This window comes from Nocardiopsis sp. NPDC058789 (genome assembly GCF_042745575.1).
GTDB classification, from domain to species: domain Bacteria; phylum Actinomycetota; class Actinomycetes; order Streptosporangiales; family Streptosporangiaceae; genus Nocardiopsis; species Nocardiopsis eucommiae.
In genome coordinates this window covers 338694-396364 of sequence record NZ_JBHYOW010000005.1, presented here as the reverse complement: position 1 = coordinate 396364, position 57671 = coordinate 338694, and the positions used below count along the sequence as shown (strand labels likewise).

The following is a 57671-nucleotide window of genomic DNA, read 5'->3' as shown; positions in this document are numbered from 1 at the left end:
GTCGGCCGGGGGAGATGGAGAGGGAGCTGCGGTGGACATCGGGGTGACTTTACATCTCGAACGTCTTGTTGAGACGGCTGTGCATGTTGGTCATCTGTAGGGTGACCTCGTCGTTCGTGCTGATGAGCGCCTCGAAGGCCGCCTGGACCGTGCCGAACTCCGTGTTGAACTCCTCGTTGTTGGACCGGGCGGGCTGTTCGCCCGCGCCGTCCCACACACCGAACGTGCTCATGGCCGTTGATTCGAGGGCGTCCATGATCCCGTCGAACCGGTCCCGGATATTGCTCAGGTCAGCCGAGACGTCCTGCATAGATCCGGTGTTGCTGTAATGCGAGTCGTTAGCCATGTTTTTCCTCTTCCGGGTCGGTCAGGCGTTCACGCTGCGGGTAAGGCCGTCGAGGTTGCTGGCCTCCTTGCCGTACAGATCGACAGCGTCCATTTCCGTCTGTCCGAGAATCGAGTGGGCGTCCGCCATGTTCATGCCGTTCCGCACGCACCAGTTCATCAGGTCGTTGAAGCACGCGGCCAGACCGCCCACACCTTCCTTGAGCTTGTCCCCGGCGGGTCCTTCGAGGGCCTTGGAGAGCTCCTCGATCTCGGAGATGAGGATCTGTACCTCCTGCCTCATGGTGTCGGACTGCTCCATCGTCGCCTGGCTGTTTTCTCCGAGCGCACTGGACTCCTGGAGATTGAGCTGATTGTTGCTCATGCGTTCCCTTTCCGTTAAAAAGGCGAGGTAATGAGTGTGGCCGTCAGCGGATGATTGCCTCGGTGAGGACGATAGTCAACCCTCAGTGAGAGGGTCAACGAGCTCGCCTTGTTGCCTTCGGTAGTTGATTTCTCGGTGTCCGCCTTCACAGTGGCCGAATGTGGCCAGATCACTCGGTCATCACCCCGGGGGCTCACTCCAACCGGTCTGGAGCAGTTCAGGGCGGCGGCCGCGCAGGGCCAACTGCGCTCGTCCTTGTGGAAGCTCCCTGGAGAAGACACCGTTGGCGATACGCCCTTCCCTGCGGTCGCCGGAGAACAGCACGCCCGGCGTGGCCATGTCTCCCATCGCCTGGAACGTCGCCTCGTGCATGGCTCGGGCCGCTCCGCCTGTGCGCCGGGCCACGATGAGGTGCAGCCCCAGATCGGAACCCTGCGCGATGTAGGGCACCAACGGGGCAAGAGGGCTGCTCCGCGTACCGAGCATGTCCATGTCGTCCACCACGATGTAGAGGTCCAGTCCCTTCCACCAGGTGCGCTGGCGCAGCTGGCGGGGTGTCACGTCCGGTCCGGGAAGGCGCTCCCGCAGGGAGCCCGCCAACTGTTTGGCGACGTTCGCGGTCTGCTCCACGTTCGTGCAGTACGAGAGGAGATGCCCCTCGGGGACGAGCTCCAGGTGGCTGCGCCGGAAGTCGACCATGACCACTCCGACCTCCTCGGCCGGACGCTGGATGATCTGCTTGACCAGACCCCGGAGGAAGGCGCTCTTCCCGGTCTGCGGGTCGCCGAAGACGAGAAGGTGCGGTTCCTTCGCCAGGTCGGTGCGTGCGGGCGCCAAGGTGCTCTCGGCTAGCCCCAGGACCAGCTCGTTCCGCCTGCCCGTCATCTTGTGGCCATGGATGACGGTCGCGAGGTCGACCTTCTCCGGGAGGGTCTTGACGCCCTGGACCGCCTCCTGCGGCCAGCGCTCCTTCACCTTCTTGACCAGGTCGTGGATGCCGTCGGTGACGCTTTCGGGGTCGGCGACGCCGTCCACCCGGGGGAGCGCGACGTGGAACTGTCGCTCCTCCGCCTGGATTCCGCGTCCCGGCCGGTCCTTGGGGATGGTGTCGGCGACCCTGCGGCCGATGCCGGAGTCCATGGGATCGCTCAGGCGCAGTTCGAGACGGCCTCCGAAGAGGGCCTGGAGGCGCGAGCGGATCTGGGAGTTGGCAGCGCCGCTGAGGATGGTGTGCACCCCGAGTGAGGGACCGCGGGTGGCGATGTCCATCACGATCTCGTCGGCCTCGTCGAACGTGTCCCGGACGGAGAACCAGCCGTCCACGATGAGGAACAGGTCCCCCACGACGCTTTTGGGGACTCTGCCTTCGGACCGGGCCAGGCGCAGGGCCGCAGGCGAGTCGAGCTTGTGCTTTCGGAAGATCCGCTGCCGTCGGTCGAGCTGGGTCCTGACGTCGGCGAGAATGCGCTGCACCCGCTCAGGGTCGGCCCGGCCCGCCACACCGGCCACATGCGGAAGCTCCTCCATGGCCTGGAGCGCGCCGCCGCCGAAGTCGATCGCGTACACGGCCACACGACCCGGGGGGTAGCGCCAGGCCAGACTCGCGATCATGGTCCTGAACAGGGTCGACTTGCCGGACTGAGGGCCGCCGAGGAGAACGACGTTACCTTCGCCACCGGTGAAGTCGAGCTCAGCGGGGACGATCTTCTGGTCGCGCGGGATGTCCATGAGACCGAGAACGGCCCGTGTCTCCGACGGCTCCGGGGGGACACCCTCCTCCTCCAGGCCGTCTCCCTCGCCCAGGTAGTCCAGGACGGTGTCCAGGGTGAGGGCCTCGGGAAGCGGCGGCAACCAGACCGGCCGCACTCGTTCCTCCCCCGAGGCGATGATCTGGTCGATGGTCACCTGGAGCGTGGTGCGGTCCGACTTCCGGTCTTCCTTGGCCGTCTCCCCGCCGCCTGACCTGTCCAGCGAACCCATCAGGGACTGCGCGAGGGAGGTGGTTCCCATCGCCTTGTCCAGGCCGTTGAAGGAGAGAAGAGGGAGAGTGGGAGCCTCCTTCGCGGTCTCGTCCTCCTTGACCGGCGGGACGTACGGCTGGGAGACCATGGCGGCCTTGAACCGCTCGAACACGGAGGTGTCCACCTTCAGGTAGCCGGAGCCCGGCTCGGGAGGCAGGTGGTACGCGTCCCCGACACCGATGGCCTCGCGGCTCTCCGCCTCGGAGAAGGTCCGCAGACCGATCCTGTACGACAGGTGGGACTCCAGGCCCTTGAGCTTGCCCGAGTCCAGTCGTTGGGTGGCCAGCAGCAGGTGCACCCCGATGGAACGGCCGATTCGTCCGATCGCCACGAACAGCTCAGCGAAGTCGGGGTGGGCCGTGAGCAGCTCGGAGAACTCGTCGATGATGATGAGCAGGTGCGGGAGCGGCTCCAATTCCGGGTTCTTGGCCCGAGCCTCCTCGTAGGCGTGCAGGTTGGGCAGGTTCCCCGCTGCCTTGAGTACCTGCTGGCGCCGGGTCAACTCCCCGAAGGTGGCCTCGCGGAACCGCAGGACGAGGGAGTCGTCGTCGGCGAGGTTGGTGATCAGGCCCGCGCTGTGCGGCAACCGGTCGGTGTCGGCGAAGGTCGCACCGCCCTTGAAGTCCACCAGGAGAAGGGCGAGCTGCTGGGGTGCGTGGTTGATCACCAGTGAAGCGAGCAGGGTCCGCAGCATCTCGGACTTTCCCGAACCGGTGGCGCCGACGACCAGCCCGTGCGGGCCCATGCCGCCGAACGCCGACTCCTTCAGGTCCAGCAGAACCACGTTGCCCTGCGGGCCCACACCGATGGGCACCCGGAGGTAGTCACCGGTGCTGCGGGGCTTCCACGTCTTCCGGGTGTCCAGCTGCGCGACGTCGGGGACCCCGAGGATCTCCGGAAGACCCACCGTTGAGTGCATGGCGTCGTCCTCGTCGGCCGTGGCGATGCCGTACGGCGCCAGCACCCGGGACAGCATGGTCAGGTGCGCGACGCTTGAACGATCAGCCCTGCCCTTCAGTGGAACGTGCTCGGACTCCCCGGGCGGGACCGCGTCAGTGTCCTCGGTGAGGCCGCCCTCCGCGTCGACCCGCAGGCGCAGGTCGACCGACTCGGGCTCCTCGCGGTGGTCGCCCACCAGGGCGATCACGTGGATACCTAGGTCAGCCAGGGAGCTGACCGGTGGCTCGGCCTGGAGACCGGAGAGTGTTGACTGGTGTTCGCCGTCCAGGACGATCACGAGTCGTCGGGTACCCGGGCCGGGGGCGGCCCCTCGACGCCGCTGAAGATCGACCGTGCGCGACTCGATCTCCTCGCTGAGCAGCTCGCCCATCTGCATGGTGTTGCCGGCGACGAGGCGTGCGGGGAGCGGACCGTCCTTCGCGTCCTCGAACGTGTTGTGGGGCAGCCACTTGAGCCATTCCCAGTACTTGCGCAGCTTATTGTCTCGGACCACGCCAACGCGCAGATCATGCGGGGAGTGGAAGGTCGCCATCTGGGCGACGAGTGCCCGGGCCAGACCCCGCCCCACCGCACGATCGCCCACGATCGAGACGACGCCGTGCTGGCTGAGGGGGATGACGAGCGGCATCTCGGGGACGTCGGCGTACAGGTCGATCAGTTGTTCCGCAGACCCCTGGCAGACGGGATCGTAGACGATCAGCGGGTTCGACGTGTCGACCTTGAGCTTCAGGCGACGGGACAGAGGGCGAATTCCCGAACCGGCGCGAAGATCCAGAAAATCCGAATCACTTTGGCGCCGTTCCCACCTTCGTAAACGTGAACGTGAGGGTTCGATAAGGAATTTCGGATCTGGGTGGCGAAAGGCATTGTCGACACGTTGTGTCGAGGCGACATCTCGAATGATCTCACGCAGCTGGTCCAGGTAGTCGACATAACGCTCCCGCTGCTCGCGGATGCGTTTGCGCGGGCCGTTGTACTGGGCCATGAACATGATGATGCCGATGATGACGCTGGCCCCCATGATCATCACGCCGGCGACCGCCATGATCGGCCGGTGTCCCATGGTGATGGACATCAGCAGAGAGCCGGAACCGGTGATGATGGGCATGATGATCATCGCACCGGAGCTGCCCGCGGGAGGGTTCTCCGGCATCTGCGGAGGGGTCGCCATGACCAGGGGGTTCTCCCCCGGAGACGGGGGAGTGCTGCGGGCTGGCCGGGGCACCGGTCTGGTCGGCACAGTTTTCTCTCTTCCGTCCACCTATGGGGGCTGGTGCCTGGATGACTACCCTAAGGATAATCTCGCGATCACCGTGAATCATCCCATTCACGACAGCCCCACCCCTGGGGCGCTCCAACCCCCAGGTCGAGAACAAAGGAACCCTTGGTGTGAGTGGATACTGCCGGGTGACGGTCACCGGACCGAAGAAATGGGCTGACCTAGCCCTGCCCGGGACGGTGCCCGTCGCGACGCTGATGCCTCGGATCATCGAGGTCTGCGTCACGGAGGACGAGAGCACCGAACCGGGCGCATGGACGCTGACCACGATCGATGGCGACCCCGTCCACGCGGACGACCCCCTGGACGAGGCGGGCGTCTACGACGGCGACGTGCTCGTACTGAACCGGGAGAGCGCGCCCAAGCGCCCCGAGTACGTGGATGACGTCCGGGGAGCGGTCGAGGACGAGGTCGACGAGGGCTCGTGGATCTGGAAGCCCACCTCCACACTCACCTTCGGCCTGATCGTGGCGACCATCGCACCGCTGCTGATGCTCGCCCTCATGATGTGGTTGCGCCCGTCAGCAGGGCATCTGGCGATCGCCCTACTGGGTACGGTCTTCTCGGTGGCCGTCATGTTCTACGCCGCTCGCAGGCCGCTTCCAGCGGTGGCGCACATCCTCTTCTCCACGGCCTGTGTCTGGGGTGCGGCCACCGCCTTCCTGGCGGGGCGGTTGCTGACCAGTGCGAACTGGCTAGTCCTGGCGGCGTTCGCGCTGGCCGGCGCGCTGCTGGTGGCGGTCATCGGCTGGTCCCTGCACAGGACCGGTCTGGCCTACATCGCCGGTCTCGGGGTGCTTTCCCTGGCTGCGGCAGTTCTGGTGACGGTCGGAATCTTCGTCGAACCGGTCCAGGGTGTCCGGTCCATGGGTCTGGTACTGGCCCTGAGCGTGGGGGCGCTTCCCCGGGCCGCGATGGTGATGGGCGGGCTGTCCGGGCTGGACTACGAGGTGGGTCGCTCGGGGCAGGTGCCCACGGACCGTTTCGACGACACCTACACCACCAGCGACCGGCTCCTGCTCGGCATCGTCACCGGGGCGGGGCTGAGCGCGGCCGTGGTGCTGGTGCTATTCGCCTACCTGGCCGAGGGACTGCCGGACCTGCTCCTGTGCGCGCTGCTCTCCGTCCTCATGCTGCTCAGGTCCCGCCTCTTCGACCGCGTCCGGCACGTTCTGCCCCTACGCCTGGCCGGTGTTCTCGGAGTGGGAGCGACAGGGGTCGCCGCGATCGGCCAGTATCCGGTTCTCGGACCCTGGCTGCCCCTCGCGGCACTACTCCTGGGAATGGCGCTGGGGATTCTGAGCAGTCTCCGTCTCAACGACGTACCGAGGGCCTCACTGCGCCGCATCCTCAACTGGACCGAGATCCTGATCGTCATCGCTATGTTCCCGGTCTTCGCCTGGTCGATGGGCCTGTTCGAGTTCGTGGCGGCGCGGACCGGGGCCGCGTGAACGCGGGTCGACGGTGTTCCCGCACTGGACTTCAACAGGAGAAGCTCGCGGGGCCATGAGACTGGGAAAATATCCGTCGACGGGGTCTATTCGCCCGCCAGTGTTCTTTGGAATCAATGACCCCCGGGTCAGCAAAGCAGGAAGGAAGGACTGAGCATGTCTCAGGAATCTCTCGAAGTCGACGTCGAGTCGGCTAACGCGGGCGGTATGGAGTCGGCCTATGCGGCGGCGCGGCTGAAAGACCTTCCGGAGGATTTCGCCGACGCGGCCACAGAGGCTGCGTCCGCGGTGGACCACGAGCCAGGAGTGGGCGGCTGGTCCCATTTCGAGAGCGTGCACGCCCATCAGATGAGGAACGTGAGCTATCACGCGGAGACTCTCGCCGAGAACATCCAGGCCGGTTCGGTCGACGTCGCCGTCTCACACCTGGAGGCGGCCGATGAGTACGAGGGGTCAATCGGGGATCCCCAAGTTTACTGAGATTTCTACGTATTGGCTTCTAGTGAGGTAGATTAATGGGTGCGCCGAAAAATGAGTGCGACATCGATTCGGGGAAGGTGGAAACCGCAAGGCAGACTTTCGATGATCTTTTCTCGAGGATCAGCGGACGTTCGGGTGAGTACAACCTCATCACGGAGCCGGTTGGTTTCGATTTCTCCGGCCTGGTCGGCGACAGTCTGCGTGCGGCGGCGAACGAGAACCAGAGCGCATGGCAGAGTTCCATGTCGGCCTGTCTTCTCGCCTTCGGTGTCCTGAGTGAGGTCTATGACGCGGTCGTGGACTATGACGAAAAAATTGACGACATCATAACCAGGTACAACACCTATGTCACGAACCTGGGCGACACACTGTCTCCTGAGTCCGTCACCATCATGGCCAGTTACCAGACCGAGGCAGATACCGCACTGACGACGCTGAAAACCAAGCTCTCCGACGCCGAGGGAAAACTCGAAGGAGGGGCGACCCCGGAGAATATCCGAACCCTCGCCGAGGCCGGTCACTTCGGAGAGAACGGTCAGATCGGTTACTACATCCACGAGGACCTGAACTACCTCCATGTGGACGAGTCCCAGGCTGAGACGATCGCGATTCATCTCCGGGACGGCGTCCTCAACGGATACGGGGGGAGCCTCGAAGCTCTGGAGGACAATCCGGAGCTTCTCGCGCTGATCTCAAATATCGCGATTCGAGCCAATACGGCCGAGCGCAATGGGGAGAAGCTCAGCGACGGCGAGATCGCCTTCCTGGAGACACTCCACGAAGAACTCGAAGGGCTCGACGAGGACGGGTTCCTGGGCTTCGTGAACCAGATCGAATCCAGTGAGCACATCAGTGACTCGCTTCGTGAGGAGATCACGCGGAGCCTGTCCAACGGCACCCTGGCGCTGTCCAACGAGGCCGTCGGCGGCGGCATGGACCTGCTTCCCCACGACGTCCAACAGGTCGCTCTGGGCCCCGAACCGTTCGATCCCCAGGCCGTCATCAACGGGGCGGACCCGCAGGACTTCCTGAACGACTATCGCGACTGGGGGTCCGACTTCGGGACGCTCGCTGATTACCTCAGTTCCTCCGGCCCAGGGATCAAGGGCGGGACGGAGTTCTCGACCAGCCTCCTGGCGACGACCTCCAGCAACATCCACTTCGTGGACTTCTACGGCCGGGAGCCCGACGACAGTGTCTACCAGGACATCATCGACGTGGCTGCTCGCAACCCTGAGGCCAACAACATCATGCTGACCGGGAACGACTTCGATGGGAACGAGTACGAGCATCACGAGAGACACCAGGGAGTCACCCCGGAGTCCTTCCTCAGCAGCATTTACACCCGCGACTGGCCGGACGACGGAAGCGCCGTCAGCAAGGTGACCGACTGGATCGATCACTTCCAGGCAAGCGATGAACCGGAAGAGGTTGACCTGGGTTCCGAAGCCTTCCTCGCCCTTTTGGAGACCATCACCACTCCGGAGATGCAGGAAAGGCTGGGTGAGACGAGGCACAGTATTGAGGACGAGGAGAACGACGTCACGTGGGAGAATGTGTCCTTCACCCATCTGAACCCGGAGATCGCCGATTCCTTCGCGGATCTTTTCCTCAATAATATCGAAGCGATGGAGAGCAGCGTCGGGTTCAGTATCGACCCGGATGGGTTGAAAGACCCCTCCGTGTACGAGGTGGACAGCGAGTACAAGGGTGACGGGGATCTCCGGATCGATCCCATGACGCGACTGGCCTTCGCCGAGTACATCGTTGGGAGCGAACAAGCTGCGACCCGTTTGGAGGCTGCCTCCTACTTCAGATCAGAGGAGGCAGCAGCCACGTACTTCGGGGAGTACCCGCCGGACGAATCAGAGCCGAGGGAAGCCGGAATCTTCGCCGCGCTCATCGACGATGCAATCAATAACGAACACGACAAGCGCGTCGAAGCTACGAACGGTGCTATCGACTACAAGAACCAAGTGAGCAACGGATCGGTTGACATGGTTTCGGCCGTCTTCAATGAGATCCCCGTGCCCGGAGTGAGTACCGTGAGCGAAGTGATGAAGCAGGGCTTCAAGGAGGTCCTGTCCATAGATCACGTCGATGTGTCTAGGGACACGAGTTCTGATTACTCCCAAATCGCTGCTGACAATCGCGCCGCAATCCATGCGGCAGTGGCGGTCGAGAACAGCGGAGACCACGTCTTCGGGGAGGAGGTCGAATACCTGCGTGATCCCGAAACCGGAAATATCAATCTCGATCCCAATTTCTGGTTCGAGCAAGGGGATTTCGACGAGGAGCTCTATCAGGAGGCTGTCGACTCCATCCGCGGGGATCTCCGCGATCGCGAGTGGTACGGCGCTGAGAGGGAGTTGGGCGGGTCAGTCATCGGTGACTTCAGCCAGGCCAACAGCGCGGGCAGGCAAGCGCTGGAGGCCCGCACCTGATGAGACGCCACCACGACACGATCGCCAAACCACGGAGATTTTTTGAAGTGACTATGGGAAAAGGGCTGGCAACAGCCGCCGGTATGACGCTGCTCCTATCGGCCTGCACGTTGTCCTCCGAAGGATCGTCCGGGGAGAACCCGGCTCCCGAGACCAACGCTGACCACGAGGTCTCGGAGGGTGGGATGGCGGCTCCGGAGGACGTCACCTCCGTGAGCGAGGTCGGTTGGGAGTGGCATCCGGGCGAGGACGAGAGCGCCACGGACGTACACCCCGGACCGGTCGGAGCCGTGGTCGAGCTGACGGACGGGCTCATCGGTCTGCGGGGCGACACTGGTGAAGAGCTGTGGAGCTATCGGATTCCCGAGGCCGGGGGCTTCTCCGCCTCGTTCTCCCCTTCCGGGGAACAGGTGCTGGTGACGGCCTCGGACGAGCCCGCCACCCTGTTGGACACGGAGACGGGGGCGACCGTGGCCGAGGACGTCGACTGGGACGGCCAAACCCTCCTCCTCGACGAGACGCGCCTGCTCGACTACCGCGGTGAGGCGACGGAGCTCCTCTTCGAAGTCAGTGACCTGGAGTCCGGTGAGACCCTCTGGCAGCAGGAGACCCCGGTGGCCTGCCCCGGGGACACCCCCAGCCGACTGATCTCCGCGCTACACGCCAGTGAGGCGCTCGTCCTTCTGCTCCACTGCTCCGAGGACACATCGGAGGGAGCCCTCCGGGTTCCCGAAGCCGACACGGTCAACGCACTGGTCGCGTTGGACCCGGTGGACGGGGAGGAACTGTGGCGGCAGGAGTCCGAGGACACCGAGGGCCTGGGACTGGCGGAAGCGCTGTTGCTCCAGGGCGCCGTGGTGGCCGACCTACCCGGGGAAGAGGGGTGGCTGATCATCGACCCCGCCGACGGCAGTGTGCTCGCGGAGTCTCCGAAACCGGTTCTGTCGGTCGGTGAGGGGCATTACCTTGCCGGTCCTGACCCCCTGGCCGAGGACCCGACCCACGAACTGAGGACCTTCGACGGAGAGGTGACCGCGTCAGCCACACTCCCCGACGACCGCTGGCCCGGGGACACTCCGGAGTCGGCGGTCGGTCTGCCCGAGCAGCTGGTCACCGTCGACATGGAGCGCGGTTCCCCGGAGGACCCGGTCAACGCGGTCGTGACTCCTTGGGACGACGCGGGCTCAGAGGACGTCATCGATGCGACCGCGACCAAACGGGCGAGCCAGGACGACCCCGGTCGTCTGCTCCCCGTCCCTGGGGCGTTGCTCGTGTACGTTCCGGTGGATCTCGCGGCGGACATCGACTCGGTCGGGCACGTCGCCGCACTACGGTGAGGGGCTTCGGGGCTGGTTCGGACTCCGGGCCGCACACGTGGCGGGAGGTCCGCAGTGAACGGCCGGAGCGGTCCGGCCGCGAATCATATGGGCGCGGGAGTGGTGCCTGGTCGCGCCCCTGGCGTGTTCTCGTATGACGAAGACTGAACCCGCATGCAACGAGAGGAATCCGGTCGATGGAGAGGATTAGTGCATGTTCTAAGGGTGCTCACTGTGTCAGGCTCGTCGCCGTAGTCGCGGCCACTGTCGTGGCGGCCTCCGGTTGTTCGCTCTCATCCGTTCTCTCATTCGATGACCACGTGACCTACTCCGGTGAGGTTAGAGAACTTTCCCCGGTGGATTCGGTTTCGGAGGTCGCTTGGGAGTGGAATGCCCCCGACGACCACGTGCTCCGGGATGTGCTGGCCGGTGTCGGTGGCGCCGTCATGGTCCTCACCGACGGAGTTATCGGGCTGGGAGGGAAGACGGGGGAGGAGCATTGGCGGTACCAGATTTCTGACGGCTCCCTGGAGTCGGCTGCGGCCACTCCTGATGGGCGGTCGGTGGTGTTGGCTTACCGAGGGGGGACGAGGGTGACCTCGACGTGGTCGTGCTGGACACGGGAACCGGCGAGCTGCTGGGGGAGTACCAGGCACGTACCAGCGAGGACGCCTCTGAATGGTCGTCGCTCCTGACCGACGACGCGCGGCTGTCCCACTCCGGGGCAGGGAGATTCGGTGTGGCCGCCTCGTCGCTGGAGACCGGTGAGCCGCTGTGGGAGTTCGAGGAGGACATCCCGGAAGAAGCGGAACAGTTCCATGCGGGTGAGGTCGGTGTCTCCGCCGACACCATTGTGCTGAGCGCCGTACTGGCAGAGAGCTCCCCAGCGGAAACGGGTACCGAGGACGGTGTGGGTCAGACCTTGTCAGCGATCGGGCTCGACGCCGAGACCGGGGCCCTCTTGTGGGAGGAGGAGTTCTCCTTCACGGCTGACGAAGTGGAGCAGCCGCGGCTCACACTCTCCGAAGACGGCCAGGCGCTGCTTCTGGAAGCGGGCGGTCGTGACCTCTCGGAGCTCAGGGGCCAGTGGCTGTTGGATCCCTTCACCAGAGATGAATTGCCCGGATCCGCATTTTCGGGTGGCGAGGATTGGCAGCGCGTCGCTCTGCTGGGGGACGGCTACGTCGAGAAATCTCAGGACCCGGACGAGGTCCGGTACCAGGTGATGGACTTCGATGGTTCTCGTCGAGAGCACATTGAGAGCGCCGCCCGTCCCGGGGAAATGGCCATCCACCCGGGAGTGGTCACCGAAGAGGGGATGCTGCGCCTGGACTACCTGACCGAGGATGAGTGGGCCCGGGGTGAGGTGAACGCGGAGTTCCTTTCCTGGGAGAACGGTGCGTCACGGTTGGTACCAGTGGATCTGTCGCCGAACGAACCGCTGTTGTTCCAGACCGAGGGTTCTCTCGACGCGAATGCCGACGCCCCGATGCTGGTGCCCGTCCCGGGCGCCGTCATCGTCGTGGAGGAGTCCGATCTGAGCATCCGGGCGGTGGGCCTGACCTGACGATCGAGGTCCGGCGTCAGGAGTGTTCTCCTCACCCGATCACGTCGATGACCTCCAGGGTGTCCGGGTCGAGGAGGTCGACGTCGCCGTCCTGGTTGACGGCGGCGATCACCTCCGGGTGGAAGGCCACCGGGCGGGTCATGAGGCCGTCGTCCTCCAGCAGGTTCTCGCCGGTCTCGACGTCCCACAGGTGGCCGTGGGTCTCGTTCTCCCGGTCGGTGCCCAGGTTGTCGGGACCATCTTCGTCCGCGAGGCCCCAGCTGAAGTGCACCAGGCCTCGCTCGGAGTCCATTCCGAGGTGGTTGATCCATGCCTCCGGTTCGTCGGCGTAGGCGCCGGTCGGGAACCTGGCCTTCTCGGTGTTGCTGTCCAGGTCGAACAGGATGACGTTCTCGTTGCGGACGGACAGGACCTGGTTCTCTTCGGGAGTCACGGCGAAGCTGGGTTCGGTGACGTTGCGGATACTCTGGAGCGTCTCCCCGGTCTCGGTGTCCCAGATCTCGATGGAGTCCCGTGTGTGGGCGGCGACGCGGGTCTGGTCGAGGAAGGCCAGCGTGGGGACGGGACCCTGGCCCAGAGCGGCGACTCTGCCCCCCGAATCCAGGTCGACGACGTGGACGGGAGGCTCACTGCCCTGGACGCTCACGCGATTGCTCAGAGCCATCCTTCGGCCGTCGGTGCTGAACGCGAGATCCACCACGGACCAGTTCTTCTGGCTTCCGTCCGGGTGCGGATCGGGCTGGGCGCCCGGGTGGTCCTTGGCCTCACCCGAAGGAAGATCGTAGGTCGTCGTGAGCCTGTAGGGGCGTTCCTGCCCTTCGCCGCGCTGAAGGGAGGTGGCGGCGATGGTGCAGCCGACCGGGACGAACGACATCGGCCCCAGACCGTTCAGATCCTCCACGGGCCGGGCGAACTCCTCGCCTTCGCGCCAGTCCCACAGAGTCAGACCGTGGTTGAAGCTGCCGACGGCCAGGACCTCGCCATCGGGGGAGAAGTCCACCTGCATGGCGTCGAGGTCGGTGACCGGCCCGGTCGGTTCGGGGAACGCCGAACCCGCGGAGCAGTCACTGTCGCCGCCGAGATCCGGTGGAGCGCTGGTGTTCCCGGTCGTGCGGTCGATCCCCCAGAACGCGCCCAGGGAGGCGACCAGCGTCAGCCCCAGGATCCCCGAGGCGAACACGAGGAAGCGCCTTCGATCTCCGGAGGCTGCCTGCTCGGTGGACACCACCCGTATGGCGGTGGCCGCCTCCTCGATCGCCGCGCCCAGCTCGGGCGGCCAGGGCGGGACCGTTCCGCCAAGCATGGTCACCAGGTCGTCCGCGCTCGGTCGGAGGTCGGGGTTCTCACGCAGGCAGGCGTCGACCACGCCTCGGAGCTGCTGCGGTAGGTGATCCAAGCCGTCTGGTCCCTCGATCCCGCTCGAGGCGAAACACAGGATCGCCGCCCAGGAGAACACATCACCGGCTTCGGTACCTCGTCCCTCCCTCGGGTCGAAGACATCCTGCGACTCGTCGTCGGTCGCAGGGACCAGACCAGGGTCTGCCAACAGAGCCCGGTCGTTGGTCAACACGATGCCCTCGGGCCTCAGCGTCCCGTGGGCGCGTTGCGCGGAGTGCAGCGTGACCAGCCCCAGGGCAGTAGCCAGGGCGAAGCCGTGCAGTGCGGCGGCTGGGAGCGGCCCGTGGGCCCGAACGAATTGGGACAGGTTGGGTCCGAGCGGTCTCTCGGTGGCCGCCCACGGTACGGAGGAGTCCAGGTCGGCGTCGACCACGGCGGCGATGTGTGGATCTCTCAGCCCGAAAGAGCTGCGCACCCGCTGGGCGAAAGTGTCCCGGGTGGTCGTGTCCATGGCCTGATCGGCGCGCAGAATACGCACACAGACAGGCGGACGCCCCGGGGCTGTGCCCAGGTAGGCGCGGGTGTGAGTGTCCTCGCCCAGGCGGGCGAGGAGCCGGTAGGGTCCCGCTGCGGGAGGGTCATGAGGGTCGAGGTCTCGCATGTTGCCTCTTTAACGCGGTCGGTTCAGCGGAACCTTTGGTGGCGTCCAGGAAGGGGGATCTGGGACGCGGTCCCGTCGGGCACGATAGCGGGGGGTGCCGGGGCGGGGGCATTCCCGGTTCCCGCGTCGGTGGGGTGACTGGCTTCGCGGGGCTATTCGGGGAATCCGTGCAGGACCTCGAAGCTCTCGGCGTCCACGATGAGGAGCCGTTCCCCGTCGGGGGTGACGGTCGCCATCACCGTGCCCTCCGGGTGGAAGCCCAGCTGCGAGTAGAGCGGTGCCCCGCCCTCGGTCAGCAGCTCCCCGGTGGCCGTGTCCCACACGCGCCCTCCCCGTTCCGAGGCGCCGTCGTCGCCGCTGGCGACCAGCCGCGACCCGTCCGAGGAGAAGTGGATCTCGTACAGCGGGTGGCCGTTGGTGCCGGGCGCTTCCAGGGGCGTGGTCGCGCCGCTGTCGAGGTCGTACAGCGCGGTGTCCTCGGGACCGGTGGTGACGGCGAGCAGCGAGGGATCTGTCGGGTGGAAGGCCAGGTGCTTGAGGTGGTGCCCCGTGTCGTCGGGCACGGCGGGGAAGTCCTCGTTGGGGAGCTCCAGGACGGTCTGCCGGGCGTCCAGGTCCCACACGAGAGAGGTGCCGGTCCCCGAATAGTCGCTGACGACCAGCAGGGAACCGTCCGCGTTGAAGTGCAGGTCCCGGGCGTGGGAGTCGGTCCCGATCTCGAACTCCACCTCCGCGGCCGCCAAGTCCCACACCTGGACCAGGGGCGCGCCCTCGGCGTCGTTGACCGAGGCCGCCAGCCGTGTCCCGTCGGCGGTCGGCACGGACCGGTTCCACTCGCCGAGTTCCTCGTCGAACAGGTGCCGGGCCCGGTCCGCTCCGGGGTCCCAGACCAGGGCGGCGTCGAGGACGGTCCCCACGACGGTGCCGTCCGCGCCCACGGCCAGGTGGTTGGGGCGCTGCTCGAACCGGCGGAGCTCCTCCCCGGTCCGCCAGTCCACCTCGACCAGGTGCTCCGTGCCCGAGACGTACAGGCTCTCCCCTTCGGGGGCGAAGCCGACGCCCAGCAGCCGGTCCCCGAAGACCTCGGAGGGTTCCGGAGGCGTCTCCCGGACTCCCTCGGCCTCCGGGGCGGCCTCGCTCCGCCAGGGGGCGGTGGACAGGAGGCCGAGGGTCGCCGCCATCACCACGACGGCCACCACGGCGGCCCCGACGACGAGGGCGGTGCGGGCCCGTCGGCCTCGCGGCGGGGTGACGGGCACCGGGGAGACGGGCGTCGGCGGGGCGACCACGGCGCGCGCCCGCGACTCGTGGGCGCTGACGGCCTCGCTGACCCGAGGGGGCAGCCAGCCGTGTTCGGCGGACGGCAGGGGCCCTGCGGAGAGCTCGCGCACGAGGGCGTCGGCCGTGGGGCGCTCGGCGGGGTCCTTCGCCAGGCACCGGGCCAGGAGCGGGCGCAGGGCCTCCGGAACGCCGTCCAGGTCGGGGGCCGCGCCGACCACCCGGGGGAGGACGTCGGCCGCGCGGCCGGTGCCGAAGGGCGGTCGGCCGGTGGCGGCGAGGACCACCACGCCCGCGAGGGAGAAGACGTCGCTGGCCGGAGAGGTCCCCCGCCCCCTGACCTGCTCGGGTGAGGTGTACGTGGGGGTGCCGAAGCTCTGGCCGGTCCGGGTGAGGACGGTGCCCTCGACGGCGCGGGCGATGCCGAAGTCGATCACCTGCGGGCCGCGCGGGGACAGCAGCACGTTGCTCGGCTTGAGGTCCCGGTGCATGAGCCCGGCGGCGTGGATCGCCTGGACGGCGCCGGCCAGGCCGAGGGCCAGGACCCGCAGCGACGGTTCGGGGAAGGGACCGTTCTCGCGGACCGCCTCCTTGAGCGTGGGGCCCGGGACGTACTCGGTGGCCATCCACGGCGGGTCCGCGTCGGCATCGGCGCTGAGCACCGCCGGGGTGTACGGGCCGCGCACGCGCTGGGCGGTGCGCACCTCGCGGGCGAAGCGGGAACGGAACTCCTGGTCCCCGGCGAGGTCCTCCTTGACCACCTTGACCGCGGCCAGGCGGCCCTCGGGGGTGCGGGCGAGGAGGACCTCGCCCATGCCGCCCGCGCCCAGGGGGGCGAGGACGCGGTGAGGGCCGATGTGGGAGGAACCGGTGGGGGAAGGGCCGGTGTGAGAGGGGTCGGTGGGGTTCGGGGGACGCACGGGGTGGTCAGCTCCTGGGGGACGGATACGGGTCGGCGGGTTCTCCTGGCCGGTCAGCTCAGCTCCTCCACCACCTCGAAGGTGTCGGGGTCGACCAGGACCAGTGCGCCCTCGACGGCGGTGACGGCGGCGAGGACCCCGCCGTCCGGGTGGGGGACCAGGGCGCTGTAGGCACCGATGGCCTCCCTGCCCTCAGCGAGGTCCGCGCCGCTGGTCAGGTCCCACACGTACGTGTGGAACCGCCACGCCCCGGGCCCGGTGCCCACCTGCCAGGTCGCGTACACGCGGTCCCGTCCACCGTCCACCAGGAGCCGGGTGAGGAAGGGATCGTCGTCCGTCTCGAACTCCTCCCGGGTGAAGGAGGTGACCTCGGCCCCGGTGGTGTAGTCGCTGACGACGATGCTGTCGTCGTCGAGGTAGGCCACCTGGGTCTCACCACGGACCGCGGCGAGCCGGGTGTTCGAGGCACCGACGACGACGTGGACCTCCTCGCCGGTCTCGGCGTCCCAGACGTGGATCTCGCCGCCGCTGTTGGTGGCGAAGTGCCGGTCGTCCACGAACACCGTGCCGTACTGCGTGCCGGGGGCCATGGGCTCGCCCGCCGCACCGGTGGCGGTGTCGATCACCACGGTGCCGTCCTCGCCGCTCGTGCCGCTGAGGGTCACCGCCAGCAGGCCGCCGTCCGGTGAGAAGTCCATGGCCTCCACGTCCCTCGGCTTGAGGAGCCAGCGGCCGTTGCCGTCCGGGCCCTCCTGTGCGCCCAGGTGCTCGGTGGTGGTGCCCGCGGACAGGTCGTGGGTGTACCCGATCCTCACCGGGTGCTCACGGCCCTCGTACTCGACCGGCTGGGCGGAGGTCACGGTGCAGCCGGACGGGGAGAACCTCGGTTCGACACCGTAGGTCGAGCGCGTCGTCGGCTGTGCGACCAGCTCTCCGGCGTCCCAGTCCCAGACCGTGAGCCCGGCGGTGGAGGTCGCGGCGAGCACGGCCCCGTCGGGGGAGAAGACGGGGCCCCAGAACGTGGTGTCGTCGGGCAGGGGCTCCTCGGGCGCGGGGAGCCGGGGGCCGTCGAGGCAGCCCGCCCCGGTGACCAGGGCCGGGGCTTCGGGGGCCCGGGGTTCCGGCGCCGCCTCGCCGCCGAACCGCGCGTACACCGCCCCCGCCCCCGCCAGCACCACGAGGGCCAGGGCCCCGGCGCCGAGCGCCAGGGCGCGGCCCCGTCTCCGGGGGGCGGGCGCGTCGCCGGTGGGTGTCAGCATCGCCCTCTGCGCGTCGGCGACCGTGTCGATCGCCGCCCGCACCGGGGGAGGCCAGGCGGCGGGCTCCGCCGGGCCGCCGAGCATCCGTACGAGGTCGTCGGCGCTGGGGCGCAGCCGGGGGTCGTGTTTGAGGCAGGCGTCGATCAGGCCGCGCAGGTGCAGGGGCACCCGGGCCAGCCCGTCGGGCCCCTCCACGCCGCTGGCCGCGAAGCACAGGGTGGAGGCCCACGAGAACACGTCCGTGGCCGGGGTGGCCCCGCCCTCGGGTGCGGCGAAGGCCGGGTGCGGCGCGCGCCGTTCGGTGTCGCTGGTCGCCCACTCCAGGCCGGGGTCGGCCAGCAGGGCGGTAAGGGGTGACAGGAGCACGCCGTCCGGCCACAGGGAACCGTGCGCCCGGTGCGAGGTATGGAGGTCGTCCAACCCCTGGGCGAGGGCCAGGGCGAGCGGGTGCAGGGCGTCCGCCGGGAGCGGGCCGTTAGCGGCGACGAGCTCGGCCAGGCTCGGGCCGAGGGGGCGCGACACCGCGACCCAGGGCACCGCGCCGCGCAGGTCGGCGTCGCGGACCGCGCACACGTGCGCGCTGGCGAGTCCCGCCGCCGACGTCACCTGGTGGGTGAAGGAGGAGCGGAAGGCGGGGTCGGTGGCGTACTCCGGGCGGACCACCTTCACCGCGACGGGGTCCTCCGCGCGCACGGCGCCCAGGTAGACGCGCGCGTAGGCGTCCTCGCCCAGACGGGCGTACAGACGGTGCGGCCCGACGGAGGGCGGGTCGTGCGGATGGAGGGGGAACATGGGCCCTTCCGGGTCGTGGGGTGGCGTGCGGGGCGGGGGGGGGGGTGACCAGAGGACAGGGGCGAGGGGGACGTGGGCATGGCGGGGTTGGTGGGGTGGCCTGGTGTGGCGTGCGGGTGGTCGTCCGCCCGCCTCCGCCGACGTCCGTGGGCGCCCGCCCGCCGCTGTGCCCTGGAATCCGCGTCGAGGAGCGGTGGCGGGCGACGGACGGGACGGTCCGGGACACTCCCTAGAAGCGGTCGATGATGCGCATCTCCCGGGGGTCCACGACCCACATCCCGTTGCCGGAGGAGGGGACGCCGATGATGACCTCGCCCCCGGGGTGCGCGCTGATCTCCCACAGGAAGCCCTCGCCGGACTCGGAGGTCAGCTCCTCGCCCGTGGAGTACTCCCAGATCCTCATCTCCGCGTGCTCGGGGTCGTAGTCCGACGGGACGAAGGTGGCGTACACGCGGTCGGCCGCCACGCTGTACGCGACCTGGTGCAGCGACAGGTCCTCGTCCAGCTCATCGGTGATGAACGGGACGCTCTCATCGGAGACCACGCTCTGGGCGCGCGCTCCCTGCGCGTCGGTGTGGACCAGGGTCTCCTCGTCGGCGAAGCTCAGGGCCGAGGGGTCGGTGCCCGGGATCTCCTCACCCGTGGCGACGCTCTCACCGGTCGCGGCGTCCCAGACCGTCGTGCGTTCGAGGATGTCCTGGGCGGCGACGTACCCGCCGTCGGGGGAGACGGCGACCGACGTGACGGTGTTCCCGATGTCGCCGTAGACGGTGGCCAGCTCCCCGGTCCCCAGGTCGTACTCCACGACCCCGGAGTCCACCCCGTAGTCCCCGTTGCCGACGACCAGGCGCGCGTTGTCCGGGGTGAAGGCGACCGCGCCCACCTCGTACCCCTCGGAGAGGACCGTCACCTCCCCGCTCTCCAGCGAGTACACGTACGCGCCGTCGTCGGAGGCGTAGGCGAGCGCGCAGTCGTCGGGGCTGAACACCGGGTGGCCGAACCCGGACGCGATCTCGGCCTCGATGAGGGCGAGCTCCTCCTGGTTCCGCCAGTCCCACAGCGCCACCCCGCTGGTCGCCGCGACCGCGAGCACCTCTCCGTCGTGGGAGAAGCCCGTGTGGAAGAGGCCGCTGTCGCCCTGGTTGGGCACGGTCATCTCGTCGTTGGCCGCCTCGGTGTACGCGGGGGCCAGGTGCTCGGAGGGCGAACAGACCTCTCGGTCCGGCACACCCGACTCCTCCCCGGCGGCCGCGTCCGACCCGGATCCGAGCAGACCGGCGTCCCGCGCCGCCCACACGCCCAGGCCGCCGACCATGGTCAGGGCCAGGGAGGCGGCTCCGACGATCAACAGGCGGCGCCCGACCGTCCCGCCCGTGCCGCCCGCGCCCGCCGAGCGGACCACGTTCCCGTACTCGTGGGCGACGCCGTCGACCCGGGCGGCGGCGGCCGGGGGTAGCCAGACGTCGGACGACGCCGCCGGGGCGGTGGGCCCGCCGAGGGCCTGGAGCACCTGGGCCGCGTTGGGCCTTCGGGAGGGGTCCTTCTCCAGACACGCCGTGACGACGCCGCGCAGGGAAGCGGGGACGCCGTCGAGGTCGGGTTCCAGGTTGGCGATCCGGTAGAGCACCGCCGAGGGGTGGCCGTCGCCGAAGGGTCCGTGGCCGGTGAGGGCGTGGACCAGGAGCCCGCCGAGCGCGAAGACGTCGGCCGCCGCCCCGCTCTCCCGGCCCTCCACCGTCTCGGGGGCCATGTACCCCGGGGTGCCGGTGATCCTCTCCTCCTCGCCGCTCCGCGCGTCCTCCAGCGCGCGGGCGATGCCGAAGTCGATCACCTGGGGACCGGAGGGGGAGACCATGACGTTGCCGGGCTTGAGGTCGCGGTGGACCAGGCCCGTGGCGTGCACGCGTTCCAGGGCCTGGGCGATGCCGCGCCCCATGAACCGCACCGCGTGTTCGGGCAGCGGGCCGGTGTCCTGGACCAGCTCCTGGAGGGAGGGGCCCATGACGTACTCGGTGGCCAGCCACGGGGTCTGGCCCGAGGTGTCGGCGGCGAGCACCCGCGGCGTGTAGTTGCCGTGCACGCGCTGGGCGAGTTCGAGCTCGCGGGCGAACCGCTCCCGGAAGCCGGGGTCGTAGGCGTACTCGGCCCGGACGACCTTCACCGCGGCGGGGGAACCGGAGGGGTCCAGGCCGAGGTAGACGCGTCCCATGCCACCGGAGCCGAGCAGGGCGACGACTCGGTAGTGGCCGACCCGTCCGGGGTCGTGGGGGGCGGGGTGCTCCATGGTGCCTTCCGGGAGGTCAGCTCACCTCGGCGACGACGTTGAAGTCGGCGTCCAGGATGAGGATGGTGTAGACGCCGCCCTCGGGGGCGGAGGGGGTGGCGATGAGCTCACCGTCGGGGTGGACCCCGAGGGGAGGGTTGAGGACCAGGTTGTCAGGGGTCACGAGGTCGCCGTCGCGGGCGTCCCAGACGAACCCCGGTTCGTCGCTGAACTCCGAGGTGGCGCCGTAGACGAGGGAGCCGTCGACGGAGATCTGGACCTCGTGGAGTTCGCTGTACTCCAGGTCGGGGTCTTCCAGGTCGCGGACCTCTCCTGTCTGGATGTCCGCGACGTGGGCGCGGGCGTTGTCCGTGGCCATGGCCAGCGTCCGGCCGTCCGCGGCCAGGGAGACCTGGTAGTAGTCGGCGTCGTCGAACCGCTGGAGTTCCTCACCGGTCTCGGGGTCCCAGACGAACACGCCGACGTGGGTCGCGTAGCCGGGTTCGGCGACCACACCGACCAGGGACGCGTCGTCCGGCGTGTAGAAGAGGTCGGTCAGCAGGCCCCCGATCGGGAACTCGCTGACGATCTCTCCGGCGCCGACCTCCCACACCTGGATGTGCGGCGCGCCCTCCACGGTGCCGTCGTCGGAGCTGAGTGTGGCGACACGGGTGCCGTCGGAGGTGAGCGCGGGCATGTCGAACTGCCCCCGCACCTCGTCCTCGTCGTTGCCGAGCACCGCGACCCGGTTGTCGCTGCCGCCGTCCCACACCGCGACGTAGTCGCTGGTGGTGCCCGCCGCGAACCCGTGGGGCGTGATCATGGCACCGGTCGGCGTGGGGGTGTAGTGGTCGACCCCCACCCCCTCCCGCCAGTCCCAGCTGGAGAGCGTGTTGGAGCCGAAGACGTGCATCAGCTCGCCGTCCGCGGAGAAGTCGATGTCGTAGAGGAACCCCTGGAGGGCGATCGCGTCGAGTTCGCTCCACTCGCCCTGGGCCGCCGCGTCCTCGGCCTCTCCGGAAGGCGCCTCGGCGGCCTCCTCGGCGGGGTCCTCCGAGTCGAGGGGGAGGGCGTTCAGCGCCAGGGCGCCGCCGCTGAGGAGCACCAGGGCCGCGGCGCCCGCTCCCACGGCCAGGGCGGTCCGGCCACGCCTCCTCCCCTTCTCCGGGGCGGGCGTCGGCGGTCGCTCCGCCCCCTGGGCCCGCTGGGTCTCACTCGCCTTGGCGCTGATCTGCTGGTTGACCTGCGGGGGCAGCCAGCCGTGCTCGGCGGACGGGAGCGGGAGGGCGGAGATCTCCCGCAGGACGGTGTCGGCGTTCGGGCGCCCCGCCGGGTCCTTCGCGAAGCAGCGGGCCATCAGGTCCCGCAGCGGGCCCTCGGGAACGGCCTCCAGGTGCGGTTCGCCCTTCATGACCCGGGTGAGGGTGCTGACCGGACTGCCCGAACCGAACGGCGGCGCGCCGCTCGCGGCGAACACCACGGCGCCCGCCAGGGAGAAGACGTCGGCGGCGGGGGTCACGTTCCGGCCGGTGATCTGCTCCGGGGACGTGTAGGAGGGGGTGCCGAAGGTCTGGCCGGTGCGGGTGAGGACGGTGCCCTCGACGGCGCGGGCGATGCCGAAGTCGATCACCTGGGGGCCGCGCGGCGAGAGCAGGATGTTGCTCGGCTTGAGGTCGCGGTGCATGAGCCCCGCCGCGTGGAGGGTGGACAGCGCGCGGGCCAGGCCCAGGACGAGGACCCGCAGCGACTCCTCGGGGAAGGGGCCGTTCTCGCGGACCGCCTCCTTGAGGGTGGGACCGGGCACGTACTCGGTGGCCATCCACGGCGCGGGCGCCTCGGGGTCGGCGTCGACCACCGCCGGGGTGAAGGGGCCGCGCACGCGTTGGGCGGTGCGGACCTCGCGGGCGAAGCGGGCGCGGAACTGGGCGTCGTGGGCCAGGTCCTCCTTGACCACCTTGAGGGCGCACAGGTGACCGTCGGGGGTGCGCGCGAGGTACACCCGGCCCATGCCGCCCGCGCCGAGGCGGGCGAGCAGCCGGTGGGGGCCGATGGCGTTCGGGTCGTCGGAGGAGAGGGGTTGCACCGCGGCGGGGTCCTAACTGCGTGCGACTGCCGCGTTGGAGTCCGTGTCACGGCAGGTCCGGGGGCGGCCCAGGAGTCGGTGTACTCCGCCAATGTAGCCGGTTCACGACAAAGCACCCAGGCGTGTGGCCCGAACCGGTCGCTCGCACGGTGAACCGTCGCGACCTCGGGGTGCGTGAGGTGTGGTGGAGGCGATCGTGCGGAGCAGTGGAGGGGAACCAGTCAGAGGTGGGGGCACCGCCGTGGCCACGGGTGCGCGGGGGTGCGGTGTGGGGCGGCGCCGGGGCAGCCGTGTGGGCACGCGTCAGGGTGTGGTCACTGCCGTGACCACGGAGGCGTGCGGGCGTGCGGTCACTCCTGTGGACACGGGTGCGTGTGGGGTGCGGTGTGGACGACGGCGCCGGCGCAGCGGCGCGGGCACGCGTGGGGCGCCGCCGTCGGCGGTGTCCAAGGAGGGCGCGCGTGCGTCGCGCGCGGAGAGGGACGCGGCTGGCGTCAGGCGGCGACCGGCTGGCGGTGCGTGTAGTAGTGCGCGGGCTCCGGAACCTGGGCGAACGGGTTCAGGAGGGCGGCGGCACCGACGGGGTCGCTCGCGGGGTGCGAGATCGTGCCGCCCTGGAAGAGGTCGTTCCAGAAGAAGCGGCCGTCGCGGCACCAGACGTTGACGTCGCGCATCACGGAGGCGACGGCCATTTCGGAGGTGCCGGACCAGTAGAGGGGACGGGAGGCGACCGAGGCGAGCTCGCTCAGCAGAGCCGTGATCGCGCGCTCGGCGCAGAACGCGTGACGGGGCTTGTGCTTGATTCGTCTGGCGAGGGCCGACTTCGCCCGGGAGGCCCGGGGATTGTTCAGGCGCCAGTGACTCAAGGTCGTCTCCAGTGTGTGTCGGGAACCGCGGGTGTACTGACCGTGTGTGCTGCGTGTGGCGGCCACGTCGCCGCGGCGTGAGTTCCGTTCACCGCACCGTCGTCCGGAGTTGGTGACATCCCTCCGCGAAGTTGGCGAGGCCCGAACGGTGTCGTTACCTCGTAGTTATTCTTCGCGCTCCGGATGCTAGCAGTAACTGACCCCTCGTAGTCGAGGCTTCCTCAAGTGACGCATCTCACAGTTAACAACTGCGTATGGACCTGTTTAAAGCAGAAACGTGCAGTTCGGAAGGGGTTTTTCGGACTGCTGTACCTGTGGTGATTTTGCGGAGAAGAGGCCGTAGTCCCGTCCTGGTTGTCGTGGGTCTCACCCCTTTTGGGAACCCTTGGCGCACTCCGTGTCACCCAGGGTGACAACGCGTGCGTTGCCGGGTCTTTGCCGTTCCTTGCCGACTTCCGCATCCCCGCCCTCGCGGGCTGTTCCCGCCCGGGTTGCGCGCCTGGTCACCCCCGGTGTAATGAGCGCTCGACGGCCTGGAGGACACTGGAAGGCGGTGTAAACGAGGAGAGAAGCAGCCAAGTGACGCGAATCCAGACATCCGGTGACAGGACATCCGTAACAGGACGAGTTTCCATGGAGCCGGTGGGTGGTGCGCGGGCCTGGCTGGTATGGGGTGTCGCGGTCGCCGGCTACTTCCTCGCCATGCTGCACCGCAACGGGCTCGGCGTGGCGGCTCTGGAGGCGCAGAGCCGGTTCGACGTCGGGCCGGCGCTCCTCTCCCTCCTGCCGATGCTCCAGCTCCTGGTGTACGTCGTCCTCCAGGTGCCCGCCGGGCTCCTGGCCGACCGGCTCGGCCCCCGGTACACGCTGGGCATGGGGATGATCGCGATGGCCGTCGGCTCCTGCCTGTTCGCTCTGGCGCCGGGGATCGAACTGGCCGTGGCCGGTCGGTTCCTCATCGGCCTCGGTGACGCACTCGTGTTCCTCAACGTCATCCGGCTCGCCGCCCTGTGGTTCCCGCGCTCGCGCTACGCCCTGGTCAGCGGCCTGACCGGGGTGGTCGGCGGTACGGGCCAGGTGGCCAGTGCGGCCCCGCTCGCCTGGGCGCTGGACGGCGTCGGCTGGGAGGCGGCCTTCCTCGCCACCACCGGGGTCACTGTGCTCATGGCCCTGATGGTCCTCCTGGTGGTGCGGGACCGCCCCGTCGGCGCGGCGGGACGGTCCACGGTCGCGGACCCCATCTCCGTCTGGGAGGCGCTCAGGGAGGCGCTGAGGGCGGACGGCCCCCGGATCGGGATGGCCCACCACGCGGCCGTCATGGCGCCGTTCACGATGATGATGGTGCTGTGGGGCTACCCGTTCCTCGTGGGAGGCCTGGGGCTGTCCGAGGGCACCGCGGCCCTCACCCTCACCGGTCTGGCCGCCGGGGCGCTGTGGCTGGCCCCGCTCGCGGGCGCGCTCGTCGGCCGCTGGCCGGGCGTGCGGGTGTACTTCGCCCTGGCCCTGAGCGGCACCCTGACACTGGGCTGGCTGCTCCTGGTGGCGTGGCCCGGCGGCGCTCCCGTGGCCGTGGGCGTCGCCGTGCTGGCCGTGAGCGCCCTCGGGCAGGTCATGGCACCCACGGTCTCCTTCGACTTCGCCCGCGACGGCATCCCCGCCAGCCGTACCGGCGTCGCCTCCGGTCTGGTCAACATGAGCGGCTTCACCACGGCCGTGATCTGCACTGTCGCGGCGGGGGCCATCCTCCAGGCCCTGCCGGAGGGGCCGACCGCCTACCAGTGGGCCTTCACCCCGATGGCCGTCGCCACCTTCCTCGCCACCTGCGTGCTGGTCGTGTTCGTCCGCCGTCGGGCCCGTGCGGCCACCTCCCAGTAGGGGGAAGCCCCGCGTGCGCGGGGAGCAGGCACGCTGGAAACCACGTTCCAACCCGGCGCTGGGACCATCCCCGCGTGCGCGGGGAGCAGCCGAACGAGGTCGAGCACCTGCGCGCGAACGGGGGGCCATCCCCGCGTGCTCGGGGAGCAGCGGATCAGCCGCTCACTGGTCAGGTCGGCCGAGGGGCCATCCCCGCGTGCGCGGGGAGCAGATCGTGCAGGCCGACCAGCGCGGCTGGTACCGGGGGCCATCCCCGCGTGCGCGGGGAGCAGCACTCGATCTCCGCCCTCGCGCAGGTTGATCAGGGGCCATCCCCGCGTGCGCGGGGAGCAGCCAGCAGGCGGGGCAGGGCAGACTGTCCCGATGGGGCCATCCCCGCGTGCGCGGGGAGCAGGTGTGGAAGACCGGCTACACGGTCAAGGGCAAGGGGCCATCCCCGCGTGCGCGGGGAGCAGCGGCAGCGGTCAGCCGCAGCGGGAGCGATGCCCGCGAGGTGGGGGCCATCCCCGCGTGCGCGGGGAGCAGACTCTTTCACCTGCGAACTTACCAGTGGCAAGTGGCCGTTTTTCCAATTTTCGACAAACAGACAAAACCGGCATCCGCCTTCGTCGTTGCTGACACGAGTGAGCCTAGGGGCAAGGGCCCTGCCTCCTCCAGGCCTTCGCTGACCGGTCTTCGTGTCGAGGCCGGTCGCGCATTTCACCGCAACAGCGGCAGTCACCTCCGGGGAACAGGGCCTGGGATACGGCGAAGGGGCGGGACGATCGCTCGTCCCGCCCCTCAGGCGCTGATGACCCTCCGGAAGGCTAGAAGGCCTCCTCGGGGACCTCCATGACGCCCAGGTTCACGGTCTGGGCGATCTTCAGCTCGGACTCCACGCGCGGCAGGAACTGCTCGGCGAAGAAGCGCGCGGCGGCGATCTTGCCGGTGTAGAAGTTCCGGTCGTCGTCGCTGGCGCCGTCGATGCTGGCGAGCGCGATCTCGGCCTGGCGGAGCAGCAGCCAGGCGAGGACCACGTCACCGAAGGCGAAGAGCAGACGCACGGAGTTGAGGCCGACCTTGTACAGCTCGCGGCTGTCCTCGGCGGAGCCCATCGCGTGGCCGACCATGAGCTCGACGATCTTCTCGACCTGGCCCAGGGCGGACAGCAGGAGCCTGCGCTCCTCCTTGAGCTGACCGTTGCCCGCGTCGCTCTCCGCGAACGCCCTGATCTCGGCGGACAGCGTGCCGATGGCCTGGCCGCCGTTCTTCACGATCTTGCGGAAGAAGAAGTCCTGGGCCTGGATGGCCGTGGTGCCCTCGTACAGCGTGTCGATCTTCGCGTCACGGATGTACTGCTCGATCGGGTACTCCTGGAGGAACCCGGAGCCGCCGAGGGTCTGGAGGGACTCCGCGAGCAGCGCGTAGGAGCGCTCCGATCCCACACCCTTGACGATGGGCAGCAGGAGGTCGTTCATGGCCTCCAGCTGGGAGGCGTCCTCGCCCTTGGAGTGGGCGATCTGGATGGAGTCCTGCTGGGTGGCGGTGAAGATGACCAGCGAACGCATGGCCTCCACGTACGCCTTCTGCGTCATGAGGCTGCGGCGCACGTCCGGGTGGTGCGTGATGGTGACCTTCGGGGAGTCCTTGGACCCGGCGAGGTCGTTGCCCTGCACGCGGTTCTTCGCGTACTCCAGGGCGTTCAGGTAACCCGTGGACAGGGTGGCGATGGCCTTCGTGCCGACCATCATGCGCGCGTACTCGATGACGAGGAACATCTGGCGGATGCCGTCGTGCTTGTCACCGACGAGGTAACCGATGGCGGGGTGCTTGTCGCCGAAGGTCAGTTCACAGGTGGTGGAGGCCTTGAGGCCCATCTTGTGCTCGACGTTGGTGACGTAGGCGCCGTTGCGCTCACCGAGCGAACCGTCCTCGTTCACCAGGAACTTGGGCACGAGGTAGAGCGAGAGGCCCTTGGTGCCGGGGCCGGCGCCCTCGGGGCGGGCCAGCACCAGGTGGAAGATGTTCTCGGTCATGTCCTGCTCGGCCGAGGTGATGAAGCGCTTCACGCCCTCGATGTGCCAGGTGCCGTCACCCTGGTCCGTGGCCTTGGTGCGGCCCGCGCCGACGTCCGAACCGGCGTCCGGCTCGGTGAGCACCATGGTGGCGCCCCAGCCGTTCTCGATGGCCTGCTCCGCGAACTTCTTCTGCGCCTCGTTGCCCTCGGAGTGCAGGATGCTGGCGAAGCCGGGACCGGCGGAGTACATGTGGACGGACGGGTTCGAGCCCAGGATCAGCTCGGCGGCCGACCACACCAGGGAGCGGGGGGCGCCGAGGCCGCCGAGTTCCTGGGGGAGGTCGAGGTTGTACCAGCCGGCGTCCATGTAGGCCTGGTAGGACTTCTTCAGGCTCTCGGGGAGGGCGACGCTGTTGGTCTTGGGGTCGAAGACCGGCGGGTTGCGGTCGGCGTCCTCGAAGGACTCCGCGATGACACCGGTGGCGAGACGGTTGATCTCGTCCAGGATGGTGCGCGCGGTCTCCTCGTCCAGCTCCTCGAAGGGGCCGTCGCCCAGTACGTCCTGGCGTCGGAACAGCTCGAAGAGGTTGAACTCGATGTCGCGCAGGTTGCTCTTGTAATGCGTCATGGACAGCTCCGCTGTGTCCCTGGCCGCGGTGTCTGTACACGCGGATCTACCGACTAGTAACAAGTCAATGTTACTACCCAGTAGAACAAGATGCCAGTGAGGGTGGGCACTTGTCACCCCACGGTCAGGTAAAGCGAACGTCCGCGCAGTTCGCGAGTGGTTCGAGTGACTCAGGTGCCCACCGGGAGCAGGGTCAGCACCGCCCGATCCACCCCGTCCAGGTGCAGCAGCGCGTTGGCCGCGTCGTCGGCGAACCCCGAGACCACGAGCGAGCGCAGACCCAGGGCGGCGGCGCACAGGGACAGGTTCTGCGCCACGTGGCCGCACTCCTGGAGCAGCAGCCGCAGCGCACGCTGTCCGTACCCCTCGCGGAGCCGGCCCAGGTCGCCCACCAGGAACACCAGCGCGCCCGTCGTGGACGCCTCGACCCCGGGACGGCCGTCGGCGTGCTCGCGGAGGAACGGGGAGAGCTCGGTCAGCCGGTCCGTCTCCGGGACCCCGTCCGCCCTCAGCAGCCGGTGGCCCTCGGGCTGGTAGCGGTAGACCCCCGGTTCGAGGTCGGCCACGTGCCGCGCCACGACCCAGACCTCCGTGGCGTAGGCCGCCCCCGGTGAGGGGTGGGTCCGCGGCGGCGCGTGGCGGCCCGGCTGGTCCGCGCGGACGCGGCTGATCCCGGCTCCGTGCCCGAGGAGCGCGGAGAGGGCGGCCAGCTCCAGGTGGGAGCCGTAGTCACCGTGGTCGCTGTTGCGCTCTGCCAGCACCCGACCGAGGGACGCGCTGAGCGGGGCGGGCGCGGGGAGCGGGACCGTGGGCGCCAACGAGGCCCCCTCGCGTACCCCCTCCGGCGGCACCTCGCGGGGGAGGTGGTCCCCGGCCATGGTGTCCGGGAGGTACTTGCTGGCCTCCAGGTAGGTGCGGTCCGGGGAGCCCACACCCGGGTCGAAGTAGTCGCCCGGCGGCTCCCAACGCGGGTAGGCCAGGGAGAGCAGCCAGGCGATCCGGCGCTCGTCGTCGATGTCCAGCCCGAGCCGGTTGTGCGTCATGTGCAGCAGCGACCAGACGATCCGGTCCAGCCCGTTCGCCAGCCCCTCCTCGGCGTCGATCCGGCGCAGACGCGCGACGGTCTCCCGCAGCCCCCGGTGCCACAGGTGGTGGGTGGAGGACCCGTCACCGGACACCAGCCGCGCCACCTGCGGACGCCGCTGCAACCACCGGGCGGGCGCCGAGTGGAACAGCCGCTCCGCCTCGGCCCGCGCCTGGGTGCCGCCGCGCGCGACCTCGGCCGAGTAGTCCCAGGTGGCGTAGTACCCGCGCGCCTGCCGGACCGCCGTCACGTCGTCGAAGCCCAGCACCCCGAAGGCCAGGGAGGTGAGGTCGACCGCCACGACCTGCCGCTGGTGCTGGTGGGGCGCCGACCGCAGCACGGCCAGGGCGATGCGCGTGCTCACGACGAAGAAGTCCTCGCACGCCTCCAGGGCGCGCGGGCCGCCGTACCGCTCGGTCTCGGGCTCGTACACCGCCTCCGTGACGTCGCCGTCGGCGTACCAGCGGGCGTGGTCGGCCTGGGGGAGGTCGGCGTAGTAGGCCTCGCTGTCCAGGTCCAGGGCGGCCGCCGAGGTCTCCTTGGCCAGCGCCCGCACACGCTCGGCGAACTCCGCCACGGCGTCCGGGTCGGCGTCCAGGAACCGGACCCGAAGGTGCGGACCGCCGTCCCAGTAGCGGAGGAAGAACCAGGCGGCGGCGCGCCCCGAGGAGACCAGCCGCTCCGCCTCGGGGGCCAGGTGGTCCAGGAGGAAGGTGTCGATGTCGGCGCGGCTGCGGTGCAGGTACACGTACACGGCGGACCAGGTGCGGGTCATGGGGTCTCCGGGGCGGCGTCGACGGGGGTGTCCAGGTAGGTGCCGCGTTCCGCGCGCACCCACAGCTGGTAGGCGGGGGTCTGGTCGGGGTCCAGGCCGAGGGCGGCGGCCCAGTCGGCCTCCGCGTAGTTGCGCATGGGGCGGACGCACAGGTCGGTGGCGGCGGCGCCGAGGCACCCCCACTGGGCGATCCACCCGAGGAGGGTGTGCAGGACCGTCTCCGCGTGGTCCGGGCCCAGGGCACGCGCCCAGGCGGGGAAGTCCACGGCGAGGGTGTGGCCGAGGGTGGCGGAGAAGTTGGTCTCGCCGGTGCGGGGGACGGGGCGCGCGGGTCCCGGGGGTCCGTCCGGGGGAAGTTCGCGCACGACGCGGTCGTCCACCCGGTCGTCCTCCAGCGTGTGCTGGTAGAGCCGTAGGGACTGGCTGCGGGGGAGGACCTCGTGGACGGCGGCGAGCGCGTGCACCAGGCCGGAGGTGATCGTGGCTCCCTGCTTCGGGCTGACGTACGCGCTGGTCACCAGGTTGGCCGTGGAGACCCCGCTGGTCCGCTCGTCCAGCCAGCGCCGCAGGGTGCGGGCCGCCGGGGCGACGGAGGCCGCGACGCGGGCGGTGGCCTCGGGGGAGAGGGTCACCCCATCGCCAGGGCCGTCTCCGTTCGCGCTCCCGTCCCCGTTCTCGGAGCCGGGCGTGAGGTGCGGGGAGCGTGTGGCGGCAGCGCCGGAGGAGACATCGGTGCCCGAGTGGGTGGCGGTGCCACCGGGGTTGTGGGTGACATCGGAGCCGCCGGGGAGGCTGGTTCCGCTGGTGACGGAGGGAGCGCAGGTGCCCGGGTGGGCAGTGGTCTCGGTGGTGCCCGGGTCGCCCACGTCCAGGGTCACGGCGGCGATGGGGGTCATGCCCGGAGGGAGGAGCGGGGCCGCCGCAGTGCAGGCCGGGTGCGCCGGGTCGGGGTGGGTGCGGGGTCGTAGACCGGCCCGGGTGAGGGTCAGGCCGAGGGTGGCCAGGAGGTGCCCGGCTTCCAAGCGGGCCAGGGAGGGGCGGAGCCGACCGTACTCGGGCGGGTACCGGTGCTGGTCCACCGCCACGACCAGGCGGGCCCCCTCCAGGTTCGAGGGGGCCGCCGGACCCCCGACCGGTTGCAGGGCGTGCGACTGCGGGTCGACCCGCAGGCACCACGTGGGGCTGTCGGGGGGTGTGGGGTCTCCGGGCGTGGTGGTCTCCAAGGGAGATGTGGGACCCCCGCCGGGTGTGGGGTCCCCGGGAGCCACGAGGAAGAGGTCCGCCCCGAACAGGCCCCGGGGAGAGGGATAGGCGCGGTGCACCGGATACCGGTCGGCCGCCGAGATCCGGCGGACCCGCACGGCCTCCACGCACGCGGCGAGCAGACGCTCCACCGGCGACCAGCCGCCGCCCAGCGCGGGCGTCGCGGCGTCGAGGTCGCGCAGCGGCCCCAGCGCGGGCAACGGAGTCCGCACCTGCCCCGGGACCGGCCGGGCCAGGCCGTTCGAGGGCTCGGCGCCGAAGAACAGCGTCGCCACCTGGGACACGTCCTTCTCATGGGACTGCGCGTGGAAGTGCGCGAGCGCGTCCTCGAACCCGGTCCTCAGGGGAACGGGTGCGGAACCGGGTACGTCCTTCCGGGCGCTTCCCATGGAACCCCTCCCTCGAACAGCGTCGACGCTCGGGCCAGCCGCTCCAGGGAGCGGGTCCGGCGGTGTGTGTGGCCGAAGGTCATCGGCAGGGCCCCGGGCACGATCACCTTGACCGCCCGGGTTCCGGACGCCGCCGCGTACGGGGCGCTGCTCTGGTCCACGACCACCACGTCCAGGCCTAGTCCGTGCACGGCCGCGAGCCGGTCCCGCAGCACCGAGGCGAGGTCGGTTCCGGCGAACGAGGGGGGCCGCCCGGCGGTGAGCCGGTCCAGGGGCACGCCGCCGCTGGGGTGTTCCAGGAACTCCCACATCGGTCGGGCCTCCCACAGCCCGTGCAGGCCGGTGTGGTCCTCCAGGGTGCGGACGAGCGTCGGGTCGTCGAGCATGGGCCGACACCGCTCCACCGAGACGGACGGGCGCATCCGCACCCACTTCGGGTACATCAGCGCGTTGGTCGCGGTCTCCTCCACCGCCGCCATGAGCGCGCGGCGCGGGTCGAGGTGGGTGCCGGTGGCCAGGCTGAGCGCGGGAGCCCGGCCTTCGCGGACCGCCTCCTCCGGGGCGGTGACCGTCGCCAGGACGGTCGGTATCCCCAGGTCGGAGGTGAGGTCGAACAGGCGCGGGGTGAGGCCGCGCTCGGTGAGCAGGTCCGTGAGGTGCGCGAGGTCGGGGTCGTCGGCGCCCTCGATCAGCCGCAGCCGGGTGCGCGAGTACCAGGCGAGCAGGAACGCGTCCCGCTCCACCACCTCGAACAACCCGTACAGGACGGCCTCCGCGAACGTCCCGCCCACGGCGCAGCCGTTGGACGACTCGTACAGGAACCGTTCCTCGGCGCGGCCCGCGTGCCAGTACGCCACGTGTTCGGGGACCAGGACCCGGCGCCGTTCCCGGGTGGACCAGCCCCACACCCAGGTGGTGGGGGTGTCGGGGGTGTACGGGACCGGCTCGAACGCGGGGTGCCCGTACCACTCGGGTTCGTGCAGGCCGAGGCGCGCGGGGTCGACGGCGTCGTCGGCGACGTCCGCGTAGGACCCGTGGACGGTGGCGGCGCCGTTCAGCCGCCGCCCGCCGGTCACCCGTTCCACCCCTTCGAGGAAGGCGGGCACCTCGCTGGCGGTGAAGCGGGTGGAGCGGCCGTATCCGCCCTCGCGGGACGCGTGCCCGGGGGCGACGGTCTCGCAGGTCATGAGGGCCAGGGGCGACTCCTCGTCCCGGTAGACGTGCGCGACCGGTCCGAACCGGAAGTCCAGCAGCCGGTCGCGGAGGGCGGTGCGGTCCATGGCGCGGGTGCGCAGGGCGTCGCCTACGACGGGCAGCGGGTCGGCGAGGTCGAGGGTGTCGCCGGGTTCCGTGACCCCGAGGCCCCGGCCGTCCGGGAAGCAGTGGCCGCAGGAGGGGTGGGGGACCAGGCCGTGCCGGGTCACCTCCCCGGTGCGGCAGTCCAGCGCGACCACGCGCAGGCGCAGGTCGGCCGGGTCGGTGGTGGCGGCCAGCGCGGCGAACGCGTCGGCCCACAGGGCGAGGAGGCCGTCCGAGGGCGAGGGTGCGTCGGCCGTCTCGCCCTCCACGTCCGAGCGCCAGAGCCCGGCGCACCGCGCGCAGCCCGTGGCGCCGTCCGGGGTCCACGGGCCGAGGACCGCCAGGGCGCCGCTCATCGCGGAGTGCAGGAGCCCGCCCGCGACGCGCACGGTGTGCGGCCGGTCGAGGGTCGCACCAGCGGGGGAGGGGGCGTCGAGGTCGGGGATCAGGTCCACGCGGCCACCGCCGAGTGCACCCCGAGGGCGCGCCAGCTGTCGGCCCCGCCGGGCGCCCCCACCCGCACGGCACCCGTGTCCAGGGCCCATCGCGCCAGTCCCGGTGCTCCGGTGGCGAAGGGCGGAAGGACCGCGTCGGGTGCCTCCTCCGCGAGGCGCACGCGCGCGACCGCCTGGAGAAGGGCCGTCTCCACGCAGGTGACGGGGTCGGGTGCGGCGCCCGTGCCGAGCGGCCGTCCCTCCGAGGTCACGCGGGCCCGCCACACACCGGTGCCGTCGAGCTCCTGGAGGGTGAGCTCGGCCGACACCCCGAACCGCAGGGTGAGCGCGGCCCACAGACGGCGGGCGGTGGGGGAGGGGGACGGGGGGTCCACGTCCTTCCACCGGGTGTCGGGTGCGCGCAGGACGAGGTCGCCCACGGCCGCGCCGATCGCGGCGGCCTGGGTCAGTCCGATCCCGAGGCCGGGGGTGGATGCTGAACCGCTCGGGGAGCGTCCCGCGTCGGGACCACCCGAGCCCGACCCCGCCCACACGACCTCGTGCCGGTCGTCCTCGCGGGCGGGCACGGTGGTCGACCCGTGTCCGGCCCGGAGATCGACCCCGTCGGCACGGTGTCCCCAACCGCCCGTGGCGGTGCCCGTCGTGGTCGTTCCGTCGGTCGTTCCCGGAGTCTCGGGGTCGGTTCCACCGTCAGCGGGGCCAGTGGTTTCGTGGGTGTCCCACACGACCGCGTTCAGGGCGTTGACCAGGGCGTTCTCGCGGGCGAGCGCGGTGGTCAGCCCGTACCCGGCGAGTCGTCCCGACCGAGCCAGTCCCACGGGCAGCTGCGACAGGTCCCCCGGTGCTGGCTCGCCGACCGGGCCGAACACGCGGTCCCACAGGTGGGTGACGGCGTCCAGGCGGTCGGGGACCTCCAGCGGCTCCGCCGGGGCGAACTCCTCCGGTGCGGTCCTGGGCAGCGGCCGGGTCGCGCGCGGGTCCAAGGGGTCCGCGACGAGCAGGGTGTGGGGTTCGCTCACCAACTCGTCCGTGGTCACCATGAACTCGGGGCCCGGCCCCGGCACCGGAGCCGACCCGGGCGCGGACACACCGCGCGCCACCTGGGCCACCAGGGCCAGGGTGAGCTGGGCGGCGACCAGGCTGCGGGTGACCCCCAGCGCCTCGGCGTCCGGCTCCGGGCGGTCCGGGCCGGATTCCTCCCTCCCGGCGAACCAGGCGCGCAACCGCCCCGACAGGTCCGGGGTGCCCGGACGGTCGCGCGGCCCGGTCAGCCAGAGGCCGTCGCCAGCGGCGACGACGTGTTCGGACCCGGCATTGGCCGCGTCCCCGGGGAGGGACGGCCGGGCGGTCAGCGGGACCGGGGCCTCGGGCACGGGCCCGGTGTCCGCGTGCACCTCGGCACCGACCGCGTCGCCGGAGGGGGACAGCCGGGCGGTCAGCAGGACCGGGGCCTCGGGCACGGGCCCGGTGTCCGCGTGCACCTCCCCGAACCCCGCCCGGGCCAGCGCTCGCCGCACCCGTGCCTCCAGCAGCGGGCACGAGGACCGGACCCGGACCACGCTCGTGCGCAGCGCGGCCAGCGCGGCGTAGGGGCGGTGGGTCACCGACTCCAGGTGCGGGTAGGCGGCCCGTTCGGCCTCCGTGAGGGACGCGGGCTCGGGTTCGAGGTCGCGGAGGAACCGGTGCTCCTCCAGCTGGTCGAGGATCCCCGCCAGGAACGGACGCCCCGCCTCGGGGAAGCGTCCCAGTAGTTCGCTGCGGTGGAACCCGGCGCGCAGGGCCGGTTCCAGGGCCCGCCAGACGGTGTCGGCCCGGGAACCCCGGACGACGACGGCGGTGGCGCCCATGCTGAGCGCCACCCCCTCCGACGCGAGCGATCGGGCGCGGACGGCGCTCTTGAGCCGCACCGCCGGGGTGGTCGCGGTGGTGTCAGGCATCGCCCACCCACGGAAGGGTCGGCCGCAGCTCCGGGTCCGCGCTCTGGTGGTCGACGACCCGGCGGACGGTCTCCTCCCAGCCCTCGCCCACCACCTCCTGCGCGGCCTCGGTGAACAGGTACGCCACCGAGTACCGCTGGACGGGGGCGACCCCCATCAGCGGCAGCAGGTCGAAGAAGCAGTTGATGAGGAACCGGAACGCCGCGAACCCGTACCCGTCACCGAGCCGGGTGAAGTCGAGCTTGCGGAACTCGCGGTGGAAGTCGCTGTACGAGCGGTCGTCGGAGCCGCTCCAGCGCACCCGCACGTCGTCACCGAACTTCGCCGCCTGCTCCTGCCGCTCCGGATGCGGGAACGGCAGGATGTGCTCCTGGCGGGCCAGGGCGATCGCCTCGGGCAGCCACCGGTCGGCCCACGCGCCCCAGGCCAGGGCGTACGGTTCCGTTCCGGCTCCCTCGTGCACCGCGCGCAGCGACTCCACGAGCCCCTCGCGCTGCGCCCGGTAGGCGGTCGCCAGCCGTTCCTGCGCCGCCCCCTGCGGGTCGGACCAGTGGAAGTACTCCTTCCAGTGCGACAGGAAGGCCTGGTAGCCGGAGCGCAGACCCCACTCGGGGTAGCGCGTGGCGATCGCGCTCATTCCGGCGAAGACGTTCGCTGAGACCGCCCGCTCGCCGCCGCGCCCGCCCGCCTGGTCGGCCACCCGGGACAGGCCGTCGGTGAGGACCCGCCCCTTGAGCGCGACCGCCTCGGGGCCGCGCAGGAACGTGTCCACCGGGTCGCCCGCCAGCCGCCGCGTGCTGTTGTCCGGCTCGATCGGGGCGTAGGGGCCCTCCACCAGCTCCAGGCGTCCCATGCGCTGGGAGAACGCCTCGTACTGGACGGGGTCCAGCCCGCGCCGCGAGGGGTGACGGCCCAGGAAGGCGCGGACCCGCACCTCGGCCTCGGCCACGGCGGCCTCCACCGCGGTGGGGTCGCCGTCCGCGTAGAGCACGCAGTGCGGGCCGAGCCGCCAGTGCAGGTGCAGCCACGCGGCGGTGACGCCCTCGCGGTCGGCGGCCGTGCGGGCCGCTGGGACGAGGCAGTCTCCGAGCAGGGCGCTCTTGTCGCTGTCGTGGTAGTTGACTCTGAGTCCGACGGTCAAGGGGTCAGCCTCGCTTCGCCTGGGGGATGGGAAGGGGGAGCGGGGACGGTGCCCGCGGCGCGCGGCACCGTGGAGAGTTCGAGGAACAGCTCGCTGGCGTGCGCGCCGTCCGGGCCGCGCACCCGGTGGTGGTCCGGGCCGGGGAGCATCTCCTCCACCAGGAGCGCCGGGCCGAGGTGGGCCAGGCGCTTGGCGGCGGTGCCGGTGTGCAGCCTGCTCAGGAAGTCCACGTGCTGGGGCTTGGGCGCCATGGCGCGCTCCAGCGGACCGAGCCTGCCGCCCTGGAGAGGGCGGACGAACACCTGCTCGGGGATGCCACGGAGCTCGCGGTCCACGTTCAGCCGCCGGTGCAGCTGGGCGGCGGACTCCTCCGGACGGAGGGAGAGGTCGGCGGTGTCCATGCCCCACCTGCGGCGGAACAGGGTGAGGCCGCCGAACCCGATCCGGGGCGTCCCGCCCTGGAACCCGTGCCGGGTCCAGCGTTCGTGGAGGTCGATGGTGAGGTCCGCGAAGGAGAAGAACGGCGAGTCCGCGACCATCGCCACGAGCATCTCGTCGTAGGGCAGCGCGTGCGGCACGAGGAAGCCGGTGTAGACGGGGTCGATCTCGCGGCCGTCGTCCCGGACCAGCCGCAGCCCGTGCGGAGTGTGCACCAGGGTGAGGTCCAGGGTGGAGGGCCCCGGCTCCAGGGTGGGTTCGTCGCGCAGGGCCAGTTCCTCGTCGGCCAGCGCCGGTGACAGGTTCGCGTTGAACCCCAGCGCCGACCGCATGTGCACGGTGTCGGCCTCCGCCGGGCCCAGCCGCCGCACGTGCGCGGCGACCCGCTCCCGGACCTCCTCCGGCAGGTGGCCGAGGAACCGGCTGAAGTAGCGGGCCCGGCCGCCGTAGAGGTGGTTCACCACCAGGCCGTCCGGGACGGCCTGCCCGAACACCGCGAAGGAGCGGCGGGCCGCGAACTCCCGGTCCGGCAGCATCGCCGCGACCTCGTCCACCACCGCCGGGTCGACCTCCACCCGGTCCCCGCCGGAGCGGCCGAGCTCCACCAGGTGGTCCACCGCGCGCCGACGCGCGGACAGCACCCGGGTGAGTTCCGGGTCGGCCCCGGCCAGGGCGGCGGGTGCGCCGCCCATGAGTTCCTGGGTCAGGGGGAAGGCGGCCCGCGCGTGCTGGGCGAACCCCTCCAGGTCGGAGCAGCGCCCGCCCCGGCCGTAGCGGGACACGAACACCTGCTCCAGGGCGCCCGAGAGCACCCGCTGGTCGTCCAGGGCGAACAGCAGCGGCATGAGCCGTCCGAGGTCGGCCGACCACGCGCGGGTGCGGGCCCGATCCACGGGGACGCCCCGGGAGACCAGGCAGTCCTCCACCACGGGCGAGGTGGCCGAACCCTCCACGCCGACCGCCGCCGACCACAGGTGTTGCAGCCGCAGCACGTCACCGGAGCGACCGGCCCCGTCGGCGTCGGCGAACCCGGCCAGCACCGTCTCGGTCTCCGCGAAGGCCGTCGCCACCCGGGCCGCCGCCTCGCCGGGCAGGGCGCGCGCCAGCCGGTGCCAGTGCCGGGTGAAGTCGGGGGACTGCTCGGGCACGGGCGACCACGGCACCAGGACACCCACCCCGATGAGCTGGTCCAGCACGCCCAGCGCCCGGTCCGCGCCGCAGCCGAGGTCGGCCGCGACGGCGTCGCGCAGGGCGGCCAGCCGCACGGGTGTGCTCGCGCGCTTCTCCAGCACCGTGACGAGGCGGTCCCAGCTCCCGGTCATGGGCAGGCGGACCTCCTCCTCACCGAAGGCCTCCGCGCGCAGACCGGGGGAGGGGGGCGCCCACACGCGACGGCGCACGACCAGGCGTTCCCCCTGGTCGGTCACCTCGCGTCGGGCCCCGCCGGTGAGCACCCACTCCAGGCCCAGGCGCGCCTCGGGGTCGGCGGCCAGTGCCCGCGCCGCCTGCCGGGGGAGCAGACGGCGGAGCGCGGCGTGGGAGGTGAGCTCCAGGGGGCGCTCGGCGTCCTCCGCCACCTCGGCCTCCAGGGGCGAGAAGTGCACGGCGGTGTAGAGCGAGTACGGGCTGACCTTCACCGTGGAGCGCGAGAAGTACCGGACCAGGGCGGCCTCGGCCTTGCGCATCCGCTTGTCGGGGTCCCGGTCCGTGGCCGCGCGGGCGGCGACCGCCCGGTGCAGGTCCGGGCTGGACAGCGCGGTGGCCCGGTCCACCCCGGGGTCGCGGGCCCACGCCGTCAGTGCCGCGCGCTCGGCCCGGAGCGCGGGCTCGTGTTCGGCGTCCACCAGCGCCGCCGTGGCACGCGACTCCCGCCAGAGGTCCGCCCAGGCGCCGAGCAGGGGGATCTCCCGGGTGACCGGGTGGTCGTACAGGTCCTCCCGGGGAGGGCGGCGGTTGAACACGGCGCGCTTGGCGGCCAGCGCCGCGTTCCGGTGGGCGCCCAGCTCGGGCGCGGCCCGGTGCAGGGCGTCCAGCAGTCCTTCACGCAGGTCCTCGCGCTGGAGTTCGAGCCGGGCGAGGGAGCGCAGCAGGGGCGCGGTCGGCGTCGTGCCGCGCAGCTGCCGATGGGGGTGGGGGTTGACCCGGGAGACCAGGTAGGGACCCTCCACGACCTCGAAGGACCGTGAGGGTTCGTCGGAAGTGTTCAAGCCCCGGTCTCCTCGGGCTTCGGGGCCTCGTCCTCGCCCTTGCGCCGGGACGAGCCGAACCCGCGCGGCTCCCGCTCGGAGGCCCACCGGAACCAGCGCAGCGCGGCCACGGTGCCCAGCAGCGACCACGCCAGCAGCAGCGCCACCGCGGACCAGTCCCACACGGGACCGGACTCGGACAGGGCCCCCTGGACGAGGAGTGTCAGCGGTCGCCCGGGGAGGAGGTCGACGACGGCGCCCACGGCGTCGCCCAGCGGGAGGATGACGAACCCGCCCGCGAGGAAGGCGGTCGGGAAGAAGATGCCGTTCACCATGGGCACGGCGGCGTCGGCGTTCGGCGGCAGGAGTGACGCGGCGGCGCCCAGCGGGGCCATGCACAGGAAGCCGAGCACCAGGGCGGCCAGCAGCTGGGGCAGGCGTGCCGGATCGATGGTCACGCCCATGCCGAGCAGGCCGATCGCGGTCACCACGCCCAGCACGATCACGGCGGTGAGCAGTGTGTTCACCAGGTAGGCGCCCATCACCGTGGCCGGGCTGACCGGGGTGGTGCGGAAGCGCTTGAACAGGCCGTGGTGACGGCGGATCGCCAGTCCGATGGCGACGTTGGCGAAGGCCACCGACATCAGCGCGAACCCGAGGATGCCGCCGAAGCTCAGGTTGGCCTGGGTGACCTCGTGTTCGCCCACGAGGCGGATCTCGTCCGCCTGGGAGCGGAAGGCCAGCCCGAAGCCCACGTAGAACATCACCGGCATGAGTACGATGAACGCCAGGGTGATGGGGGAGCGCCAGAACTCCTTGAGCTCACCGTCCACGTGCAGCCAGAAGGAGGAGGGGCGGCGGGTGCTCCGCGCGCGTTCGGTTCCCGTGACGCTCATTCGCTCTTCTCCGCTTCCAGCACGCCGTTGTCCAACATCGCCACGTACGCGTCGTCCAGGCTGGGCGGCACGATCGTGAGGCCGCTGATCCGCGTCCCCTCGTCCCGGGCCCAGGCCTGCACGCGCTCCACCACCGCGTCCTGGTCGTCGGTGAGGATGCGCACCCTGCCGTTGACCAGTTCGGCGCCCTCGGGCAGGCGGTCGTCCGTCCCCTCGGGGCGGGCGAACTCCACCACCGTGTACGCCGCCGAGCCCCGGACGAGGTCGTCGGGGCTCCCGGAGGCGATGAAGGAGCCGTCGCGGATGACGTCCACGCGGTCCGCGAGCTCCTGGACCTCGGTGAGGTCGTGGGAGGTCAGAACCACGGTCGTGCCGCTCTCGCGCAGCCCCGCGACCAGGCCGCGGATGCGGCGGCGCGAGACGGGGTCCAGCCCCGTGGTGGGTTCGTCGAGGAAGAGCAGTTCCGGGCGGCCGGTCAGTGCCAGGGCGAGGTCGAGACGGCGGCGCTGGCCGTCGGAGAGGGACTTGACCAGGGCGGACCGCTTCTCGGTGAGCTCCACCTGGGCGAGGGCGTCGTCCACGTCGAGCGGGTCCGGGTAGTAGGAGGCGTGGCGGCGCAGGATGTCGCGGACCGACAGCCCCGGTTCCAGCATGGTCTGTTGCAGCACCACGCTCATGCGCGTGCGGAGCTGGGCGAAGTCACGGCGGTTCCCGGGGTCGAGGCCGAGCACCTCCACCCGGCCCGAGGTGCGTCCCCGGTGCCCCTCCAGGATCTCGATCAGCGTCGTCTTGCCCGCCCCGTTGGGGCCGAGCAGTGCGGCGATCTGTCCGGTGGGCACTTGGTAGGAGATGCCGTGGAGCACCTCTCCCTTCCCGTAGTCCTTGGTGATGTCCGTGGCGTCGATCGCGTACACGTGCGGCCCTCGTCGTGCTTCTTCTGGGGGGTTCGGGGGCGGAGGGAGGGGCGACCCCGCGAGAGGCCGCCCCGGTTCAGCGGGTCAGCCGCACGAACCCGAGGAGCAGCAGCTGCTGGAGCCGCAGCACGAGGTGGAGGTGCAGGAGCTGGAGCCACTGGTGGCGCCGGTCTCCGGGACGGCGACCGCCTCGCGGACGCTCATCACCTCCATGTCGTCGAAGTTGAGGTCGGGCAGGTCGATCGTGGGGGTTTCCTGCGACGCCATCGGACACCTTCTTCTGGATGTGAGGGGGATGTTGACGTGAAACGTTGGAGCTCGCCCCTGCCGAATTCACGCATTGTTCCTGCGGTCACGCGTTCCGGTGGCGGGGGCCTTCCCGGAGTACTCCGTCAGCCGCAGGAGCCACCGGAGCAGCAGCTGCTGGAGCCGCAGCACGAGGTGGAGGTGCAGGAGCTGGATCCACTGGTGGCGCCGGTCTCCGGGACGGCGACCGCCTCGCGGACGCTCATCACCTCCATGTCGTCGAAGTCCAGCTCGGGCAGGTCGATCTCGGGTGCCGTCGAATGGGGCATTGTGGCCTCTTCGTTTGAATCTTCCTAGCGGATCCCCCGGGCGGGTAAGAAAGTAACATGCGTTTCGGCGGGTAGATAGAGGTTGTATTGATCCTTTTCCCTGGTGTGGCCGCTGGTTCTTCTGTGCTTCACGGCGGGAACACCGGAAAAGGAAACGGACTCTGGTCCCATGAGGAACCAGAGCCCGAATTCATTCGACACTCAACGTGATCAGCAGGAGCCGCGCCCGGTGGTGGTGTCGCACAGTCCCAGACCGTCGGTCCAGGAGAGCGAGTCCCGCGCGTTGCCGCCGAACGGACGGGTGACGGTCACGTCGACCCCGTGCCCGGAGTCGGCGGCGAGCCACACGCGCACCTCCCGGACGCCGTCGCCCGAACCGGCTCTGAGCACGTAGAACGGTGACGGCACCGGGGAGCGGCCGCTCTCCGGTCGGGTCCACCAGTCGGCTCCCTGGGCGTCCGCGACGTCCACGAACAGGCAGTCGTACGAGGCGCCCTCGAACTCGCAGGTGCGCGGCTGCGCTCCGCCGTGGCGGCCCACGCTCGGGTCCGATCCGATCCCGGTGTTCATCGCCCGCCAGTACACGGTGTCACAGTCGCCGCCGGCGCAGGCGTTCCAGTCGGCCCACGCGGTGGCGCGCGCGGCGGGCGCCGCGGAGCCTCGCTCGATGGCCGCGCAGTACTTGTCCACGATGTAGGGCACCACGAAGTCGGAGACCCAGACGGAGTCGATCGCCTCGCCCGCCGTGTTGTTGGTCCCGAGTCCGGCGGAGTCCATCTGCCACAGGCCGACGCCCGGGTTGAAGAACAGGCCGTCGCGTCCGGCCGGGTCGTACAGGCCGGACTGGTTGTCGTACCTCGACAGGGTCATCGGTGACGGGGGCAGGGACGAGCTCGCGGAGACCTCTGGCCAGACGGGGGCCAGGGCCAGCGCGGTGGCGGACTCCGCCGTGATCGCGCAGGAGGCCCCGGCGGCCGCGCCCTCGGCGGCGTTCCGGGCGGCGGCGAGGGGTTCGGCGCCGAAGCTCAGCGGTCCGGGCGGGATCGCGGCGTTGGCGAGCTTCTCCTCCACCGCCTCCCGGTCCGCCTCGGCGCGTTCGGCGGGGGTGTCGGCCGGTGTGGGGACGAACGCCACGGGGTCGTCGGGCGCGGCCAGGGCCGTCTGCGGGGTGCAGAGCAGCGCGGCGGCGGCGAGGGCGGTGAGGGTGGTCAGGGCACGCCGTCGGAACGGCGGTCGGGGGGTCTTCACGTGTCCACCTCTGGAGCGGGTTCGAGGGGAGGGGGCTCACCGGCCGGGTCACTGTCGGTGGTTTCCAACGTGGATGTCTGACTCGGAGGAAAGTTACCTCCCGGCCCCGGTTCGGACAAGGGCCCCTCCCCGACCGCTCCGGACGTTCAGCGCCGGGAGTAGGAGTCCTCCTCGTCGTCCGGGCTGGCCGTCCCGGTCGTCCTGCGGGCCCGTCGGCGCTCCCGGACCCGGGCGACGACGAACCACACGCAGGCCACCGCGACCACGGCCAGGACCACCTTGGACCCCGCGCTGACGTACTCCTCCACCACGTGCCACTGCTCGCCCAGGTGGTATCCGACCAGGACGAAGATGGTGTTCCACACGGCGCTGCCCAGGGTGGTGAGCCCCAGGAAGAGCGGCAGGGACATGCGCTCGATCCCGGCCGGGACGGAGATGAAGCTGCGGAACACGGGGATGAGTCGGCCGATGAGGACCGCCTTCGGCCCGTGCCGTTCGAACCAGGCCTCGGTCCGGTCGATGTCACTGAGCTTGACGAGGGGGACGCGGCTCGCCACCGCCCTGAAGCGTTCCCGGCCCAGCCAGGCGCCGAGGCCGTACAGCGCGAGCGCGCCGACCACGGAGCCGACGGTGGCCCAGACCAGGACCTCCACGAGGCCCAACTCGCCCCGGGACGCGGCGAAACCGGCGGTCGGCAGGATCGCCTCGCTCGGAATGGGCGGGAAGAGGTTCTCCAGCGCGATGGCCAGACCGACTCCCGGTCCGCCGAGGACCTCCATCAGTCCGACGACCCACCCGACGAATCCGTCCGTGGGTTCGGCCGCCGCGAGGGCGAGATTGGCGTTCACTCGTTGCTCCTGTTCACGGTCCCTTTGAGAAGGGTGGAACAGAACGTTAGGCGCCGGGGGCGACGCTCCGCGTAAAGACGGATCACTTTCTCCGGCCGCATCGGGGCAAGGGGGGTGTGCACGGCGGAACGCCCCGGTCGGTCGGCCCCGGGGCGGGCGGTCTCAGCCGCCGAGGACCCGCTCGACAAGGGTCCGCCAGCTGTCGGCCAGGTGCTCGCAGCCCTCCTCCCCGGCCGGGCCGGTGAGGTCGTCCGTGCCCAGGTACAGCAGGAACGGTCCCTCCAGGGCGGCGGAGAGCTGGAGTGCCAGGCCCTCCGGGTGGGGGAGTGACGGCCTGACCTGGCGGAGCAGCATCCGGAAGTGCGGAGGGGTCATGCTCACGGTGGCGGGGGTCGGCGCGGATCGGTCCAGGCCCTCGCGGATGACGGCGTGGTTGGTCCTGAGCATCTCGAAGCGGGCCAGGCCGTAGGCGATCAGGCGTTCCCCGGGCTCGGCGCCGGGCCCCAGCGGCGGCGGGCCGAACAGCACCGACTCCTGGAACCGCAGCTCGTCGTCGTGCATCACGGCCTGGAAGATGCCCGCTCGGGTGCCGAAGCGTCGGAAGACCGTCCCCTTGCCCAGCCCGGCGCGCTCCGCGAGGCCGTCCATGGTCACGTTCTCCGGCCCCAGTTCGTCGATCATCGCGCGGACCGTCCGCAGCAGGTGCTCGCGGTTGCGGGCCGCGTCGGCCCGTTCGGGGCGCGGCTTTCCGAAGGGGACCACTGGCACATCCACGGAGTCAATCTACCCCGGGAATACTAAGCGGGGGATAGTCCGTTTAAGCTGTCGTCACACCGCGAGACCCGGGCACACGTCCGGCCAGCGGCACACCGAACCCATGGGAGAAGTAGGAATCATGCACCTGTTCCGACTGGACGCCAGCATCTTCCCGTCCGTGTCCTCCAGCGCCGAGATCGCGGACCGCGCCGAGACCGAGTGGGCGACGGCGCACCCGGGCGGCGTCGTGAACCGCCGCCACCTGGGGACCGACCCCCTGCCCGCCGACGCCTGGGTCCAGGCCACCGTGGGCTCCGCCACCCCCGAGCCCGAGCGCACCCCGGCCCAGATCGAGGCACTGGCCCTGGCCGCCCGACTCTCCGGGGAACTGGAGAGCGCGGACGCCGTGATCCTGGCCGTCCCGATGTACAACTACGGCGTCTCCCAGCACTTCAAGACCTGGGTCGACCTGGTCATCGCTGGTGCCGGGCCCACCAACCCGGTACTGAAGGGAACCCCCACCGCACTGGTCACCACCGCCGGAGGCGGATACGGTCCCGGCACCCCCCGCGAGGGCTGGGACCACTCCACTCCCTACCTGGAGCGGGTCGTCGGCGACCTCTGGCAGGCCGACCTCACCCTGATCAAGTGCGAGCTCACCCTCGCAGCCACCACTCCCGGGATGGAGGGGCTGAGGGACCTCGCGGAGCGGGAGCGAGCCAGGGCCCTCGACGCCGCGCGCGACACCGGTCGGGCGCTGGCGGGGGTCTGACCTCAGGGCGGGGGCGGCGCCACCACGCCGCCGCCCCCGCCTCGCCCCCGGACGGTGCCGATCCCCGGCCGCATATTCTCTGAGGTGCACCGATCACGAACCTGGAGAGCACACGATGCTGGAACTGCTGCCCGGACTCACCCAGATCTACGAGGGGTGGGCGCAGCACTACCCGGACGTGCACCCGCTGACCATCCAGTTCCCCGCCCGCGAGTCCGAGCAGGGGATCGACGGGGTGCTCGCCTACCCCATGGAGGGCCACTGGCTGCTGGTCACCTTCGGCCTCACCGAGCTGGGGGAGAAGACCAGCGAGGAGAAGCGGGTCTCCGGCGCCGGGTTCGAGTTCACCTGCCGCATCCCGCGCGCGGACGGCGACGAGACCGTGCCCGCGTGGATTCTCCGGGTCCTGCACGCGCTGGCCGACCAGTACGTCGCCGGGGCACAGCTCGACGTGGGTCACTGGATCATCACCCGCTCCCCGCTCGGCGGCGAGAGCGCCAACGGCGACATGACCTCGCTCGCGATCGTGCCCGACGCCGACATGCGCATCCTGGACACCGACAACGGCCTGGTGCTGTTCTTCCAGGTCGTGGGGCTCAAGGCCGACGAGGGCGCGTACGCCCAGGAGGCCGACACGATCGCCCCGATCATGGCGCTGCTCCGCGACCGCGACCCGAAGATGATCACCGACCCCGCCCGCGAGACCATCCGCCTCTAGAACGCCCTTCCCCACGGGTTCCCGTGGGGGTCGACCCGCGTACCCCGCGCGGTCACCCCGGCTCGCGAGCCTGGGGTTCCCGTGAACACGCCCCGCCTCCCCCCGCAGCCCGGACACCGGCCGGAGATCGACGGCCTGCGCGCCGTCGCCGTCCTGCTCGTGGCCTCGTACCACGTGTGGTTCGGCCGGGTCTCCGGCGGCGTGGACGTCTTCCTGCTGCTCACGGGTTTCCTCGTCACCGGTTCCCTGGTGCGCGCGGCCGAACGCGGCGGGTTCCGCTACGGCGCCTTCCTCGGGAGGCTCGCCGTGCGGCTGGTGCCCACTGCGGCCCTGGTGATCGCGGTGTCCCTGCTGGGAGCCCGGCTGCTGCTGCCCGAGGTCCGCTGGCGGGGCACCGTCGCGGAGGCCGTGGCCGCCGCGTTCCACCACATGAACTGGCACCTGGCGCTCGGTTCCGTCGACTACCTGGCCCGCGACGACACCACGAGCGTCTTCCAGCACTTCTGGTCGCTGTCGATCCAGGGCCAGTTCTACCTGGTGTGGCCGGTGGTGATCAGCGTGGCCGCGTGGTGGGCGACCCTTCGCGGCCGGTCCGCCCGCCGAACGCTCCTCGCCGTCCTGGGCGCGGTGTTCGCGCTCTCCCTGGCCTACTCGGTGCTGATGACCCGCGCAGACCAGCCGTGGGCCTACTTCGACACCGGCGCGCGGCTGTGGGAGTTCGCGCTCGGGGGGCTGCTCGCCCTCCTCCTGCCGCACCTGAACCCGCCCCGAGCCCTGCGGATCCTCCTCGGTTGGCTCGGTCTGGCCGCGCTCGTCCTGTGCGGCGTGCTCCTCCAGGTGTCCACGGTCTTCCCCGGCCACGCGGCCCTGTGGCCGACCCTCGCCGCCGCGGCGGTCATCGTGGCCGGGGCCACCGGCTCCCCCTGGGGCGCGGACCGCTGGCTCACCCTCCGCCCGGTGCTGTACCTGGGCTCGCTCTCCTACGCCCTGTACCTGTGGCACTGGCCGATCCTGGTCCTCCACCTGGAGACCACCGGCCGGAACCTCGCCGGTCCGCTCGACGGCTTCCTCGTCCTCGCCCTGTCGGTCGCCCTTGCGGCGGTGACGACTCCGCTGGCCGACCGGATCGTCGCGTTCGGCCGGGCGGGGGCCCGGTGGCGTCCTCCGGTGGTCGCCGCCGCCTGCCTGGTCCCCGTCCTGCTGGCCACGGGCGCGTGGACGGCCCGCATGGACGCCGACCAGCGCCGTCTGGAGGAACTGCTCGCGGACCCGGCCCGCTACCCCGGGGCGGTGGCGCTGCCCCACGACGACCCGGGAGCGTACCCCGACCCGGTCCACCCGCCCCCGGCCTCCGCCGCCCTGGACCTCCCGGTCACCTACGACGACGGCTGCAACCAGCCCACGTCCGGAACCGAGGCCCTCACCTGCGCCTACGGACCTCCGGACCCCGACCGTACGGTCGCCCTGGTCGGCGGTTCGCACGCCGCCCACTGGTTCCCCGCCCTGGCGGAGATCGCGCAGCGCCGCGACTGGCGGCTGGTCAACATCACCAAGGGCGCCTGTCTGTTCACCGACGCGCCCCAGCTGTACAAGGGGGAGCCCTACACCGCGTGCGCCGAGTGGAACGCCAACGTCATGGACGAACTCCGGTCGCTGCGCCCGGACGCGGTGTTCACCACGGGCACCACCACGAGCCGGGACATCAGCGCGGGCTTCGGGGAGGAGGTGCTGGTGGACGGCTACGTGGACCGGTGGCGGGAGCTGGAGGACCTGGGCATCGACGTCGTCGCGGTCCGCGACACCCCGCGCCTGCCCTTCGACGCCCCCGAGTGCCTCGCGGAGTCCGACCCCGAGGGGTGCGCGGTCAGCCCCGCGGACTCCCTGGCTGAGGAGTCGCCCCTGGAAGGGGCGGGGCTCCCCGCCAACGTGACGCCGCTGGACCTGACCGACCTGCTGTGCGAGCCCGACCTGTGCGTCCCGGTGGTCGGCAACGTCCTCGTGTACTGGGACTCCAGCCACATCACCGCCACCTACATGCGCACCCTGGCCCCCGAACTCGAACGTCGCCTCCCAGACTCCACAGGCTGAGTGGGTGAAGGAGCTGCGCCCAGGATCCAGGGGGAGATCCGAACTGCGGGTCCTGTTCGCCTTCGATCCGGTGCGCAGGGCGATCATGCTGGTGGGCGGGGACAAGTCGGGGAACTGGCGGAAGCGGTATCGGGTCAACATCCCACTCGCCGACCAGCGTTTCGACGAACACGTCGCGGGACTAGGGAGAGGACACCGATGACGAACCTTCGAGACATGCTGGCCAAGCGTCCGGTCGACCGGGAAGCGGTGGATCGGCACAAGCATCGGTTGCTGGAAGAGGTTCGGTCCTACCGACTGCGCGAGCTGAGGGAGGCGGCCGACCTGACGCAGGTGCAGCTCTCCCAGCAGCTGAACGTCAGCCAGAACCGGGTCTCCAGCATCGAACGTGGGGAGATCGGCCACACGCAGGTCGACACTCTGAGGAGGTACGTCGAGGCCCTGGGAGGGAACCTGCGGGTCGAGATGGTGATCGGGGACGAGCACTTCCCCATCGCCTGAGCGAGAGGGGCCGCCGACCTCGCGGGTCGGCGGCCCCTCCTCGGCCTTCGGGTGGGCGGCTACCCCTCGGGGGTGCGTCCGAGGGCGGTGCCGATCTCACCCACGCGGTCGGCCAGCAGGCCCATCGCGCCGATGGCCCTGGTCATCGGGTCGTCGTCGGACCCGCCCAGCGCGCGGCCGCGACGGAAGCCCGCCTTGACCTCGCGCCAGCGCTCCTCCTGCTCGGGGGTCATCACCCCGCGCAGTTCGGCCAGCTTGAGCAGGTTGGCCTCCGCGCCGGACGTGAGGGTCTGCGCCTCGCCCAGGTAGTGGTCGTCGATGACGGCCTCCACCTCGGCCTCGTTCATGACCGGCACGATCTTCTCCGACAGCCGGTTCATGTTCCGGTACGAGCCCTGGAGCTGGAACGGCGGCTCCGTGCGGGCGTCCTCCGACTGCGCGGCCGAGGCGATGTAGGCCTGGTTGTTGGCCAGCACCACCTCCTGCACCCGGAGCATCTTCTGGAGCACGGAGACGATCCGGTCCACCTCCGCCGCCGAGTACGGGTGCTTCAACCGGTCCGTGCCGACCGAGTCGTCGCCCTGGGCCATCCGCACGAACGTGTACACGTCCTCGCGGTCCCGGGTGGACAGCGGCGCCAGCGTCGGGTTGGAGGTGAGCGCGTTCTCGATGTAGCTGAGCGCGAACAGCTCCTCCTTGCCCGAGAGCACGTCACCCAGGTTGTACACGTCGGCGCGGTTGGCCAGCATGTCCGGGACGCGGAACCGCTTGCCCTGCTCGGTGTACGGATTACCGGCCATGCAGACGGCGAACCGCTTCCCGCGCAGGTCGTAGGTGCGCGTCCGCCCCTCCCACACGCCCTCCATCCGGCGCTGGCCGTCGCAGAGCGAGATGAACTTCTGGAGGAGCTCCGGGTTGGTGTGCTGGATGTCGTCCAGGTACAGCATCGTGTTGCTGCCCATCTCCAGCGCCAGGGAGATCTTCTCGATCTCCTGCCGGGAGGTGGCGTCCGGGGCCTCGGCCGGGTCCAACGAGGTGACCGCGTGCCCCAGGGCGGGGCCGTTGACCTTGACGAACACCAGCCCGAGACGGCTCGCCACGTACTCCATCAGCGTGGTCTTGCCGTACCCGGGCGGGGAGATGAGCAGCAGCAGACCGCTCTGGTCCGTGCGCTTGTCGTCCCCGGCCGCGCCCAGCTGCTTGGCGAGGTTGTCGCCGATCAGCGGCAGGTACGACTCGTCCAGCAGCCGGTTGCGCACGAACCCGCTCATCACCTTCGGCTTGTACTCCTCCAGCCGCAGGCGCTCGCGCTCGGTCGCCACCAGCGCGTTCCGGCGCCGCTGGAAGTCCCGGTAGGCGGGCACCTCCACCGTGCGGTACCGCCGGGTGCGCGGCAGGATCTCGTCCAGCCGCACCTCCAGCGACCGCTCGCTGATCCTCGGGTGCGACCCCAGCAGCCCGGTGACGCGTTCACCGACCGCCGCCGACGACTCGTACCGGTCCACCTCGGACAGCGCGATCGCGGCGGCCTCGGGCAGGTCGCCCGGGGCGGGCGGCTCCTCCAGGGTGGTCGCGTACGCCTCCAGCCACGCCGTCACCAGCTGGTGCCGGGCGGCCAGGTCGTCGCCGAGCCCCCGCAGGTCCTCCTCGAAGGCCTTGCGGGTGGTCTCCCGGGTGCTGCCCAGCGCCCGGTGGAACCGGTCCAGCAGCTGACGGGCGCCCGCACCCGAGACGAACCCGCGCTCGGCGGGACCGTCCAGGGCCAGCTCCTCGAAGAGGTAGTCGCCCACCAGCTCCAGGTCGGCGTCCTGGTACAGGCCGGTGTCGGTGAGGAAGGCGTCCACGCCCCCGGCCAGTTCGGCGCGCAACGCGTCGATCGCGGCCGACCCGCGCGCCCCGAACACGCTCCGGGCCCGCGCGAGCGAGGTCGCCCGCGTCCGCCAGGCACCGCGCCGCTCCTGGTCCGCGCCGTACGCCCAGAACAGCTGGGCCACGGCTCTGACCTGACCCGGATAGCGCAGGAGACCTGCTCCGGCGCGGAGCCGCAGCAGCGCGGAGAGGATCCGGGTGGCGTCGTGGTCGTGCACGCCCCGCTCGTAGCCCTCGTCGTAGCGGGACTCCGCCGCCCCGCGCACCAGGGACTCCAGGGAGTCCCCGTTCTCGGGGTGGAGGTCGGCCTCGCTGAGGGCCTCCAGCGTGAACCCGCCGGTCCCCTCCTCGGCCGCGCTCAGGATCGACGTGGCCAGGTACTCGGCCCGGTACACCTCGGGGCTCTCCGAGACCAGCAGCCGGTCCCACAGGTGGCTGGTCTCCTGGAAGGCCTCGTCCCGGACCGGCGACCGGAAGTCGGTGCCGGTGACCGCCACCGACATGTGACCGTCGTGCGGCGTGAGGGTGAGGTCGACGGGCTGGGTGTTGACCGCGAAGCGGTGCCTGCCCAGCCGGATGGTCTCCCCGCCGGCGCCGCCCTCGAACAGGTCGGTGCGGTCCTGGAGCGCCCGCCCCGCCTCCTGGCGGGCGGCCAGGATCCGGCCCTCCAGCTCCTCGGCGCGCACGGTGTCCCCGAGCGCGCGCATCTCCTCGGCGGTGCGGCGCAGCCGCGTCACCATCGCGTCCGAGGCGAAGTAGGTGTTGATGTCCTCCAGCGTGGTCAGGGCCGCGACCCGCCGGTGCACGCCCTCCAGGACCCGGGCGGCGGAGGACGCCAACCGGTCGGCCCGGCGGGAGCGCTCGTCCACCAGCGCCTGCTTGCGGGTGGAGAACGCCTCGTAGACGTCCTCGCGCTTGTCCGCCAACTCCTGGAGGAAGTCGTCGAACTCCGCGAAGCGGGACTCCAGGTTCTCCAGTTGGAGCATGATCCGGCCCAGCTGCTCGTCGCAGCGGTCCGGGGTGTCCGCCGCGGCGATCGCCCCGGTGATGGCCTGTCCCAGCAGGGCGAACTCGGCGGCGAACTCGGCCCGGCCCTCCAGGGCGAGCAGTTCCCTCCGGCGCGACTCCAGCGTGGCGCGGGCCCGGTTGACCCCGGCCATCACCTCGCTGATCCGCTCCAGGATGCGCGTGCGCACCTGGGCGTCGCCGATGTCGAGGGAGCCGATCACCTCGGTGACGACCTGGAGGCCCTCGGTCTGTTCCGCGATGCGCTCGCCCACGGCGGTGGCGGCGCTGACCGCCTCCAGCGCCTCGGCCTCCCCGACGAGCCGCTCCACCTCGGAGTGGTAGCCGTCGAAGGCGTCGTCCTGTTCGAGGAAGGCGACGGTGCGGCGCCCGGCGGAGGCGATCTCCTCGCCCAGGGCCTCCTCCACCGCGTCGATCCGGCTGGTGTCCGCGTAGCGCGTCTCGCGCAGCGTGGCGGCCTGCCCCTGGGCGCGGCGCAGGTCGGTCAGCCGGGTGACCCAGCCCTCGGCCGAGCGCGGGGTCTCGCCCCGCGACCGGCGGATGAGCGCGGTGACCCTCTCCTCGGTCTCGGTGAGGCTCTGGTCTGCCTGCCGGGTGAGTTCCTGGACGGTCTCGAACTCGTCCAGGACCCGCTCCGCCGTGGACCGCACCTCGCTGAGCGGAGTGGCGAGGTCGCCCAGCGCCTCGTCGCCCAGCCAGTGGAACCGGTCCAAGACCCGGCGGCAGGACGCGATGAGCGCCTCGAACACCTCGGAGGAGGGCCGCATGTCCTCGGAGATCCGCGCCACCGACAGGCACTCGGACACGCCCTGGACCAGTTCGGCGTTGCCGATCCGCTCCAGCGGCCCGGTGCCGACCGGCTGCGCGGCCGCGTACACGTCGGACACGTACGGGGTCTGCCACACCTGCATGGGGTGCACCCGCGTGGGTTCACCGGAGGTGTCGCGGAAGACCGTCATGGTCCCGTCGTCGAACAGCGAGTAGCCGTGGCAGACGATCGGGTTGGCGACCTCCTTGCGGATGGTGTTGTACGACAGCAGCAGGCTGCGGCCGTCCGCCCGCGAGTGGAAGACGTACAGCACGTCCTCACCGTTGGGCGAGCGCACCACCCGCTCGAACTCCAGGTCCGTGACGTCGGTGTCGAAGGTTCGGGCGACCCCGGTGGACAGGTAGTAGCCGCCGGGGAAGATGAGCCCCTGGTCGTCGGGCAGACGCTGGCAGGACTGGCCGATCCCGTCGAGGCGTTCGACCCCCTTGGTGCGCGTGTTGAAGACCAGGTGGCGCCAGACCGTCTCGTTGTACGGCTGGACCTTCAGCAGGACCAGCGCGCCGACCTGCGCGTGGAACACCGACGCGTCGGCCAGGCTCTGCAACGGCTCGTCCACGGGCTCGCTGTAGACGCCCTCCCCGACCTCGGTGTTGTTCTCCACCTTGATGGTGAGGTCGCCGCCGACCGTCTCCACGAACAGCTCGTCGCGGATCGAGATGTGCGGGTGCCGCCCCTGCACGTGGTCCTCGCGGGTGGCCTCCGTCCACGTGAAGTCGTGCGAGGGCGGGAACACGTGGTCGCGTTCGCCCCGGTCGTCGAGGTAGGAGAGCTCGCCGGTGGGCGAGACCGACCACCGCAGCACCCGCACGTCCTCGGTGCGCGGGCCGGTCTGGAAGACGGCGAGCAGCCGGTCCTCGACCCGGCGCAGCTGGAGCAGGCGGGCGTCGCGGTAGTAGCGGTAGAGCTGGGTGAACTCCTGGCGGAACCGCTCGTCCGCGAGGAGGCCGGGAACGGCGTCCTCGGCGGTGTCGGTGAACTCGAAGGAGTCACCGTCGTGCTCGTACCGGTGCAGGGAGAACACGTCGGAGACGTGCGTCTGGCTCTGCATGCCGATGTAGACGTTGTAGCCGAAGAGGATCAGGTCCCCGTCGGCGTCGTCCCCGACGGAGCGCCCCACGCTGACGATGTCGCGCGGCACGCAGTTGTGTTCGGTGCGGATGCGCTCGGTACCGCGCAGGGAGAGCTCGGTGCCGCCGAACACCCCAAGGCGGCGGTCGTTGAGTTCCTCGGTCCGCCGGGCCAGCTCACCGGTCTGTTCGCGGAGCCGGGCGCGGAGCACCTCGTAGGTGCCCGCGTCCAGCGTCCGCGCGTCCTCGGTGTCGGGTCCGGGGCCTTCGGTCTCCTGGGAGTGGGCCTCGGTCACGGAGGACTACCTCACTGCTTCACGGGGGCGAGGGCGTTCACGGGGAGCTGGTCGAGGCCCAGGGAGCGGGCCGTGCTCAGCAGGTTGTCCAGCTTGCCCGACTCGGGGCCGCCCGAGGCGATCAGCTTCAGCAGCAGGGCGGAGACGGTCAGGTTCTTGACGTCCTCCGTGTCGGCCTGAGCCAGGACCCGCCTGACGTCCTCGGCGAAGTTGCCCTCGCCGCTCAGCCAGCCGCTGCCCAGCGCCTGCAAGGTGTCGGAGCTGCCCACGAAGCCGTCCACGGCCTTGCCCATGCCGATGGAGTTGACCATGCGGTCGAAGAAGGCGCCGTCGCCGCCGACGATGTTGATGTCGGCGCTCTCCAGACCGGCGGCCATCGCCGCGGCCTGGGCCTCCGCGACCTGACGGTGCACGTCGATCCCGGCCAGACGGACCTCCTTCTCGGCGTCCAGGCGCAGGCGGTACTCCTCGTGCTCGCGGCTGACCTGGTCCAGGGCGGCCATGGCGGCGGCCTTGTCGGTCAGACCGGCGGCCTCGGCGCGCAGCTTCTTCTCCACCGCGTCGGCCTCGACGTCGGCCTTCTCGCGGGCGACGACGGCCTCGGCGCGGCCGAGCTTCTCGACGGCGGCGGCGTCCTGCTCGCGCACCTGGACGTCGGCCAGGCCAGCGGCGGCGGCCTCGGCCTGGATGCCCTCGGCCAGGCGGATCTTGGCGCGGGTGTCCAGCTCGGCGGCCTGCTGGCGGGCCTCCGCGAGCGTGAGCTCCTCCTGGGCCCGGTGCTTGGCGGCGGCCTCCGCGGCCTCGGCGGCCTTGATGTCCTTGACCAGGTTCTCCTGGGCCTCGGCCTCGGCGTGGATGATGATGGCCTGGCGCTCGCGCTCGGCCTCCTCCACGGCCCGGAGCTTCTTGATCGCCTCCTCCTGCTCCGCGACGGTGCGGTCGACGGCCACGCGCTCGCGGACGACGTCGGCGACCTCGCGCTTCTCGGCCTCGACCTCCTTCTCCTTCGCGATGCGGCTCAGCTCGGTCTCGCGCTCGCGGCCGATGACCTCCAGGAGGCGGTCCTTCTCGATCCGCTCGGTCTCGATGGCGATGACGCGCTCGCGGTTCTTCTCCGCGACCGCGATCTCACGCTGCTGGTTCTGGTGCTGGACGCCCAGCGACTCGGAGGTGCGCAGGTTGGCGGTCTCGGACTTGAGCCGCTCCTCGGCCTGGACCCGGGCGGTCTCGGCCTCCTCCTGCGCGCGGATGATCTCGATCTCGCGCTTGGCCTTGGCCGCCGCCTCCTCGCGACGCTTCTCCAGCTCGGCGAGGGTCTCGGCGGTCTCCGTGTTCTGGCGGTCGATCTCCTTCTTGCGGTCGTTCTCGAACTCGTTGGTGCGCTTGTGCTCCTTGGCGGTGCGCTCCGTGATCTTCGAGATGCCCTGCGCGTCGAGGATGTTGTTGGCGTCGTGCTGGTGCAGCGGGGTCTGCTCCAGCTCGTCGATGGCCACGTCCTCCAGGATGTAGCCGTTGAGGTCGGTGCCGATCAGCGACACGATCGCGTGGCGGAACTGCTCGCGGTGGGTGAAGAGCTCCTCGAAGTCGAACTGCTTGCCGACGGTCTTGAGCGCCTCGGAGAACTTGGAGTTGAAGAGCTCCTGGAGGGTGTCCTGGTCGCTGGCGCGCGCGGTGCCGATCGCCTTCGCGACCTTCTTGACGTCCTCGGCGGTCTCGTTCACGCGGACGTAGAAGAAGACCTTGATGTCCGCGCGGATGTTGTCCTTGCAGGTCAGGCCGTCACGGCCGCCGCGCTCCAGGGTCAGGCTCTTGAGGGAGATGTCCATGATCTCGGCCTTGTGCAGGACCGGGAGGACGATGGAGCCGGTGAAGGTGACGTGGACGTCCCTGACCTTGGAGATGATCAGGGCCTTGCCCTGCTCGACCTTCCGGAAGAGGCGCGTGACCATGATCAGGAGGGCGATGAGGACGACGAGGCCGATGGCCAGGGCCACTCCGAAGGTCAGGAAGGCCGCGTCAGCCGCCTCCTGGCCGCCGGTGGAGGATGCGCTCAGCAACACGTGGGGGTCTCTTTCTGCGAGGTGAAGGTGGTCGGTCCGGCACCGGGGGAGCGACGCGGGGCTGGCGGTGCGGCGACCTGGGGTGAGAAGCGTTCGTCATGGTGTGGGACGCGACCGTGGCGCGAACGGTTCCACGGTCGGGGAAGATCGTCCCTGCTCACGGGCGAGCCGGGAGCACGGCGGCGCGGTGGGTGGTGCCCGGTCGGGCGGTCAGGACTGCCCGGGGTCCAGGGCGGCGTCGAAGGCGGTCACCAGGAAGACGTCGTCGTCCGGGCTGTGGTCGAAGATCAGCGCGGTGCTGCCCAGGGACAGGACCTCACCGCTGGTGGTGCGTACGGGGATGGAGATGGCGGCGCCGCCCGCCGTGGTGATCTCGGCCTGGCCGAAGTCCTCGCGGGCCTCACCGATCCGGATCACACAGGTGCGGCCGACCAGCTCGTGCTTGGAGTCGCGGCGGCGCTGGGGCAGGAAGCGTTGGAGGCCCATGACCACGCCGCTGGTGACCGCCCAGGCGGCGACCAGTGCGATGAGCAGCACCACGGCGCCGAGGGCGTACACCAAGGGGGTGGAGGTGGTCTCGATGAGGGTGGTCAAGATGCTTCCCATCATGCTCACGAACCAGGCGACACAGATCAGCAGGCTCAGGGCCACCGTCACCGGAACCCGGCCGAGGCCCGCCCTGCGGAGGAACGCGCTCAGGCCGACGGCGTCGCCCTCGGAGTCCACGCTGTCGAGCAGTTCGGTGTCGGAGGCGCCGACGATCACGAGGATCCAGTAGCCCAGCACGACGACGAGCATCGGTGTGAACAGGACGGTGGGGAATCCGAACGCGGCACTCAGGAAAACGCCCACCCGTGCCCCCGCCCCCACCGTTCGAACCGTCCCGGAACTCTACCGAACGCCCCAGTTCAGGACGGCCTCAGGGGCCGTTCCTGACCGCTTGTGGTCACGTTCGGGCCCTGTCCTGATCCGGCCACGGGGTGGTCGCTCACTCCGTGGGAGCACGCGTGAACAGGGCGGAGCGGTGTCCGGGCGCGGTCGGGCGCCTCGGTGGGACGTGAACGACGGGTCGCCGTGACCGGGAGTTGACCGCTGCCGGGAAGTCTGGACCCGGCCGCACCCGGCCCACACCCCCTGAAAGGCGTCCCCCAGTGAACAGCGCATCCCCCGCCCGGGACCTCCCCGGGACGAAGACGAAACCACCGATGGGCCGGGACTTCCACCGCTTCTGGGCGGGAAGCCTGTCCAGCAACCTCGGCGACGGGATGATGCTCGTCGCGTTGCCGCTGGTGGCGGCCATGCTGACCAACGACCCTCTGCTGGTGGCCGGGCTGACGGCGGTCCGCTTCCTGCCCTGGCTGCTGGTCGGCCTGTTCGCGGGCGTGGTGGTGGACCGGGTCGACCGGGTGCGCCTGATGGTCCTGACCAACCTCGGCCGGGGCGGTGCGCTCGTGGCCCTGTCCCTGCTGATCGTCACCGGTCACGCCTCGATCTGGGTGCTGTACGCGGTCATGTTCACGGTGATGGTCTGCGAGGTCTTCTACGACCTCGCCGGGCAGGCGATGCTGCCGGACATCGCTCCGGCCGGTGCGCTGGACCGGGCCAACAGCCGACTGGTGGGGGGTCAGACGGTCACCCAGCAGTTCGCGGGCGGGCCTCTGGCCGGGTTCCTGTTCGCCGTGGCGGCGTTCCTGCCGCTGGCCGTCAACGCCGGGGCCTACGTCCTGGGCGCGCTGGTGCTGCTCGGCCTGCCGTTGGCGGTGCGCCGCCCCCGCCGGCCGGAGGGCGGTACCGGGGAGAGAAGCGGGAAGGGAGCGGTGCGTTCGGTCCTCGACGACATCGGTGAGGGGCTGGCCTTCGTCTTCCGTGGCAGCTCCCTGGGGCCGATCCTGGCGTTCAACGTGGTCATGAACATGGCCTTCGTCGGCCAGTCCGCGGTGATGGTGCTCCTGGTCCGGGACCACTTCGGGGTGCCCGCCGCCCTGTACGGGGTCTTCCTGGGCGCCTCCGCGGTGGGCGCGCTGCTGGGCGCGACCACGGTGAGCCGGATCGTGG

38 protein-coding genes, 1 pseudogene and 1 CRISPR repeat array (2 of these 40 cut by a window edge) are annotated in these 57671 nt (G+C 70.7%); of the genes and pseudogenes, 12 read left to right on the top strand and 27 right to left on the bottom strand.

The genetic code is table 11. The annotated features are described in order from the left end of the window. From ACFW3L_RS09605 to eccCa, 4 genes are all read right to left on the bottom strand, one after another. On the bottom strand, positions 1-39 hold the 5' end (the start) of the coding sequence (locus tag ACFW3L_RS09605; protein ID WP_378738281.1) for a hypothetical protein. Its footprint begins 321 nt before the window's first position; the window shows 39 of its 360 coding nt (coding positions 1-39); its start codon is at positions 37-39; the stop codon falls past the left edge of the window. A gap of 10 nt (positions 40-49) precedes the next feature. Continuing rightward, positions 50-346 (bottom strand): hypothetical protein, encoded by a 297-nt coding sequence (locus ACFW3L_RS09600; RefSeq protein ID WP_378738278.1) that lies wholly within the window; start codon positions 344-346, stop codon positions 50-52. A 21-nt stretch (positions 347-367) separates the two neighbouring features. Further along, entirely contained in the window at positions 368-709 is a 342-nt protein-coding gene (locus ACFW3L_RS09595) for a hypothetical protein (protein ID WP_378738276.1), read from the bottom strand. A 180-nt stretch (positions 710-889) separates the two neighbouring features. Further along, entirely contained in the window at positions 890-4807 is a 3918-nt protein-coding gene (eccCa, locus tag ACFW3L_RS09590) for a type VII secretion protein EccCa (RefSeq protein WP_378738328.1), read from the bottom strand. A gap of 272 nt (positions 4808-5079) precedes the next feature. Here eccCa and eccD point away from each other — a divergent pair, with 272 nt between their 5' ends. The 5 genes from eccD to ACFW3L_RS09565 all read left to right on the top strand — a co-directional run bounded on the left by eccD (position 5080) and on the right by ACFW3L_RS09565 (position 12227). Next, positions 5080-6420 carry a type VII secretion integral membrane protein EccD gene (gene eccD, locus ACFW3L_RS09585; RefSeq protein ID WP_378738273.1) on the top strand — a complete coding sequence of 447 codons (1341 nt, stop codon included), beginning with the start codon at positions 5080-5082 and terminating at the stop codon, positions 6418-6420. Between the two features lie 156 nt (positions 6421-6576). Further along, a complete protein-coding gene (locus tag ACFW3L_RS09580) occupies positions 6577-6900 on the top strand; it encodes a hypothetical protein (RefSeq protein WP_378738271.1) in 324 nt (107 codons plus the stop codon). A gap of 35 nt (positions 6901-6935) precedes the next feature. Further along, positions 6936-9344 carry a hypothetical protein gene (locus tag ACFW3L_RS09575; RefSeq protein ID WP_378738268.1) on the top strand — a complete coding sequence of 803 codons (2409 nt, stop codon included), beginning with the start codon at positions 6936-6938 and terminating at the stop codon, positions 9342-9344. Between the two features lie 83 nt (positions 9345-9427). Continuing rightward, the gene (locus ACFW3L_RS09570) at positions 9428-10681 is read left to right on the top strand and encodes a PQQ-binding-like beta-propeller repeat protein (RefSeq protein WP_378738266.1); all 1254 of its coding nucleotides are present in this window, start codon (positions 9428-9430) and stop codon (positions 10679-10681) included. A gap of 583 nt (positions 10682-11264) precedes the next feature. Next, positions 11265-12227 carry a hypothetical protein gene (locus ACFW3L_RS09565; protein ID WP_378738264.1) on the top strand — a complete coding sequence of 321 codons (963 nt, stop codon included), beginning with the start codon at positions 11265-11267 and terminating at the stop codon, positions 12225-12227. Positions 12228-12258: 31 nt separating this feature from the next. On the opposite strand, the gene ACFW3L_RS09560 is transcribed toward ACFW3L_RS09565, so the two are convergent. The 6 genes from ACFW3L_RS09560 to ACFW3L_RS09535 all read right to left on the bottom strand — a co-directional run bounded on the left by ACFW3L_RS09560 (position 12259) and on the right by ACFW3L_RS09535 (position 23687). Then, entirely contained in the window at positions 12259-14076 is a 1818-nt protein-coding gene (locus ACFW3L_RS09560) for a hypothetical protein (protein ID WP_378738262.1), read from the bottom strand. 302 nt (positions 14077-14378) lie between these two features. Beyond that, entirely contained in the window at positions 14379-16424 is a 2046-nt protein-coding gene (locus tag ACFW3L_RS09555) for a WD40 repeat domain-containing serine/threonine protein kinase (RefSeq protein WP_378738260.1), read from the bottom strand. A gap of 53 nt (positions 16425-16477) precedes the next feature. Continuing rightward, positions 16478-18475 (bottom strand): protein kinase, encoded by a 1998-nt coding sequence (locus ACFW3L_RS09550; RefSeq protein ID WP_378738258.1) that lies wholly within the window; start codon positions 18473-18475, stop codon positions 16478-16480. Positions 18476-18704: 229 nt separating this feature from the next. Beyond that, on the bottom strand, positions 18705-20759 hold the full coding sequence (locus tag ACFW3L_RS09545; RefSeq protein ID WP_378738256.1) for a protein kinase: 2055 nt from the start codon (positions 20757-20759) through the stop codon (positions 18705-18707). 16 nt (positions 20760-20775) lie between these two features. After that, entirely contained in the window at positions 20776-22821 is a 2046-nt protein-coding gene (locus ACFW3L_RS09540) for a WD40 repeat domain-containing serine/threonine protein kinase (protein ID WP_378738254.1), read from the bottom strand. A gap of 494 nt (positions 22822-23315) precedes the next feature. Then, a complete protein-coding gene (locus tag ACFW3L_RS09535) occupies positions 23316-23687 on the bottom strand; it encodes a hypothetical protein (protein WP_378738253.1) in 372 nt (123 codons plus the stop codon). 633 nt (positions 23688-24320) lie between these two features. On the opposite strand from ACFW3L_RS09535, the pseudogene ACFW3L_RS09530 reads away from it, so the two are divergent. After that, positions 24321-25547, top strand: a pseudogene (locus ACFW3L_RS09530) (MFS transporter); the annotation flags it as partial. Positions 25548-25561: 14 nt separating this feature from the next. Continuing rightward, positions 25562-26087: a CRISPR direct-repeat array (repeat unit 29 nt; unit sequence GGGGCCATCCCCGCGTGCGCGGGGAGCAG). Positions 26088-26368: 281 nt separating this feature from the next. On the opposite strand, the gene ACFW3L_RS09525 reads toward ACFW3L_RS09530, so the two are convergent. The 14 genes from ACFW3L_RS09525 to ACFW3L_RS09460 all read right to left on the bottom strand — a co-directional run bounded on the left by ACFW3L_RS09525 (position 26369) and on the right by ACFW3L_RS09460 (position 44408). Then, positions 26369-28186, bottom strand: a complete 1818-nt coding sequence (locus ACFW3L_RS09525; protein ID WP_378738251.1) for an acyl-CoA dehydrogenase — start codon at positions 28184-28186, stop codon at positions 26369-26371. A 170-nt stretch (positions 28187-28356) separates the two neighbouring features. Continuing rightward, on the bottom strand, positions 28357-30045 hold the full coding sequence (locus ACFW3L_RS09520) for a thiopeptide-type bacteriocin biosynthesis protein (protein WP_378738249.1): 1689 nt from the start codon (positions 30043-30045) through the stop codon (positions 28357-28359). Beyond that, positions 30042-31697: a hypothetical protein gene (locus tag ACFW3L_RS09515; RefSeq protein ID WP_378738247.1), complete on the bottom strand. Its 1656-nt coding sequence runs from the start codon at positions 31695-31697 to the stop codon at positions 30042-30044. The genes ACFW3L_RS09520 and ACFW3L_RS09515 overlap by 4 nt, the downstream gene beginning before the upstream one ends. Then, positions 31649-33451, bottom strand: a complete 1803-nt coding sequence (locus tag ACFW3L_RS09510; RefSeq protein WP_378738245.1) for a TOMM precursor leader peptide-binding protein — start codon at positions 33449-33451, stop codon at positions 31649-31651. Before ACFW3L_RS09510 ends, ACFW3L_RS09515 begins: the two co-directional genes overlap by 49 nt. Then, the gene (locus tag ACFW3L_RS09505; protein WP_378738243.1) at positions 33442-35388 is read right to left on the bottom strand and encodes a hypothetical protein; all 1947 of its coding nucleotides are present in this window, start codon (positions 35386-35388) and stop codon (positions 33442-33444) included. Before ACFW3L_RS09505 ends, ACFW3L_RS09510 begins: the two co-directional genes overlap by 10 nt. After that, complete coding sequence (locus ACFW3L_RS09500; RefSeq protein WP_378738241.1) at positions 35381-36529, bottom strand: hypothetical protein; 1149 nt, start codon at positions 36527-36529, stop codon at positions 35381-35383. The genes ACFW3L_RS09505 and ACFW3L_RS09500 overlap by 8 nt, the downstream gene beginning before the upstream one ends. Beyond that, positions 36526-39174, bottom strand: coding sequence for a lantibiotic dehydratase (locus ACFW3L_RS09495; RefSeq protein ID WP_378738238.1), 2649 nt, complete (start codon positions 39172-39174; stop codon positions 36526-36528). The genes ACFW3L_RS09500 and ACFW3L_RS09495 overlap by 4 nt, the downstream gene beginning before the upstream one ends. Beyond that, the gene (locus ACFW3L_RS09490) at positions 39171-40049 is read right to left on the bottom strand and encodes an ABC transporter permease (protein ID WP_378738235.1); all 879 of its coding nucleotides are present in this window, start codon (positions 40047-40049) and stop codon (positions 39171-39173) included. The genes ACFW3L_RS09495 and ACFW3L_RS09490 overlap by 4 nt, the downstream gene beginning before the upstream one ends. Further along, positions 40046-40963: an ABC transporter ATP-binding protein gene (locus tag ACFW3L_RS09485; protein ID WP_378738233.1), complete on the bottom strand. Its 918-nt coding sequence runs from the start codon at positions 40961-40963 to the stop codon at positions 40046-40048. The genes ACFW3L_RS09490 and ACFW3L_RS09485 overlap by 4 nt, the downstream gene beginning before the upstream one ends. A gap of 84 nt (positions 40964-41047) precedes the next feature. Then, positions 41048-41230: a thiazolylpeptide-type bacteriocin gene (locus ACFW3L_RS09480; protein WP_378738231.1), complete on the bottom strand. Its 183-nt coding sequence runs from the start codon at positions 41228-41230 to the stop codon at positions 41048-41050. Positions 41231-41355: 125 nt separating this feature from the next. After that, on the bottom strand, positions 41356-41538 hold the full coding sequence (locus ACFW3L_RS09475; protein WP_378738228.1) for a thiazolylpeptide-type bacteriocin: 183 nt from the start codon (positions 41536-41538) through the stop codon (positions 41356-41358). Positions 41539-41748: 210 nt separating this feature from the next. Further along, positions 41749-42786, bottom strand: a complete 1038-nt coding sequence (locus ACFW3L_RS09470) for a hypothetical protein (RefSeq protein ID WP_378738225.1) — start codon at positions 42784-42786, stop codon at positions 41749-41751. Between the two features lie 146 nt (positions 42787-42932). Further along, complete coding sequence (locus ACFW3L_RS09465) at positions 42933-43565, bottom strand: DedA family protein (RefSeq protein WP_378738326.1); 633 nt, start codon at positions 43563-43565, stop codon at positions 42933-42935. Positions 43566-43796: 231 nt separating this feature from the next. After that, positions 43797-44408, bottom strand: coding sequence for a TetR/AcrR family transcriptional regulator (locus ACFW3L_RS09460; protein ID WP_378738223.1), 612 nt, complete (start codon positions 44406-44408; stop codon positions 43797-43799). A 103-nt stretch (positions 44409-44511) separates the two neighbouring features. On the opposite strand from ACFW3L_RS09460, the gene ACFW3L_RS09455 reads away from it, so the two are divergent. The 5 genes from ACFW3L_RS09455 to ACFW3L_RS09435 all read left to right on the top strand — a co-directional run bounded on the left by ACFW3L_RS09455 (position 44512) and on the right by ACFW3L_RS09435 (position 48469). Beyond that, positions 44512-45162: an FMN-dependent NADH-azoreductase gene (locus ACFW3L_RS09455; protein ID WP_378738221.1), complete on the top strand. Its 651-nt coding sequence runs from the start codon at positions 44512-44514 to the stop codon at positions 45160-45162. Between the two features lie 115 nt (positions 45163-45277). Further along, positions 45278-45880, top strand: a complete 603-nt coding sequence (locus ACFW3L_RS09450) for a suppressor of fused domain protein (RefSeq protein WP_378738219.1) — start codon at positions 45278-45280, stop codon at positions 45878-45880. An 81-nt stretch (positions 45881-45961) separates the two neighbouring features. After that, positions 45962-47968, top strand: coding sequence for an acyltransferase family protein (locus ACFW3L_RS09445; RefSeq protein WP_378738217.1), 2007 nt, complete (start codon positions 45962-45964; stop codon positions 47966-47968). 4 nt (positions 47969-47972) lie between these two features. Beyond that, entirely contained in the window at positions 47973-48170 is a 198-nt protein-coding gene (locus ACFW3L_RS09440) for a type II toxin-antitoxin system RelE/ParE family toxin (RefSeq protein WP_378738215.1), read from the top strand. Beyond that, complete coding sequence (locus tag ACFW3L_RS09435; protein ID WP_378738213.1) at positions 48167-48469, top strand: helix-turn-helix domain-containing protein; 303 nt, start codon at positions 48167-48169, stop codon at positions 48467-48469. Before ACFW3L_RS09440 ends, ACFW3L_RS09435 begins: the two co-directional genes overlap by 4 nt. Before the next feature lie 59 nt (positions 48470-48528). Here the strand turns inward: ACFW3L_RS09435 and ACFW3L_RS09430 are convergent, their stop codons facing one another. The 3 genes from ACFW3L_RS09430 to ACFW3L_RS09420 all read right to left on the bottom strand — a co-directional run bounded on the left by ACFW3L_RS09430 (position 48529) and on the right by ACFW3L_RS09420 (position 56468). Continuing rightward, a complete protein-coding gene (locus tag ACFW3L_RS09430; RefSeq protein ID WP_378738210.1) occupies positions 48529-53556 on the bottom strand; it encodes a DNA repair ATPase in 5028 nt (1675 codons plus the stop codon). 11 nt (positions 53557-53567) lie between these two features. Continuing rightward, positions 53568-55616 carry an SPFH domain-containing protein gene (locus ACFW3L_RS09425; RefSeq protein WP_378738208.1) on the bottom strand — a complete coding sequence of 683 codons (2049 nt, stop codon included), beginning with the start codon at positions 55614-55616 and terminating at the stop codon, positions 53568-53570. 210 nt (positions 55617-55826) lie between these two features. Then, positions 55827-56468, bottom strand: coding sequence for a DUF1449 domain-containing protein (locus ACFW3L_RS09420; RefSeq protein ID WP_378738206.1), 642 nt, complete (start codon positions 56466-56468; stop codon positions 55827-55829). Between the two features lie 353 nt (positions 56469-56821). Here ACFW3L_RS09420 and ACFW3L_RS09415 point away from each other — a divergent pair, with 353 nt between their 5' ends. Continuing rightward, positions 56822-57671: the 5' portion of an MFS transporter gene (locus ACFW3L_RS09415; protein WP_378738204.1), read on the top strand. The gene runs 488 nt beyond the window's last position; only the first 850 of its 1338 coding nucleotides appear in the window; its start codon is at positions 56822-56824; the stop codon falls past the right edge of the window.

Coding starts and splice junctions, on each gene's coding strand:
- ACFW3L_RS09600 (WP_378738278.1), bottom strand. CDS start 346: ATGGCTAACGACTCGCATTACAGCAACACCGGATCTATGCAGGACGTC.
- ACFW3L_RS09595 (WP_378738276.1), bottom strand. CDS start 709: ATGAGCAACAATCAGCTCAATCTCCAGGAGTCCAGTGCGCTCGGAGAA.
- eccCa (WP_378738328.1), bottom strand. CDS start 4,807: ATGATCATCATGCCCATCATCACCGGTTCCGGCTCTCTGCTGATGTCC.
- ACFW3L_RS09580 (WP_378738271.1), top strand. CDS start 6,577: ATGTCTCAGGAATCTCTCGAAGTCGACGTCGAGTCGGCTAACGCGGGC.
- ACFW3L_RS09575 (WP_378738268.1), top strand. CDS start 6,936: ATGGGTGCGCCGAAAAATGAGTGCGACATCGATTCGGGGAAGGTGGAA.
- ACFW3L_RS09570 (WP_378738266.1), top strand. CDS start 9,428: ATGACGCTGCTCCTATCGGCCTGCACGTTGTCCTCCGAAGGATCGTCC.
- ACFW3L_RS09560 (WP_378738262.1), bottom strand. CDS start 14,076: ATGGACACGACCACCCGGGACACTTTCGCCCAGCGGGTGCGCAGCTCT.
- ACFW3L_RS09550 (WP_378738258.1), bottom strand. CDS start 18,475: ATGTTCCCCCTCCATCCGCACGACCCGCCCTCCGTCGGGCCGCACCGT.
- ACFW3L_RS09545 (WP_378738256.1), bottom strand. CDS start 20,759: ATGGAGCACCCCGCCCCCCACGACCCCGGACGGGTCGGCCACTACCGA.
- ACFW3L_RS09525 (WP_378738251.1), bottom strand. CDS start 28,186: ATGACGCATTACAAGAGCAACCTGCGCGACATCGAGTTCAACCTCTTC.
- ACFW3L_RS09520 (WP_378738249.1), bottom strand. CDS start 30,045: ATGACCCGCACCTGGTCCGCCGTGTACGTGTACCTGCACCGCAGCCGC.
- ACFW3L_RS09515 (WP_378738247.1), bottom strand. CDS start 31,697: ATGGGAAGCGCCCGGAAGGACGTACCCGGTTCCGCACCCGTTCCCCTG.
- ACFW3L_RS09505 (WP_378738243.1), bottom strand. CDS start 35,388: ATGCCTGACACCACCGCGACCACCCCGGCGGTGCGGCTCAAGAGCGCC.
- ACFW3L_RS09490 (WP_378738235.1), bottom strand. CDS start 40,049: ATGAGCGTCACGGGAACCGAACGCGCGCGGAGCACCCGCCGCCCCTCC.
- ACFW3L_RS09480 (WP_378738231.1), bottom strand. CDS start 41,230: ATGGCGTCGCAGGAAACCCCCACGATCGACCTGCCCGACCTCAACTTC.
- ACFW3L_RS09475 (WP_378738228.1), bottom strand. CDS start 41,538: ATGCCCCATTCGACGGCACCCGAGATCGACCTGCCCGAGCTGGACTTC.
- ACFW3L_RS09465 (WP_378738326.1), bottom strand. CDS start 43,565: ATGGAGGTCCTCGGCGGACCGGGAGTCGGTCTGGCCATCGCGCTGGAG.
- ACFW3L_RS09455 (WP_378738221.1), top strand. CDS start 44,512: ATGGGAGAAGTAGGAATCATGCACCTGTTCCGACTGGACGCCAGCATC.
- ACFW3L_RS09450 (WP_378738219.1), top strand. CDS start 45,278: ATGCTGGAACTGCTGCCCGGACTCACCCAGATCTACGAGGGGTGGGCG.
- ACFW3L_RS09435 (WP_378738213.1), top strand. CDS start 48,167: ATGACGAACCTTCGAGACATGCTGGCCAAGCGTCCGGTCGACCGGGAA.